This is a genomic window from Paraburkholderia ribeironis (assembly GCF_900019265.1).
Taxonomy (GTDB): Bacteria; Pseudomonadota; Gammaproteobacteria; order Burkholderiales; family Burkholderiaceae; genus Paraburkholderia; species Paraburkholderia ribeironis.
The window spans coordinates 208,393-266,063 of record NZ_CYGX02000012.1 but is presented as its reverse complement, the minus strand read 5'-3'; the positions used below and the strand labels follow the sequence as shown (position 1 = coordinate 266,063).

50 protein-coding genes (1 of these 50 running past the window's edge) are annotated in these 57,671 nt (G+C 64.1%); 40 read left to right on the top strand and 10 right to left on the bottom strand.

From position 1 onward, the window contains the following. The 9 genes from BN2475_RS06950 to ftsB all read left to right on the top strand — a co-directional run. Positions 1-187, top strand: partial view of a lipoprotein-releasing ABC transporter permease subunit gene (locus BN2475_RS06950; RefSeq protein ID WP_094778808.1) — the end only. 1,067 nt of this gene lie to the left of the window's left edge; 187 of the gene's 1,254 nt are visible here — the last part of the coding sequence; the start codon falls outside the window, past its left edge; it ends in the stop codon at positions 185-187. Next, positions 180-923, top strand: a complete 744-nt coding sequence (lolD, locus tag BN2475_RS06945) for a lipoprotein-releasing ABC transporter ATP-binding protein LolD (RefSeq protein ID WP_094778807.1) — start codon at positions 180-182, stop codon at positions 921-923. The genes BN2475_RS06950 and lolD overlap by 8 nt, the downstream gene beginning before the upstream one ends. 69 nt (positions 924-992) lie before the next feature. Then, entirely contained in the window at positions 993-1,781 is a 789-nt protein-coding gene (locus BN2475_RS06940; RefSeq protein ID WP_094778806.1) for a TatD family hydrolase, read from the top strand. A 110-nt stretch (positions 1,782-1,891) separates the two neighbouring features. Further along, on the top strand, positions 1,892-4,621 hold the full coding sequence (locus tag BN2475_RS06935) for a DNA internalization-related competence protein ComEC/Rec2 (RefSeq protein WP_094778805.1): 2,730 nt from the start codon (positions 1,892-1,894) through the stop codon (positions 4,619-4,621). Positions 4,622-4,802: 181 nt separating this feature from the next. Beyond that, positions 4,803-5,606 (top strand): alpha/beta fold hydrolase, encoded by an 804-nt coding sequence (locus tag BN2475_RS06930; protein WP_094778804.1) that lies wholly within the window; start codon positions 4,803-4,805, stop codon positions 5,604-5,606. 354 nt (positions 5,607-5,960) lie between these two features. Further along, on the top strand, positions 5,961-7,634 hold the full coding sequence (locus tag BN2475_RS06925; RefSeq protein WP_094778803.1) for a CTP synthase: 1,674 nt from the start codon (positions 5,961-5,963) through the stop codon (positions 7,632-7,634). After that, positions 7,631-8,485, top strand: coding sequence for a 3-deoxy-8-phosphooctulonate synthase (gene kdsA, locus BN2475_RS06920; protein ID WP_094778802.1), 855 nt, complete (start codon positions 7,631-7,633; stop codon positions 8,483-8,485). Before BN2475_RS06925 ends, kdsA begins: the two co-directional genes overlap by 4 nt. A gap of 171 nt (positions 8,486-8,656) precedes the next feature. Further along, positions 8,657-9,940, top strand: a complete 1,284-nt coding sequence (eno, locus tag BN2475_RS06915) for a phosphopyruvate hydratase (RefSeq protein ID WP_094778801.1) — start codon at positions 8,657-8,659, stop codon at positions 9,938-9,940. A gap of 116 nt (positions 9,941-10,056) precedes the next feature. Then, positions 10,057-10,488, top strand: coding sequence for a cell division protein FtsB (gene ftsB, locus BN2475_RS06910; protein WP_094778800.1), 432 nt, complete (start codon positions 10,057-10,059; stop codon positions 10,486-10,488). Between the two features lie 118 nt (positions 10,489-10,606). On the opposite strand, the gene BN2475_RS06905 is transcribed toward ftsB, so the two are convergent. The 3 genes from BN2475_RS06905 to BN2475_RS06895 all read right to left on the bottom strand — a co-directional run bounded on the left by BN2475_RS06905 (position 10,607) and on the right by BN2475_RS06895 (position 12,735). Further along, positions 10,607-10,996, bottom strand: a complete 390-nt coding sequence (locus tag BN2475_RS06905; RefSeq protein ID WP_094778799.1) for an NADPH-dependent FMN reductase family protein — start codon at positions 10,994-10,996, stop codon at positions 10,607-10,609. 200 nt (positions 10,997-11,196) lie between these two features. Further along, positions 11,197-12,147 (bottom strand): Hsp33 family molecular chaperone HslO, encoded by a 951-nt coding sequence (gene hslO / locus BN2475_RS06900; protein WP_094778798.1) that lies wholly within the window; start codon positions 12,145-12,147, stop codon positions 11,197-11,199. Positions 12,148-12,210: 63 nt separating this feature from the next. Then, positions 12,211-12,735: a gamma carbonic anhydrase family protein gene (locus tag BN2475_RS06895; RefSeq protein WP_094778797.1), complete on the bottom strand. Its 525-nt coding sequence runs from the start codon at positions 12,733-12,735 to the stop codon at positions 12,211-12,213. Positions 12,736-13,123: 388 nt separating this feature from the next. Between BN2475_RS06895 and BN2475_RS06890 the strand changes: the two genes are divergently transcribed. The 10 genes from BN2475_RS06890 (at position 13,124) to BN2475_RS06845 (ending at position 22,408) form a co-directional block, all read left to right on the top strand. Beyond that, positions 13,124-14,026, top strand: coding sequence for a ferritin-like domain-containing protein (locus BN2475_RS06890; protein ID WP_094778796.1), 903 nt, complete (start codon positions 13,124-13,126; stop codon positions 14,024-14,026). A gap of 84 nt (positions 14,027-14,110) precedes the next feature. After that, positions 14,111-14,995 (top strand): alpha/beta fold hydrolase, encoded by an 885-nt coding sequence (locus BN2475_RS06885; RefSeq protein ID WP_094778795.1) that lies wholly within the window; start codon positions 14,111-14,113, stop codon positions 14,993-14,995. A gap of 222 nt (positions 14,996-15,217) precedes the next feature. Further along, a complete protein-coding gene (locus BN2475_RS06880; protein ID WP_094778794.1) occupies positions 15,218-16,048 on the top strand; it encodes a 3',5'-nucleoside bisphosphate phosphatase in 831 nt (276 codons plus the stop codon). 145 nt (positions 16,049-16,193) lie between these two features. Continuing rightward, entirely contained in the window at positions 16,194-16,829 is a 636-nt protein-coding gene (locus tag BN2475_RS06875; RefSeq protein WP_094778793.1) for an L-threonylcarbamoyladenylate synthase, read from the top strand. A gap of 47 nt (positions 16,830-16,876) precedes the next feature. After that, entirely contained in the window at positions 16,877-17,539 is a 663-nt protein-coding gene (locus BN2475_RS06870) for a site-2 protease family protein (RefSeq protein WP_094778792.1), read from the top strand. A gap of 6 nt (positions 17,540-17,545) precedes the next feature. Continuing rightward, entirely contained in the window at positions 17,546-18,748 is a 1,203-nt protein-coding gene (locus BN2475_RS06865; protein ID WP_094778791.1) for a tryptophan--tRNA ligase, read from the top strand. 16 nt (positions 18,749-18,764) lie between these two features. Beyond that, positions 18,765-19,364 (top strand): class I SAM-dependent methyltransferase, encoded by a 600-nt coding sequence (locus BN2475_RS06860; RefSeq protein ID WP_094778790.1) that lies wholly within the window; start codon positions 18,765-18,767, stop codon positions 19,362-19,364. Between the two features lie 43 nt (positions 19,365-19,407). After that, positions 19,408-20,358 carry a 4-hydroxy-tetrahydrodipicolinate synthase gene (gene dapA / locus BN2475_RS06855; RefSeq protein WP_425435477.1) on the top strand — a complete coding sequence of 317 codons (951 nt, stop codon included), beginning with the start codon at positions 19,408-19,410 and terminating at the stop codon, positions 20,356-20,358. 129 nt (positions 20,359-20,487) lie between these two features. Beyond that, a complete protein-coding gene (gene bamC / locus BN2475_RS06850) occupies positions 20,488-21,627 on the top strand; it encodes an outer membrane protein assembly factor BamC (protein WP_094778789.1) in 1,140 nt (379 codons plus the stop codon). Positions 21,628-21,634: 7 nt separating this feature from the next. Next, entirely contained in the window at positions 21,635-22,408 is a 774-nt protein-coding gene (locus BN2475_RS06845) for an MBL fold metallo-hydrolase (RefSeq protein ID WP_094778788.1), read from the top strand. 152 nt (positions 22,409-22,560) lie between these two features. Here the strand turns inward: BN2475_RS06845 and BN2475_RS06840 are convergent, their stop codons facing one another. Next, a complete protein-coding gene (locus BN2475_RS06840) occupies positions 22,561-23,259 on the bottom strand; it encodes a Bax inhibitor-1/YccA family protein (protein WP_094778787.1) in 699 nt (232 codons plus the stop codon). A 283-nt stretch (positions 23,260-23,542) separates the two neighbouring features. On the opposite strand from BN2475_RS06840, the gene ndk reads away from it, so the two are divergent. From ndk to BN2475_RS06755, 17 genes are all read left to right on the top strand, one after another. Next, positions 23,543-23,968 carry a nucleoside-diphosphate kinase gene (ndk, locus tag BN2475_RS06835; RefSeq protein WP_094778786.1) on the top strand — a complete coding sequence of 142 codons (426 nt, stop codon included), beginning with the start codon at positions 23,543-23,545 and terminating at the stop codon, positions 23,966-23,968. A gap of 159 nt (positions 23,969-24,127) precedes the next feature. Further along, a complete protein-coding gene (rlmN, locus tag BN2475_RS06830; RefSeq protein WP_094778785.1) occupies positions 24,128-25,279 on the top strand; it encodes a dual-specificity RNA methyltransferase RlmN in 1,152 nt (383 codons plus the stop codon). A 218-nt stretch (positions 25,280-25,497) separates the two neighbouring features. Next, complete coding sequence (locus BN2475_RS06825; RefSeq protein WP_094778784.1) at positions 25,498-26,613, top strand: helix-turn-helix domain-containing protein; 1,116 nt, start codon at positions 25,498-25,500, stop codon at positions 26,611-26,613. A gap of 86 nt (positions 26,614-26,699) precedes the next feature. Beyond that, the gene (gene ispG / locus BN2475_RS06820) at positions 26,700-28,016 is read left to right on the top strand and encodes a flavodoxin-dependent (E)-4-hydroxy-3-methylbut-2-enyl-diphosphate synthase (RefSeq protein WP_094778783.1); all 1,317 of its coding nucleotides are present in this window, start codon (positions 26,700-26,702) and stop codon (positions 28,014-28,016) included. 21 nt (positions 28,017-28,037) lie between these two features. Continuing rightward, on the top strand, positions 28,038-29,378 hold the full coding sequence (hisS, locus tag BN2475_RS06815; RefSeq protein WP_094778782.1) for a histidine--tRNA ligase: 1,341 nt from the start codon (positions 28,038-28,040) through the stop codon (positions 29,376-29,378). A gap of 66 nt (positions 29,379-29,444) precedes the next feature. Next, positions 29,445-30,074, top strand: a complete 630-nt coding sequence (locus BN2475_RS06810) for a YfgM family protein (RefSeq protein ID WP_094778781.1) — start codon at positions 29,445-29,447, stop codon at positions 30,072-30,074. Between the two features lie 68 nt (positions 30,075-30,142). Next, positions 30,143-31,288 (top strand): outer membrane protein assembly factor BamB, encoded by a 1,146-nt coding sequence (gene bamB / locus BN2475_RS06805; RefSeq protein ID WP_094778780.1) that lies wholly within the window; start codon positions 30,143-30,145, stop codon positions 31,286-31,288. A gap of 428 nt (positions 31,289-31,716) precedes the next feature. After that, the gene (der, locus tag BN2475_RS06800; protein WP_094778832.1) at positions 31,717-33,054 is read left to right on the top strand and encodes a ribosome biogenesis GTPase Der; all 1,338 of its coding nucleotides are present in this window, start codon (positions 31,717-31,719) and stop codon (positions 33,052-33,054) included. A gap of 142 nt (positions 33,055-33,196) precedes the next feature. Next, the gene (gene hfq, locus BN2475_RS06795) at positions 33,197-33,433 is read left to right on the top strand and encodes an RNA chaperone Hfq (RefSeq protein WP_006051315.1); all 237 of its coding nucleotides are present in this window, start codon (positions 33,197-33,199) and stop codon (positions 33,431-33,433) included. 73 nt (positions 33,434-33,506) lie between these two features. Beyond that, positions 33,507-34,679 carry a GTPase HflX gene (gene hflX, locus BN2475_RS06790; RefSeq protein ID WP_094778779.1) on the top strand — a complete coding sequence of 391 codons (1,173 nt, stop codon included), beginning with the start codon at positions 33,507-33,509 and terminating at the stop codon, positions 34,677-34,679. Positions 34,680-34,728: 49 nt separating this feature from the next. Then, a complete protein-coding gene (gene hflK / locus BN2475_RS06785; protein WP_094778778.1) occupies positions 34,729-36,105 on the top strand; it encodes an FtsH protease activity modulator HflK in 1,377 nt (458 codons plus the stop codon). Positions 36,106-36,117: 12 nt separating this feature from the next. Then, positions 36,118-37,020 (top strand): protease modulator HflC, encoded by a 903-nt coding sequence (gene hflC / locus BN2475_RS06780; protein ID WP_094778777.1) that lies wholly within the window; start codon positions 36,118-36,120, stop codon positions 37,018-37,020. Between the two features lie 44 nt (positions 37,021-37,064). Next, positions 37,065-37,256: a DUF2065 domain-containing protein gene (locus BN2475_RS06775; protein ID WP_094778776.1), complete on the top strand. Its 192-nt coding sequence runs from the start codon at positions 37,065-37,067 to the stop codon at positions 37,254-37,256. A gap of 174 nt (positions 37,257-37,430) precedes the next feature. Further along, complete coding sequence (locus BN2475_RS06770) at positions 37,431-38,582, top strand: ATP phosphoribosyltransferase regulatory subunit (protein ID WP_094778775.1); 1,152 nt, start codon at positions 37,431-37,433, stop codon at positions 38,580-38,582. 206 nt (positions 38,583-38,788) lie between these two features. After that, a complete protein-coding gene (locus BN2475_RS06765; RefSeq protein ID WP_094778774.1) occupies positions 38,789-40,135 on the top strand; it encodes an adenylosuccinate synthase in 1,347 nt (448 codons plus the stop codon). Positions 40,136-40,138: 3 nt separating this feature from the next. Next, on the top strand, positions 40,139-40,729 hold the full coding sequence (locus tag BN2475_RS06760) for a phosphoribosyltransferase (protein ID WP_094778773.1): 591 nt from the start codon (positions 40,139-40,141) through the stop codon (positions 40,727-40,729). Between the two features lie 297 nt (positions 40,730-41,026). Continuing rightward, positions 41,027-42,913, top strand: coding sequence for a potassium transporter Kup (locus BN2475_RS06755; RefSeq protein WP_094778772.1), 1,887 nt, complete (start codon positions 41,027-41,029; stop codon positions 42,911-42,913). A 212-nt stretch (positions 42,914-43,125) separates the two neighbouring features. Here BN2475_RS06755 and BN2475_RS06750 read toward each other — a convergent pair whose 3' ends face one another. Continuing rightward, complete coding sequence (locus tag BN2475_RS06750) at positions 43,126-45,474, bottom strand: Tex family protein (protein WP_094778771.1); 2,349 nt, start codon at positions 45,472-45,474, stop codon at positions 43,126-43,128. A gap of 417 nt (positions 45,475-45,891) precedes the next feature. Between BN2475_RS06750 and BN2475_RS06745 the strand changes: the two genes are divergently transcribed. From BN2475_RS06745 to yoaA, 3 genes are all read left to right on the top strand, one after another. Further along, positions 45,892-46,797: a hypothetical protein gene (locus tag BN2475_RS06745; protein ID WP_425435476.1), complete on the top strand. Its 906-nt coding sequence runs from the start codon at positions 45,892-45,894 to the stop codon at positions 46,795-46,797. Positions 46,798-46,925: 128 nt separating this feature from the next. Beyond that, positions 46,926-47,144, top strand: a complete 219-nt coding sequence (locus BN2475_RS06740; RefSeq protein WP_094778769.1) for a DUF465 domain-containing protein — start codon at positions 46,926-46,928, stop codon at positions 47,142-47,144. 63 nt (positions 47,145-47,207) lie between these two features. Continuing rightward, a complete protein-coding gene (yoaA, locus tag BN2475_RS06735; protein ID WP_094778831.1) occupies positions 47,208-49,469 on the top strand; it encodes a DNA repair helicase YoaA in 2,262 nt (753 codons plus the stop codon). Positions 49,470-49,677: 208 nt separating this feature from the next. Here yoaA and BN2475_RS35305 read toward each other — a convergent pair whose 3' ends face one another. Continuing rightward, positions 49,678-49,923 (bottom strand): hypothetical protein, encoded by a 246-nt coding sequence (locus tag BN2475_RS35305; protein WP_094778768.1) that lies wholly within the window; start codon positions 49,921-49,923, stop codon positions 49,678-49,680. Between the two features lie 231 nt (positions 49,924-50,154). Then, on the bottom strand, positions 50,155-51,396 hold the full coding sequence (locus BN2475_RS06720; protein WP_094778767.1) for a cupin domain-containing protein: 1,242 nt from the start codon (positions 51,394-51,396) through the stop codon (positions 50,155-50,157). A gap of 32 nt (positions 51,397-51,428) precedes the next feature. Here BN2475_RS06720 and BN2475_RS06715 point away from each other — a divergent pair, with 32 nt between their 5' ends. Continuing rightward, a complete protein-coding gene (locus BN2475_RS06715; protein ID WP_094778766.1) occupies positions 51,429-51,977 on the top strand; it encodes an FKBP-type peptidyl-prolyl cis-trans isomerase in 549 nt (182 codons plus the stop codon). Here BN2475_RS06715 and BN2475_RS06710 read toward each other — a convergent pair. The 3 genes from BN2475_RS06710 to lplT all read right to left on the bottom strand — a co-directional run bounded on the left by BN2475_RS06710 (position 51,957) and on the right by lplT (position 57,459). After that, complete coding sequence (locus tag BN2475_RS06710) at positions 51,957-53,318, bottom strand: hypothetical protein (RefSeq protein ID WP_094778765.1); 1,362 nt, start codon at positions 53,316-53,318, stop codon at positions 51,957-51,959. The genes BN2475_RS06715 and BN2475_RS06710 overlap by 21 nt on opposite strands. Next, positions 53,305-55,992, bottom strand: coding sequence for a DNA mismatch repair protein MutS (gene mutS, locus BN2475_RS06705; RefSeq protein ID WP_094778764.1), 2,688 nt, complete (start codon positions 55,990-55,992; stop codon positions 53,305-53,307). Before mutS ends, BN2475_RS06710 begins: the two co-directional genes overlap by 14 nt. A gap of 168 nt (positions 55,993-56,160) precedes the next feature. Next, entirely contained in the window at positions 56,161-57,459 is a 1,299-nt protein-coding gene (lplT, locus tag BN2475_RS06700) for a lysophospholipid transporter LplT (RefSeq protein WP_094778830.1), read from the bottom strand. Between the last annotated feature and the right edge of the window lie 212 nt (positions 57,460-57,671).

The following is a 57,671-nucleotide window of genomic DNA, read 5'->3' as shown; positions in this document are numbered from 1 at the left end:
GCATCTGCTCGGCGTGCAGTTCCTGCCGCCGTCGGTGTACTTCATCAATGAACTGCCGTCCGAACTGATCCCGGCCGACGTCGCGCGCATCGGCATCATCGCGTTCCTGATGTCGGCAGTGGCGACCCTTTACCCGAGCTGGCGTGGCGCGAAAGTCCGTCCCGCGGAGGCGCTGCGCTATGAATGACCGTTCCGCTGAACTATCGATGGCCACTCAGGACACGGCGCCCTATCCGTACGTGCTGGAAGCAACCGGCATCTCCAAGTCGTTCGTGCAGGGCGGCCTGAACGTGCAGGTGCTCAACAACACGCAATTGAACGTGCGGCGCGGCGAGAAACTGGCGATCGTCGGTGCGTCGGGCTCGGGCAAGAGCACGCTGTTGCACGTGCTCGGCGGTCTCGACGAGCCGGGTGCCGGTCATGTTTCGGTGATGGGCAAGCCGTTCACGAAGCTCTCCGAGCGCGAACGCAATGACTTGCGCAATCGCGCGCTCGGGTTCGTCTATCAGTTCCACCATCTGCTGCCGGAGTTCTCCGCGCTCGACAACGTTGCGATGCCGCTGCGGATTCGCCGCATGACGACCGAAGCCGCGCGCCGCGAGGCGCTCGAGGTGCTGGAGCGGGTCGGCATGGGGCATCGCGCCAAACACCGGCCGGGCGAGCTGTCGGGCGGCGAGCGTCAGCGCGTCGCGATCGCCCGGGCGCTGGTGACCAAACCCGCGTGCGTGCTGGCCGACGAGCCGACCGGCAATCTCGACGGCGGCACGGCCGACACGGTGTTCAACCTGATGCTCGAACTGTCGCGCACACTCGAAACGAGTTTCGTGATCGTCACGCACGATCCCGATCTGGCCGCTCGCTGCGACCGCATCATGCGGCTGCGCGACGGCGTGCTGCACGAAGAGCCGCCGGTGCCGGTCTGACGGCGCTCCGGCGCGACGCACGCGGCATCGTCTGCTTCGTCCGCTTCGTCCGCTTCGCGAGGGTAGCTCATGTGGATCGATACGCACTGTCATCTCGATGCTTCGGAATTCGACGCCGACCGCGATGCGGTCGCGGCGGCGGCACGCCGTGCGGGCGTGGCGCGCATCGTGATTCCGGCGATCGGCCGCCAGAACTTTGCGGCGGTGCGTGAGCTGGCGCACCGGATCGACGGCGGCGCGTATGCGCTCGGTATTCATCCGCTCTTCACGCCAGGCGCCGACGAGCACGATCTCGAACTGCTGCGCATGGAGATCGAGGCGAGTCTTGATGACGTGCGGTTCGTCGGCATTGGCGAGATCGGGCTCGACTATTTCGTCGAAGGCCTCGACGATGCGCGCCAGCAGTTCTTCTACGACGGTCAACTGCAACTGGCGCGCGAATTCGACCTGCCGGTGATCTGCCACGTACGCAAATCGCAGGATCAGGTGCTCAAAGGACTGCGGCGGCAGCAGATCCATCGCGGTATCGCGCACGCGTTCAACGGCAGTTTCCAGCAGGCGCAGGCCTATATCGATCAGGGCATGCATCTCGGTTTCGGCGGCAATCTGACGTTCGAGCGGGCCAGGCAAATTCGCCGCCTTGCCGGGCAGTTGCCGTTCGACGCTCTGGTGGTTGAAACCGACGCGCCGGACATCCCGCCGGCGTGGATTTACCGGCAGCGCAACACGCCCGGGCAGATCCCGGGTATCGGCGCGGGCCTCGCGCAATTGCGCGGCATGGCCGCCGATGAAGCCGCCCTAGGCACAACGGCTAACGCGCACGCCGCGCTGCCGCGACTCGCGCTTTCCTCTGCATAATCGAACTCGTCGATGAGTGGTTCGCGCCGGGCGATATCCACGCCCGGCGGGCTCGCTGACGTCTGCCTGGCGCGCGCCATGTCGCGCGGCGTTTGCTGGGCGGAGGGCGAATGCGGGCAGCGTGGTGCGGGTTTGCGTTGGGTGTCATCTGGTTGCAGCAGCAGGCTGCGTTGCCGGCATGGCGCGGCTGGTGCGCCCTGGTGGTGCTCGGCTGCGCGGCGTGCGGGCTCGCGCTGTGGGGCTTGCGCGGCGATGCGGCGGTGCTTGCGGGCAAGCTTGGGGCGGGTGCGTATCCGGCCGTGCGCCGCGGGTGCCGCATGTGCCGCGGGTGCCGCATGTGCCGCGTCTGCCACGTGGGCCACGTGTGCGTAGGCGCGCGGCTGCGCGGATTGGCCGGCTGGGCCGCCGTGTGGTGCGCGGCGTTATGCGTGGGCTTCGGGTATGCCGCCGTGCGTGCGGAAATGCGGCTCGCAGCGAGCTTGCCGAAAGCATGGGAAGGCCGCGATATCGCTCTGATCGGCAGCATCCGGGGCTTACCGTCGCGCGATGCAAAGGGCGCCCGCTTTCTGTTCGAAGTCGAAGCGGTCGAAGCGGTCGAAGCGGGCCAAGCGAGCCAAGCGGGCCAAGCGGTCGAAGCGGTCGAGGCGAGCCAAGCGGGCCAAGCGCTGCTCGCCGCCTTTCCGCGCGTGGTGCAACTGTCGTGGATCGCCGACGACGCCCCCGCGCCACTGCTCGAACCGGGCGAGCGCTGGCGGCTGACCGTGCGGCTCACGCGGCCGCACGGCAACGCAAACTTCGGGGTGCGCGATGCCGAAGCGAATCTGCTCGCGCGCAACGTGCGGGCGACCGGCTATGTGAGTGTGCCCGAACACGCCGTGCGTTTGCCGGGACGCGTGCGCGGCCTGAGTGTGACGGTGGACCGCTGGCGCGCGGCGCTGCATGCGCGGATCGACACGGTGCTGGCGGACGCGCCGCATCGCGGAATCGTCGTGGCGCTGGCGGTCGGCGCGCAGGACGAAGTCAGCGCCGCCGACTGGCTGCTGATGCGCGGCACCGGCACGAGCCATCTGGTGGCGATTTCGGGATTGCACATCGGTTTCGTCGCGGGTCTGGCCGGCTGGCTGGCTGGTGCGCTGTGGCGGCGCTCCGGGTTGATCGGCCGCAACTGGCCGTTGCGGCTGCCCGCGCAGATCGTCGCGGTGACGGGCGGCTCGCTGTGTGCCGCGCTGCACGCGGCGCTTGCCGGTTTCAACGTGCCGGCGCAGCGCGCGCTGTGGATGGCGGGGATGACCGCGCTGGCGTTTGTCGGTGGCCGCAGTCTCGCGCGCTCGACAGTGTTGGCGTGGGCGTTGGGGCTGGTGCTGCTGATCGATCCGTGGGCGGTGGTGTCGGCGGGATTCTGGCTGTCGTTCTGCGCGGTGGCGGCGATCCTGTTCGCCATGTCGGGCCGGCCGCGCGTGCGGCATCGCCGGCAACCCCACGATGACGACGCCGACATGGATGGCGAGGCGCACCGCACGTTGGCGGGCCTGCGTGCCGGCCTGCATCGGCGCCTGCGCGCACTCGGCGAACGGCTGCGTAGCGCCGCTCACGTACAGATCGCAGTGACGGTCGCGCTCGCGCCGTTGAGCGTCTACTGGTTCGCGCAGATTCCGCTGATCGGCCCGCTCGCGAATGCGTTCGCGATTCCGTGGGTGAGCCTGCTGGTGACGCCGTCGGTATTTGCCGGCGTGCTGTTGCCGGTGCCCTTCGATGCGTGGGCATGGCGTGCCGCACATGCGTTGCTCGAACTGCTGGCGGCCGGTTTGCATGCGTTATGCGCGCCCGCCTGGGCGCTCTGGTGGTTGCCGCAACCGGATGCGTGGGCGCTGGCCGCGGCGGCGTTGGGCGTGGTCTGGTTTCTTGCGCCGCGCGGCTGGCCGTTGCGCTGGGCCGCCCCGCTCACGTGGTTGCCGCTTCTGGCGCCGGCGCCGCCCGGGCCCCTGCCGGGCGGCTTTCGTCTGACTGCGCTGGACGTCGGTCAGGGCACCTCGGTGTTGATCGAAACGGCGCATCACGCGTTGCTGTTCGATGCCGGACCCGGTCCGGAATCGACCCACGCGGGCGAGCGGGTGGTCGTGCCATTCTTGCAGGCGCATGGCGTGACGGCGCTCGATACGCTGGTCATCAGTCACGCCGATTCCGATCACTCGGGCGGTGCGCCCGCCGTCCTCGACGCGATCGAGGTTCATCAGATGGTGGCTGCGTTGGCGCCAGACGACGCATTGTGGGCGGGCGCGAAGCAGCATGGCGCGGCTACACTGCCGTGCGCGGCAGGGCAGCGCTGGCAGTGGGACGGCGTCGACTTCGAGGTGCTGTGGCCGGATGCCGGGCCGCTGCAAGGCAAATCGAATGCGCATTGCTGTGTGCTGCGGGTTGGCAGCCTGCCGGGCAACGCGCAGCAGCCGGCAACATCCGTTCGAACTGAACGGCCAGCCATCGTGGCCTTGCTGACGGCGGACCTCGAGGCGCCGGCCGAACGCGTGCTGCTCGCCCGCGCTCGCGGCCTGTTGCGCGCACAGGTGCTGGTCGTGCCGCATCACGGCAGCAAGACCTCGTCGACCGAGCCGTTCCTCGACGCTGTCGACCCGGCCATCGCGCTATTTCAGGTAGGCTATCGAAACCGGTTTCATCATCCGAACGCAGCGGTGTTCGAGCGCTACGAGGCGCGTCATATCGAGCTTGGGCGCAGCGACACCGATGGCGCAGTGCGGGTCGAGGCGAGTCCGGCCAAGGCTGGCGCGACGCTCACGCTCGAACGCTATCGCGATACCGGGCACCGCTACTGGATGGATCGCTGATCGGCCGAACCACGCGGGGCTGGTCGATGAACCGCCGGCCTCGCGGGTTGAACAGTGGATAGAACAAACTCGCCGCTGGCCCAAGGTTGCCGCAAGGGAACCTGCATGAAACGTTCGCGAGGCGCTCACGAAAGACGCACATGAAGACCCGCCCACAAAAACAGAACGGAGATAGCCGCAGTTGAAAAACATCATTCACTTCTCGCACGCGAACGGCTTCCCGGCGTCGACCTACCGGACGATCTTCGCCGAGCTCGCCGACGATTACGAACTGCGCTCCATCGAACGCATCGGTCACGACGCGCGCTTCCCGGTGACGCAGGACTGGCCGCATCTGGTCGAGCAACTGCTCGACGACATCGGCCGCGCGTACGAGCAACCGGTCTGGCTGGTGGGGCATTCGCTCGGCGGCTATCTGTCGCTGATGGCCGCACTGAAAAAGCCGCAGTGGGTGAGGGGCGTGGTGATGCTCGATTCGCCGGTGATCGCCGGCTGGCGCAGCAGCATGCTGCGCGTGTCGCAGTGGACCGGGCTCGACGAGCGGCTCTCGCCGGCGGCCGCCACGCGCACGCGCCGCACTCACTGGGCGAGCCGCGACGAAGCGTGGCGCCACTTTCATTCGAAGCCGGCGTTCGCGCGCTGGGACGAGCGCATGCTGTCCGACTACATCGACTTCGGCATTCCGCAGACTGCGCCCGATGGCGCTCGCTCGCTGGCCTTCGATCGCCGCACCGAATACCAGATCTACAGGACCTTGCCGCACACGCTCGGCGCGCGGCTCGCACGTGGCGCGCCAGTACCGGTCGGGTTCATTGGCGGCACGCACTCGAAGGAAATCCGCCAGGTCGGTCTCGATGCGACCCGCCGCGCAACGGGTGGCCGCCTCGAATGGATCGAAGGCAGCCACCTGTATCCGATGGAAAAGCCACTCGAGACCGCGCGCGCGGTGCAGCGGATGCTGCGCGAACTGGAGCGGCGCGCGTAACGTGGTGCGGCGGCGCGGCGGCGGCCATTGAAGGGTATCGACGCGCATTGATAAGTATTGACGCAGAAGTATTGACGCAGCGGGACAGGGCGGGCACGTGGTCCGGAGCGATGCAAGCCGCGGTCGTGCGTCATGCGTCGAACGGCAACGAGGCGTTCGCCACCGCGCGGACCCACCATCCGCGTCGCGCTAAATGCCGCATGAGTGCCGCATGAGTGCCGCATGAGTGCTGCATGAACGGCACGTGGCGAGCGCCACCGCAGTGGCATGCGCAGGTGCAGATGTCGCTCGGATTTTTGCTGGGTCGGGACCCTGCTTTACGGTATAATCCGTTTTTCCCGCGAGCATCCAGCGATGACCAAATATGTTTTCGTCACCGGCGGCGTAGTATCTTCCCTCGGCAAGGGTATTGCCGCCGCTTCCCTCGCCGCGATCCTCGAATCGCGCGGTCTTAAAGTCACCCTCCTCAAGCTCGATCCGTACATCAATGTCGACCCCGGCACGATGAGCCCGTTTCAACACGGCGAAGTGTTCGTGACGGAAGACGGAGCGGAAACCGACCTCGACCTTGGCCACTATGAGCGCTTCATCAGCACGAAGATGCGCAAGGCCAACAACTTCACCACGGGCCAGATTTACGAATCGGTGATCCGCAAGGAACGCCGCGGCGATTATCTCGGCAAGACGGTGCAAGTCATCCCGCACATCACAAACGAAATCCAGGCGTTTATCGAGCGCGGCGCAGCGTCTGCGACGTGCGGCGAGCCGGATGTCGCGATCGTCGAAGTGGGTGGCACGGTGGGCGACATCGAATCGCTGCCGTTCCTCGAGGCCGCGCGTCAGATGAGCCTGCGCATGGGCCGCAACAGCGCGTGCTTCGTGCACCTCACGCTGGTGCCCTGGGTCGCCACCGCTGGCGAATTGAAGACCAAGCCCACCCAGCACAGCGTGCAGAAGCTGCGCGAGATCGGCATCTCGCCGCACGTGCTGTTGTGCCGTGCGGACCGCCCCATTCCGGACGACGAGCGCGCGAAGATCTCGATGTTCTCGAACGTGCCGGAAGACGCCGTGATCTCTGTGTGGGACGCGGACAGCATCTACAAGATTCCGCAGATGCTGCACGACCAGGGTCTGGACGCGATCATCTGCGAAGAGCTCAAGCTCACGCCGAAGGCCGCCGATCTGACAATGTGGTCCGACCTCGTCGAGAAGCTCGAGCATCCGAAGCACGAAGTGACGATCGGCATGGTCGGCAAGTACGTCGATCTGACCGAGTCGTACAAGTCGCTGATCGAAGCGCTGCGCCATGCGTCGATGCATACGTCGACCCGGGTCAACATCGAATACATCGATTCGGAAGAAGTCGAAACGCAAGGCGTCGAGAGCCTCAGGCATCTCGACGCGGTGCTCGTGCCGGGCGGCTTCGGCCGTCGCGGCACCGAAGGCAAGATCGCCGCAATCCGTTATGCGCGTGAAGCGAACGTGCCGTATCTCGGCATCTGCCTCGGCATGCAACTGGCCGTGATCGAATTCGCCCGCGACGTGGTGGGCCTGAAGGACGCGAACAGCACCGAGTTCGATCCGGATACCGAAAACCGCGTGGTCGCGCTGATCACCGAGTGGTACGACCGTGAAGGCCGCGTCGAGAAGCGCACCGAAGAATCGGATCTGGGCGGCACGATGCGCCTCGGTTCGCAGCGTTGCCCGATCAAGCCCGGCACGCTTGCCGAAGAGATCTACGGCAAGGACGTGAACGAACGCCATCGTCACCGCTATGAAGTCAATAACCGCTTCGTGCCGCAGCTCGAATCCGGCGGTCTCGTCATCAGCGCGCGTACCCCGAGTGAAGATCTGCCGGAAATGATGGAGTTGCCGCGCAGCATGCATCCGTGGTTCGTCGGCGTGCAGTTCCACCCGGAATTCACGTCCACGCCGCGTGATGGCCATCCGCTGTTCAAGTCGTTCGTCGAAGCGGCGCTCGCGCATCAGCAGGCGCGTGCTGTGAACGAAGTCGGGGAGAAAGCATGAAACTGTGCGATTTCGAAATCGGGCTCGACAAGCCGTTTTTCCTGATCGCAGGCACCTGTGTCGTCGAATCCGAACAGATGACGATCGACACCGCGGGCCGCCTGAAGGAAATTTGCGCGAAGCTGAATATTCCGTTCATCTACAAATCGTCGTACGACAAGGCCAATCGCAGCAGCGGCAAGTCGTTCCGCGGGCTGGGCATGGACGAAGGCTTGCGTATCCTGTCGGAAGTCAAGCGTCAGCTCGGTCTGCCGGTGCTGACCGACGTGCACGCCGAACACGAGATCGAGCAGGTCGCGTCGGTGGTCGACGTGCTGCAAACGCCGGCTTTCCTGTGCCGTCAAACCGATTTCATTCACGCTTGCGCGCGTTCGGGCAAACCGGTCAACATCAAGAAAGGCCAGTTTCTCGCACCGCACGACATGAAGAACGTGATCGACAAGGCACGTGACGCGGCGCGCGAAGCGGGGCTGTCGGAAGACCGCTTTATGGCGTGCGAGCGCGGTGTGTCGTTCGGCTATAACAACCTTGTGTCGGATATGCGCTCGCTCGCGATCATGCGCGAAACCCATGCGCCAGTCGTGTTCGACGCCACGCACTCGGTGCAGTTGCCGGGCGGGCAAGGCACGAGCTCCGGTGGCCAGCGCGAATTCGTGCCGGTGCTGGCGCGCGCCGCGGTCGCGGTGGGCGTGGCCGGCCTTTTCATGGAGACGCATCCGAATCCGGCGCAGGCCAAATCGGACGGCCCGAACGCCGTGCCGCTCAACCGCATGGCCGATCTGCTCGAGACGCTGGCGACGCTCGATCAGGCCGTCAAGCGCGCGCCGTTCCTCGAAAGCGATTTCAACTGATCCTGGCGTTCGGCGCATGTCATGAGTGTCATAATCGGCACGATCATCGGCACGCGGCGAATGCACGCAATGGTCGTCGAACGTATCGGCGCGCGAGTTGTCTGTCGGGGAGACCGGCATGCGCCTGGTACAGTGTCACAGTAGAGAATTCAACCATTTCTTGAGGAAACCATGAGTGCTATCGTAGATATCATCGGTCGAGAGATTCTCGATTCGCGAGGCAACCCCACTGTCGAATGCGACGTGCTGCTCGAGTCGGGCACGATGGGTCGCGCCGCGGTGCCGTCGGGTGCGTCGACGGGTTCGCGTGAAGCCATCGAACTGCGTGACGGCGAAGCCGGCCGCTACAGCGGCAAGGGCGTGCTGAAGGCCGTCGAGCACATCAACACTGAAATCTCCGAAGCGATCATGGGCCTCGACGCTTCCGAGCAGGCCTTCCTCGACAAGACCCTGCTGGAACTCGATGGCACCGACAACAAGTCGCGCCTCGGCGCGAATGCGATGCTGGCCGTGTCGATGGCGGTCGCGAAGGCGGCGGCTGAAGAAGCCGGCCTGCCGCTGTATCGCTACTTCGGCGGTTCGGGCGCAATGCAACTGCCGGTGCCGATGATGAACATCGTCAACGGCGGTGCGCACGCCAACAACAGCCTGGACATTCAGGAATTCATGATCGTGCCGGTGAGCCAGCCGACCTTCCGCGAAGCACTGCGCTGCGGCGCCGAAGTGTTCCACGCGCTGAAGAAGATCCTGTCGGATCGCGGCATGAGCACGGCGGTGGGCGACGAAGGCGGCTTCGCGCCGAACTTCGGCAGCAACGACGAATGCCTGTCGACCATCCTGCAAGCAATCGAAAAGGCTGGCTATCGCGCCGGTGAAGACGTGCTGCTCGCGCTCGACTGCGCAGCGAGCGAGTTCTACCACGACGGCAAGTACCAGTTGGCCGGCGAAGGTCTGCAACTGTCGTCGACGGAATTCGCGGACTACCTCGCGAACCTCGCCGACAAGTTCCCGATCGTGTCGATCGAAGACGGCATGCACGAAAGTGACTGGGAAGGCTGGAAGACGCTGACCGACAAGCTCGGCAAGAAGGTCCAGCTGGTGGGCGACGACCTGTTCGTCACCAACACGCGCATCCTGAAGGAAGGCATCGAGAAGGGCATCGCGAACTCGATCCTGATCAAGATCAACCAGATCGGCACGCTGACGGAAACCTTCGCGGCCATCGAAATGGCCAAGCGCGCCGGCTACACGGCCGTGATCTCGCACCGTTCGGGCGAAACCGAAGATTCGACCATCGCCGATATCGCGGTCGGCCTGAACGCCGGTCAGATCAAGACGGGTTCGCTGTCGCGTTCGGATCGTATCTCGAAGTACAACCAGCTGCTGCGCATCGAAGAAGACCTAGGTGATATCGCCAGCTACCCGGGCAAGTCGGCGTTCTATAATCTGCGCTAGATTTGTCAGTGGCCAGTTTGCTCGCACTGACCGATGAGCCGGTTGTCCTTCGTCTCTGATTGACCTCGCCGCCCTGCGTATAGCGCAGGGCGGCGCGTATTTATTGTGCTTACTTCATGCGGCTTGTCACTGCTGTCCTGATCGTTCTGCTGGCGCTGATCCAGTACCCGCTCTGGTGGGGCCATGGTGGCTGGTTGCGCGTGCACGAGTTGCAGCAGCAACTGGCGCAGCAGGTGCAAAAGAACGCCGATGCGAAGCTGCGCAACGAACGCATTCAGGGCGAGGTGCAGGACTTGCAGAACGGCACCGCTGCGGTCGAGGAGCGGGCGCGCTACGAAATGGGCATGGTCAAGGACGGCGAAGTGTTCGCGCAATTCGTCTCGCCGAACGCGCCGTTGCCGACGGCGAATACGCCGTCCACAACGACCTCGACGCGTGGTGAAGTGTCGGCCGCTCCGTTGCACGTCGTGCCGAATCCGGAGTCTCGTGCGAAGCCGGATCGCAAGCATGGCGGCAAGCCTGCGAAGGACAAAAAGAGCACGCATTGAGTTTGGCTGCCTGTGAGGGTGCGTGGCAACGAACGGCTCGGTACGCAAGACACAAAAAAGCGCGGTTCAGAAATGAACCGCGCTTTTTCTTTGGGCCGGTGATGGGTCTGCTATTGGCTTACCAGCCCCAGCGCGGCCCGAAGCCGACGCCAATACCCGTACCCCAACCACGCCCCCAACCACCGGTGGCATAGCCACCAAAGACACTGACGGGCGGTGAGTAGTAACGCGACCATGCCTGCGCGGCGCTCTCGGCGGCGATCGCCTGATCCTGCTCGAACAGCACCTGACGATCGATCGCGTCATAGCGTGCGAGCTCTTCGGGTGTAAGCAGAGGAGCAGTGCTGGCCGCGTCGGTTTGATCGGGCGGCAGGCGGCTGTAAATCGGCGACGGGCCCGGTGGCTCAGCGCATCCAGCCAGTGCCGCGCTGCCTGCGACGATAGTTAGGACTGCGGCCAGAACGGCGGCTGCGTGCGTATGACGCAGCAACGAAGCAGGGTAGTTCATGCTCGATCTCCATCGGTCGGACGCCTAAGCAAAACCTGCGCGGCGTGCGTCGCCAATGATTCAACACGTGACCCGCGATACTGCGGCGCCCGGGCCGAGACAAGGCGATGGGCGACGGGCGGCGCAGTCGCGGCTGCCGTGATGCGGGCAATGAACTCTGGCGAGGCGTGCATCGGGCTCGCATGGGCGAGCGCCGCGTTCTAGTGCCGCTGCTCGGCGGCTGGCGTCACGCCTTGTGAGAGTGCATGGGCGACAAAAAGTTGCGCCACGTCGACCGGATCGAATTCGTACCGTTGATTGCAGAATTCGCAATGGATCTCGACGTGACCGCGTTCTTCGATCACGCCGTCCACTTCGTTGCGGCCCAGCATCTTCAGCATCGCGCCGACTTTTTCGCGCGAGCAGGTGCATTCGAAGCGTGCGGTGGCCGGCTCGAAATGCTGGACGTTCTCCTGCCAGAACAGGCGGCGAAACACCGTTGCCGGTTCTTCCTTCAGCAACTCGTCCCGCGATAAAGTGCCGCCCAGCGTGCACACGCGCTCCCACGTATCCGTGTCCAGCTCGCCCGGATGCGGGACGATGCCGCCGTCGCCCGGCAACTTCTGCAGCAGCATGCCGACCGCGCGCTCGTTGTTCGCGGCGAGCCACAGGCGCGTGTCGAGCTGCTCCGAATGATGCATGTAGTGCTCGAGCACTTCGGCCATCGACCCGAGCGGGCCGTTAGCGCCCGACAGCGGCACGATGCTTTGATAGGGCTGCTGGCCAGGCTGCTTGTCGGTCGGGTCGAGTGTGATCACGCAGCGGCCATGACCGCTCGCATTCAACAGTTCGATCATCGAGGTCGAGTCGCCGATCGTATCGAGCGCGCCGATCGACAGCTTTGCGGTGGCGCGCATCGACAGATCGGAGCTGCACTGGACGACCAGCATCTTGACCGGCCCATCGCCGAAGATCTGCATGACGAGCGTGCCATCGAACTTGAGATTCGCCGAGAGCAGCGCACACGCGGCCATCATTTCGCCCAGAATCGTGCGCACGGGCGCGGGATAATCACGACGCGTCAGCACTTCCTGCCACGTATTGCGCAGCGAAACGATCTCGCCGCGCACCGGCGCCGCGCTGAACATGAATTTTTGCAACTGGTCGCTCACAACTTTTCCTCGGTGGAGTGACGCAGCCTGATGCTGCGTCGTGCGCGCCACGCGCGCCGGCTGTTAGCCGATGCGTACGAGCTGCGCCTTGAAATATTCGCGGCGCCCGGCATAGCTTGCCGTGCCGCGCTGCATGTTGGCGATATCCGTCTCGGTCAGTTCGCGCACCACCTTCGCGGGCGCGCCGAGAATCAGCGAATTGTCGGGAAACACCTTGCCTTCGGTGACGATGGCGCCCGCTCCGACCAGACAGTTGCGGCCGATCACCGCGCCATTCAAGACCACGGCCTGAATTCCGATCAGCGAGCCTTCCTTGATCGTGCAACCGTGCAGCATGACCTGATGGCCGACCGTCACGTTGGGCTCGATCGTCAGCGGGAAGCCGGGGTCGGTGTGCAGTACCGCGTTTTCCTGCACGTTGCTGCCGGCGCCGATGGTGATCGGCTCGTTGTCGCCGCGAATCGTCGCGCCGAACCAGACGCTCGCGTTTTCCTCGAGCGTCACGTTGCCGATGATGTTCGCCGAATCCGCGACGAACACGCTTTCATGGATGGTCGGGGCGGCTTCGCCAAGCTTGTAAATCGTCACAGTGTCTCCTCGTGATCGGTCGGGGCGCACGCTGGATGGGCGAACTTTCCGATCTGTGATGCCTCGCCGGGGTGTCCCGCATGGCCGGCGCAACCGGGCGCTGGATGGTCGAATCGAGTATTGTAAACGCTTGTGTGCCTGGGCCGCCTCGCGCGGCCGCAGGGGCGTGCGCTGCTTGCTCGTGTGAGCCGGCGCCCAGCTCGCGATGCGGTTGCCGGATCGCCGGGCCGGTCACTGCGAGGCTGTTCTTTCGGCGCTGGCTAGTCGCTGGCGACCAAGTTTTTCGCTGCTTCGCTTGCCGCTTCGTGTGTTGCCTCCTCGTTTGTTGTCCCACTTGTCGCCTCATTTGTTGTGCACATTTGCTACACCCCTTGCTGATCCATTTGCCATGACGTCCGCCGTTTCGTCCGCTTCGTCCGCTTCACCCGCGCCATCCGGCTCGAATCCCAAAGACCAGCCCGATTGCGCGCGGACCGCCGCGCTGGCCGCGTTGCGCGAAAGCGATCCCGCCACCAAGGCAGCCGCCGCCCGCGCGCTCTACGTCGCCGTGCTCGACGGCCGCGCCGCATGTCCCGCCGGCCTCCAACTCGACGAGCCGGCCGGTCTGCCGGGCCGTCCCGCGCGGCCCGAACTGGTCGAGCCGCGCCAGCTGGGGCGGCGCAGCATGCAAGCGCCGCAAGGCCGCGCAGTGTTGCTGCATGCGCTTGCGCACATCGAGTTCAACGCGATCAATCTGGCGCTCGACGCCGTCTGGCGTTTTGCCGGCATGCCCGCCGCGTTCTATACCGACTGGCTCAAGGTGGCCGCCGAAGAGGCCTACCACTTCTCGCTGCTGGTCGAACGCCTCGCGCAATACGGCCACGAGTACGGCGATTTCCCCGCGCACGACGGCCTGTGGGACATGTGCGAGCGCACCCGTGGCGATGTGCTGGCGCGCATGGCGCTGGTGCCGCGCACGCTCGAAGCGGGCGGCCTCGACGCGTCCCCGCCAATCCGCGCACGCCTGCAACAGGCGGGGGATCAGGCCTCCGCGGCGATTCTCGACGTGATTCTGCGCGATGAAATCGGCCATGTGCTGATCGGCAACCGCTGGTTCCGGTACCTATGCGACGGCAGCCGCCTCGACCCGCACGAAACCTACATGCGTCTCGCCGACCAGTATCACGCGCCGAAATTGCGGGGCCCGTTCAATTTCGAAGCGCGCCGCGACGCCGGCTTCGATGAAGCGGAACTCGCCGCGCTGGCGAAACTCGACGGTGAGCCGCCGCTGCGCCCGGCTGCGAACGACTGAGCCCAGCCTCGACAATCCGGGCCCACGCAACACGCTGCTATCTCGTTATAATCGAACGACCATTCTTTTTTTGGCGTGCCGTTCATGAATACTTCCCGGTCCGAATTCATTGCCGTGCGCGGCGTCCGTCTGCATGTGCGGCGTTGGGGCGATCCCGACGCGCCGTTACTGTTCATGCTGCACGGCTGGATGGACGTGGCGGCATCGTTCCAGTTTGTCGTCGAGGCGTTGGGCGGCGACTGGCAGGTGATCGCGCCGGACATGCGCGGCTTCGGTCTGTCGGACTGGCCGGTGGCCGAACACGGCGGCGGCCACTACTGGTTTCAGGACTATCTCGCCGATCTCGATGCGCTGCTCGACCACTATGCGCCGAGCGGCGAAGTGAATCTGGTCGGTCACAGCCTGGGCGCGAACCTCGTCTGCCTGTATGCGGGCGTGCGTCCGGAGCGGGTGCGGCGGGTGGTCGATCTGGAGGGCTTCGGCCTTGCGCCGTCGCACTCGGCGCAAGCGCCCAAACGCCTGCGCAACTGGCTCGACGAATTGCGCGATCCGCCGCAGCTGAAACGCTACGCGTCGCTCGACGATGTCGCCGCACGCCTGATCAGGACCAACCCGCGCCTCGATCCGCAGCGCGCGCAGTTTCTCGCGCAGCACTGGTCGAAGCCGGACGGCGAAGGGCGCTTCATGCTGCTCGCCGATCCGGCGCACAAGCTGCGAGGTCCGGCGCTGTACCGCCTCGACGAAGTGATGGCGGTCTGGCGCAAAGTGAGTGCGAGAGTGCTGCACGTCGAGGCCGCCAACTCGCCGACGCTCGCGCAGATCGCCGGCGAAATCCCGCTCGACGAATTCAAGGCGCGCTTTCAGGCGTTTCCGAACTGGCGCGAAAAGATCATCGACGAGGCGGGGCATATGGTGCATCACGACCAGCCGGAGCTGGTGGCGGCGCTGATCGAGGAATTTTGCGCCTGACTCGCGCATTGAGCCGCTCATTGATCTGCTGACCGAGGTGCCCACTGAGCAGCCCACTGAGCTGCTGACTGAGCTGCTGACTGAGCCGCTCATTGAGCTGCCCACTGAGCTGCCCACGGAGCCATTCAACTATCGGCATGGATGGAGCAGGCGGCGCGAGATAGCTCTGCGTCCACTTACTGCGTTGCAGTAAAATGGTTGCAGAACCTTTTCAAGACAACGATGAACGCCGATCTCCACTGCCATTCCACCGTTTCCGACGGCCGGTTCGCGCCGGCTGACGTCGCGCGCCGCGCGCATGCGGGAGGCGTGACGTTGTGGGCGCTCACCGATCACGACGAAGTCGGCGGCCAGCACGAAGCGCGCAGCACCGCCGAGGCGCTCGGCATGGGCTACCTGAGCGGCGTCGAAATTTCGGTGACGTGGGCGGCGCGCACTGTGCACATCGTTGGGCTCGGCATCGATCCGACCAGTTCGATCCTGATCGACGGTCTCACACGTACCCGCGACGGCCGCGCCGCCCGCGCCGAAGCGATGGGTGAACAGCTGGCTGCGCTCGGCATCCCGGGCGCGTATCAAGGCGCGCTCCAATACGTATCCAACCCGGACATGATTTCGCGCACGCATTTCGCGCGTTTCATGGTCGCGAACGGCTACGCCAGTTCCACGCAAGAGGTGTTCAACCGCTATCTCGGCGACGGCAAACCGGGCTATGTGGCGCATCGCTGGGCCAAACTGGCCGACGCTGTCGGCTGGATCCATGCCGCCGGCGGCGAGGCGATCATCGCGCATCCGGGCCGCTACGCGTACACGCCAGTCGAATTCGACGCGTTTTTCGCCGAATTCATCGATCTCGGCGGCAAGGCGATCGAAGTGGTCACCGGCAGCCACACGCCCGATCAATATCGCGAATACGCGGACGTCGCGCGCCGGTTCGGTTTCGAGGCGTCGCGCGGGTCCGACTTCCACGCCCCTGGCGAGGGCTGCGTCGAGCTCGGCTCGCTGCCGCAGCTGCCTTCCGACCTCAAGCCCGTCTGGGAACGCTGGCTGTGACCGCGCGCCGTGCCATGGCGGCACGTCAATCGCGCGGGCCGGCCAGCCGGATGCGGCGCGCGCCCGCGCCCGCTGTCCCGGCCGCCAGCCTTGCACAGTTCACTTGCCGTCCAGCCGCAGTTCCCTGTCGCCCCCGGTAGACTCCATGTCCCAATACTTCCGGCTTCATCCTGACAACCCGCAGCCGCGCCTCATCAAGCAGGCCGTGCAGATCATCAACGACGGCGGGGTCGTCGCGTTGCCAACGGATTCGAGCTACGCGCTCGCCTGCCATCTCGACGACAAGGACGCGGTCGAGCGTCTGCGGCGGATTCGCGGGCTCGACGACAAGCAGCTGCTGTCGCTGCTGGTGCGCGATCTATCGGAGCTGGCCAATTTCGCAATGGTGGACAATCGCCAGTACCGTTTGATCAAATCCGTGACGCCGGGCCCGTATGTATTCGTGCTGCAGGCCACCAAGGAAGTGCCGCGGCGTCTGTCGCACCCGTCGCGCAAAACGATCGGCTTGCGCGTGCCGGACCATGCGATCACGCTGGCGATTCTCGAGGAGCTCGGTCAGCCGCTGCTCGGCACGACGCTGATCATGCCGGGCGAAAGCGAGCCGCTCAACGAAGCGGAAGAAATCCGTGGGCGGCTGGAGAAGCAACTGGATCTGGTGATCGACGGTGGCGCGTGCGTGTGCGAGCCGTCCACCGTAGTCGATCTGACCGGCGTGCAACCGGTGCTGGTGCGGGCTGGGCGCGGGTCGCTCGCGCCGTTCGGTCTCGAAGAGACGGCATGAGCGAAAGCGGACAGATGCACGCAATCGCGTTGTTACAATAGAGAGTTATGGAATCTTCCCTGATACAGACCATCGCGGTGTACGCGTTGCCGGTCATTTTCGCGATCACGCTGCATGAAGCCGCGCATGGCTACGTCGCGCGCTGGCTCGGCGACAACACCGCTTACGTGCTCGGCCGCGTGTCGATCAATCCGATGCGCCACATCGATCCGCTTGGTACGATCGCGATTCCATTGCTGCTGTACTTCGCGACCAATGGCATGTTCATGTTCGGTTACGCGAAACCGGTGCCAGTGGCCTTCGGCAACCTGCGCAATCCCCGCTGGGGCAGCCTGTGGGTCGCGGTGGCGGGGCCCGCGTGCAATTTCGTGCAGGCGCTGATCTGGGGTGTGTTCGGCGTCGGGCTGGCGCTGCTCAATGTCGACGAACCGTTCTTCACGCGCATGGCCGGTGCGGGCGTCGGCGTCAACCTTGTGCTTGGTGTGCTGAACCTGTTTCCGTTGCCACCGCTCGATGGCGGCCGCGTCGTGATGGCGCTGCTGCCACCGCGGCAATCCATTGCACTGTCGCGGCTCGAACCTTATGGCTTTTTCATCGTGATGGCGCTGGTCATGACGGGCACGCTGACACGCTACTGGCTGAGCCCGCTCGTCACGCTCGGCTACAGTGCGATTACCGCAATCCTGACTCCACTTGTTTCGCTTTTCTAAATAACCATGTTCCCAGACCGTATCTTCTCCGGCATGCGGCCCACCGGGTCGCTGCACCTCGGCCACTATCACGGTGTGCTGAAAAACTGGGTGCGGCTGCAGTCCGAATACCCGTGCTTCTTCTGCGTGGTCGACTGGCACGCGCTGACGACGCACTACGAAACGCCCGAAGTGATCGAACAGAACGTGTGGGACGTGCTGATCGACTGGCTCGCGTCCGGCATCGATCCGGCGCAGGCGACGCTGTTCATCCAGAGCAGGGTGCCCGAGCATGCGGAGCTGGCGCTGCTGCTTGGCATGAGCACGCCGCTCGGCTGGCTCGAACGCGTGCCGACCTACAAGGAGCAGATGGAGAAGCTCAAGGACAAGGACCTGTCCACCTACGGCTTCCTCGGCTATCCGGTGCTGATGGCGGCGGACATCCTGCTGTATCGCGGCTCGCTCGTGCCGGTTGGTGAAGACCAGGTGCCGCACGTCGAAATGACGCGTGAAATCGCGCGCCGTTTCAACTACCTGTACGGCCGCGAACCGGGCTTCGAGGAGAAGGCCAATGAGGCCGCGAAGAAGCTAGGCGGCAAGCGCGCCAAGCTGTATCACGAGCTGCGCAACGCCTACCAGCAGGAAGGCGACGACGAAGCGCTCGAACGCGCGCGCGCGATGCTGCAGGAGTCGCAAAGCCTGTCGATGAACGATCGCGAGCGGCTGTTTGGCTACCTCGAAGGCTCGCGCAAGATCATTCTGGTCGAGCCGCAGGCGATGCTGACCGAAGCGTCGCGCATGCCGGGCCTCGACGGCCAGAAGATGTCGAAGTCGTACGGCAACACGATCGGGCTGCGCGAAGACGCGGAGACCATCACGAAGAAAGTCCGCACCATGCCGACCGATCCGGCCCGCGTGCGCCGCACCGATCCGGGCGATCCGGACAAGTGCCCGGTGTGGCAGCTGCACCAGGTCTACACGGACGAAGCCACCCACGAGTGGGTGCAGAAGGGCTGCCGCTCGGCAGGCATCGGTTGCCTGGAATGCAAGCAGCCGGTGATCGAAGGGATTCTGCGCGAGCAGCAGCCTATGCTCGAGCGCGCGCAGAAGTACATGGACGATCCGTCGCTGCTGCGCGCGATCGTCGCCGACGGTTGCGACAAGGCCCGCAAGTACGCCACGGAAACGATGCGCGAGGTCCGCGAGGCCATGGGCCTGTCGTACAACTGATCCGCCCGCCGAAGTGATGAGCACGCCGGTCGCGGCCATGCATGGGTTGGATGAGCCGTCGCGCTGGGTGCGCGACTGGGCGCACCTGGTCGCGGCGGGCGGCGTGGTGCTCGACGTCGCGTCGGGGGCGGGGCGGCACGCGCGTTTGTTCGCGTCGCTAGGACACCCGGTGATCGCCATCGACCGCGACGCAGCCGCGCTCGACACGCTGCGCGGCGAGCCGCTCATCACGCCGCTCGTGGCCGACCTCGAAGGCGCCGCGTGGCCCTTGTCCGATAACGCGCGCTTCGCCGCTGTGGTCGTCACGAACTATCTGCACCGGCCGCTGTTTGCGCAACTGTTGCGCTCGCTCGCGCCTGGCGGCGTACTGGTTTACGAGACCTTCGCGCAAGGAAACGAAAGCGTCGGCAAACCCTCGAATCCAGCGTTTCTGCTTGCACCCGGCGAGTTGCTCGAAAGGGTGCGCGGCCAGCTACGGGTGGTCGCGTTTCAGGACGGTTTTCTCGCGCAGCCGCGTCCGGCCTATGTTCAGCGGATCTGCGCAATTCTGGAGACACAGCGCCCAGACGGCCCCGCGCAGGCGGTATCCCCGCCTTGTTACGAGTTGGCTGGCTAATCCGCTACAATCGCGGTTTACCTGATCAAATTCATCGCGTTTCATGACTAACGGCAACCAGAGCGGCAATATGAGCGGCAACATGAGCGGCAGTCGCAGCAGCAATGACGGCGTTCAGATTCGCGGCAGCATTCCTGCCATCATTACCCCGATGCTCGAAGACGGCAGCCTCGATCTGCCGGCGTTTCGCAAACTGATCGACTGGCACATCGAGGAAGGCACCGACGCGCTGGTGGTGGTCGGCACGAGCGGCGAATCGGCCACGCTGTCGGTCGAAGAGCACGTGCTGATGGTCAAGACCGCGGTCGAGCATACAGCGGGCCGGATTCCGGTGATCGCGGGCTCGGGCGGCAACTCCACCACTGAAGCGATCGAACTCACGCAACAGGCGAAGGATGTCGGCGCGGACGCCACGCTGCAGGTGGTGCCGTACTACAACAAGCCGACTCAGGAAGGCATCTATCGCCATTTCGCGAAGATCGCCGAAACCGTCGATCTGCCGGTGATCCTGTACAACGTGCCGGGCCGCACCGTCGCGGACATGAGCAACGAAACCATTCTGCGTTGCGCGCAGGTGCCGGGCATCGTCGGTGTCAAGGAAGCGACCGGCAACATCGATCGCGCCGCGCATCTGATCAAATCCGCGCCCGCGCACTTCGGCATCTATAGCGGCGACGATCCCACCGCGATCGCGCTGATGCTGCTCGGCGGCCACGGCAATATCTCGGTGACCGCGAACGTCGCGCCGCGGGCGATGAGCGATCTGTGCAAGGCTGCGCTGGCGGCGGACGCAAAGACCGCGCGCGAGATCCATCTGAAACTCCTGTCGCTGCATAAGAACCTGTTCATCGAGTCGAATCCGATTCCGGCCAAATGGGCATTGCAGCAACTGGGTCGTGTGCAGGGCGGAATTCGCCTGCCGCTCACGCCGCTCGACGCGCAATACCACGAAGTGGTGCGCGGCGCGCTGCGCGAAGCGGGCCTGCTGGGTTAAGCGGATCAAGCGCGGCACCCAGCACGCCAAACCAAGACTGCCACAGGCATTTCCTTAACCGACGTCGATCCAGCCCACGTTCCCGGTACACCGAACCAGGCACCGCGTTCCAGCATCACGAAGGACCTCATGAAACGTTCCGCACTTTCCCTCCACGCAACCCGCATGGCGGCGCTGGCGCTTGCCCTGACGACCCTCGCCGGCTGTGACACGCTGAACGACTGGTTCGCTTCCGACCGCGTCAACTACAAGGGCGCGGCCACCGCACCGCCGCTTGCCGTGCCGGGCGACCTCAGCACCACGCCAAATGACCAGCGCTACGTGGCGCCGCCGGCCAATCTGGCGCTGGGCGGCGCGACCGCACGCACGGTCACGTCGGCCGGCAATGCGACCGAAGGCCAGCCCAACGCGCAGGACCCGCTCGGCATGCACATCGAGCGTGACGGCGATCGCCGCTGGCTGGTGGTCGACGGCCGCTCGCCGGAACAGCTGTGGCCGCAATTGCAGGAGTTCTGGCAGGAAAACGGCTTCGTCCTGAAAACGGACGCGCCGGCTACCGGCATCATGACGACCGACTGGGCCGAGAACCGCGCGAACATTCCGGACGACTGGTTCCGCCGCACGGTGGGCAAGGTGATCGACTTCGCGTATTCGTCGGGCACCCGCGACAGCTTCCGCACGCTCGTGTCGCGCGGAGCGTCCAGCACCACCGACATCTCCATCACGCACAGCGCGATGGAAGAAATGCTGACCGGGCAGGACAAGACGTCGTCGCGCTGGGAAGAGCGTCCGCGCGACCCGGCGCTCGAAGCGCTGTTCCTCGCCAAGCTGATGGAGAAGTTCGGCCTGACCGAAGCGCAATCGAAGCAGTTGCTGACCGACGCGCGCCCGGCCACCGCGCCGACCCGGATCGACATGAGCGCGGGTGCGTCGACGCTCGATCTGCAGGAGTCGTTCGATCGCGCCTGGCTGCGCGTGGGCCTCGCGCTCGACCGCACCAACTTCACCGTCGACAACCGCGATCGCGAGAAGGGCATCTACTACGTGCGCTACGCGGACTCGATGCAGGAGCTGAAGAAGGAAGGGCTGTTCGGCAAGCTGTTCTACAGTGGCAATTCGTCGAAGAAGCCGGGGCAGGAATTCCTCGTCAACGTGCGCGCGAAGGGCGACACCGTGACGCAGGTGGCGGTGCTCGACGCGAACGGCCAGATCGACACGTCGTCCGACGCGCAGCGCATCGTGTCGCTGCTGCACGCGCAACTCAATTAAGCGAGCCGTGCGCTTCGCGAGCCTTGGCAGTGGTAGTGAAGGCAATGCGTTGCTGGTAGAAGCACAAAGCGGCGCGACTACCACGCGCGTGCTGCTCGACTGCGGCTTTTCGGCGCGGGAAGTCGAGCGGCGTCTCACGCGAATCGGCGCGAGCGCCGAAGCCCTCGACGCGATCCTGATCACGCATGAGCATAGCGACCACATCGGCAGCGCGCTGACGCTGGCGCGCAAGTGGTCGATTCCGTTGTACATGAGCTGGGGCACCGCCCGCGCGGTGGGTGCCGACGAAGCCGACGTCGACCTGCAGGTGTTGTGGAGCGATGACGCGGTGGCGATCGGCGACCTCAGCGTTCTGCCTTACACCGTCCCTCACGACGCACGCGAGCCGCTGCAATACGTGTTCTCGAACGGTGCGAGCCGGCTCGGCGTGCTGACCGATGTCGGTACGTCAACGCCGCATATCAGCGCGGTGCTGAGCGGTTGCGATGCGCTGGTCCTCGAGTGCAATCACGATGTGGGGATGCTGGCGGGCAGCCGCTATCCTCAGTCGTTGAAGGCGCGCATCGGCGGCAATCATGGGCATCTGAACAACGACATGGCGGCGGAGATTCTGGCTTCGCTCGATCGTTCCAGGCTACGCCATCTGGTCGCGGCTCACCTGAGCCAGCAGAACAACCTGCCGGAACTGGCGCAGGCCGCGATGGCCGGCGTGCTGGGGGCGGCGCCCACTGAAGTGGTGGTCGCTTCGCAGAATGAAGGCTTTGCGTGGCTGGCCGTGTGATGCGCGCCTGAGGCCGTGCCAGACGTCATTGAATGCGTCGTCGGCGCGATCCTGCAAAACAAAAAGCCCATAACGAGCTAACGTTATGGGCTTTTTGTTTTGTTGGCTTCAGGGCGGGCGCCTCTACAGCGCCGCGCCCGAATCAGACTTGGTTAGTTGCGGTTGCCGCCGAAAATGCCGAGCAGCGCGAGCAGGTTGACGAACACGTTGTACAGATCCAGATAGATTGCGAGCGTGGCCGTGATGTAGTTCGTCTCGCCGCCGTTCACGACGCGCTGGACGTCGAACAGCATGTAAGCTGAGAAGATCACGATTGCCATCACGGAGAACGTGAGCATCAGCGCCGGCAGTTGCAGGAACACGTTCGCGACCGAAGCCAGCAGCAGCACGATCACGCCCATGAACAGCCACTTGCCCAGCCCGGAGAAGTCGCGCTTGCTGACCGTGGCGATGGTGGCCATCGACGCGAAGATCACACCCGTGCCGCCAAACGCAAGCATGATCAGCGACGGGCCGTTCGAGAAACCGAGCACGAAGCCGAGAATGCGCGACAGCATCAGGCCCATGAAGAACGTGAAGCCGAGCAGCACGAAGACGCCGATCGCGCTGTCCTTGGTTTTCTGGATCGCGAACATGAAGCCGAAGGCGATCGCGAGGAACGCCAGCAGGCTCATAGCCGGGCTGGTGGCGGCGAACAGCGAGAAGCCGGTGGCGAGGCCGACCCACGCGCCGAGCACCGTCGGAATCATGGACAGTGCCAGCAGCCAGTAAGTGTTCCGTAGCACGCGGTTACGCGTTTCGGCCGTGCTGACGGCGCCATTGCGGCCAAAGCTATACGGATATTCGTTCATGGTCTCTCCTTACCTCAGAAGCGTGTTTCGTGATGGTGGTACGGCGGTTGGTGCCGCGCCGGCCGGTTTGCGGCCAGGCGCAAAGTGTTTATCCCTAAGATTAGTGCGGGAGCAGGGAGTTTCAACACCCCGAAAATGTCCGCACGGCCTACGCTACCAGCATTTTGCAAGTTCTGCTGGCGACCTTTCGGTCCTGTAAGGGTCCAATCGCAATCATACACGGGAACATGCTACAATTGCGGATTCATTTGAATCTGTAACCTATTAATTTTTTGGAGTTTTTATGGCGCTCGAACGCACCCTGTCGATTATCAAGCCGGACGCAGTGGCCAAGAACGTGATCGGCCAGATCTACAGCCGTTTCGAAAACGCTGGTCTGAAGATCGTGGCATCGCGCATGGTTCATCTGTCGCGCGCTGATGCGGAGAAGTTCTACGCGGTGCACGCTGCACGCCCGTTCTTTAAGGACCTGGTCGAATTCATGATCTCGGGCCCGGTGATCGTGCAAGTGCTGGAAGGCGAGAACGCCGTCCTGAAGCACCGTGACCTGATGGGTGCAACCGACCCGAAGAAGGCGGAAAAGGGCACGATCCGCGCCGACTTCGCTGACAGCATCGACGCGAACGCAGTGCACGGTTCGGACGCCGCTGAAACGGCCGCGGTTGAAATCGCGTTCTTCTTCCCGCAAGTGAACGTCTACTCGCGTTAAGCGACCTGTGCGGCGCGGTTCGTGCGGCCAATCCGATTTATCGCACCAATCGCCCGGCAAAGTAGTAAGGTAAAAGCAGCAGGAATGGGCGCGAACGGCATGACGTTCATGCAGCTTGTTGCATGAACGTAGTCTCGCACTGAAATGGCTGGATTCGATATGACGAGCAGTCCCACCGTCAACCTTCTCGACCTCGACGCCCAAGGGCTCGTCGCCTACTGCGACAGCCTGGGCGAGAAACCGTTTCGCGCCAAGCAATTGCAGCGCTGGATTCACCAGTACAACGCTGCCGACTTCGACGGTATGACCGATCTGGCGAAGTCCTTGCGCGAAAAGCTCAAGGGGCGCGCCACGATCTCGATGCCCGGCATCGTCAGCGATCATATTTCCACCGACGGCACACGCAAGTGGCTGATCGACGTCGGCAACGGCAACGCGGTTGAAACCGTGTACATCCCCGAAGAAACACGCGGCACGCTGTGTGTGTCGTCGCAGGCCGGGTGTGCGGTCAACTGCCGTTTCTGTTCGACCGGCAAACAGGGTTTCTCCCGCAATCTCACCACTGGCGAAATCATCGGCCAGCTGCGCATGGCCGAGTTTGCGCTGCGTGCGTCGCGCGGCGTGGCCGGTGGCCGTGCCACGGGCGGCGACGGCAAGGGCGAGCGCGTCGTCACGAACGTCGTGATGATGGGCATGGGTGAGCCGCTGCTCAATTACGACGCAGTGGTGCCGGCCATGCGCCTGATGCTCGACGACAATGCGTACGGCCTGTCGCGCCGGCGTGTCACGTTGTCCACGTCGGGCGTCGTGCCGATGATGGACCGGCTTGGCGCCGATTTGCCGGTGGCGCTCGCGGTGTCGCTGCACGCGCCGAGCGATCCGCTGCGCGACATGCTGGTGCCGTTGAACAGGAAGCATCCGTTGCGCGAACTGATGGCGGCCTGTCAGCGCTATCTGAGAGTCGCGCCGCGCGATTTCATTACGTTCGAATATTGCATGCTCGACGGCGTGAACGACAGCGAAGCGCAGGCGCGCGAACTGCTCGCGCTCACGCGCGACGTGCCGTGCAAATTCAATCTGATTCCGTTCAATCCGTTCCCCGAATCGGGCCTTATCCGCTCGAAGCCGGAACAGATCAAGCGGTTTGCACAAGTGTTGATCGACGCAGGCGTCGTCACCACAGTGCGTAAAACACGCGGCGATGATATCGACGCTGCCTGCGGTCAGCTGGCCGGTGCGGTGCAGGACCGCACGCGCCTTGCTGAGCGCACCGGGAAGGCCGCGAAAGTTATCGAGGTTCGTGCCGTGTAATCGGTCGTGTGGCACAGGGCGTCGGCGTTCAATGAAAAGCTTTCCGAGCGTGCGACGATCCTTCATGCCACCGTCGATTGAAAAGAAAGTTTGCAGAAGCGATCGGAAGCGGCACACGAGGCCGCGCATTTTGTTATAAACGGTCTGCGATTCGGGCATGAGGCTTCAATCTGTCCGGGTTGCACGAGTGAAAAAGAATCGACGCGAAAGGATTTGGGATGAGTGAGCCGCAGCACCCGCAGCCGCACGACACAGATACAAACGAAGGCCATCCGGCGCCAGTCGCGCGGGCGGTGGTCCAGCCCGTTGCCCAGTCGGGCATCGATTCGTTGGCGGCGGTTGGCGCGCGCTTGACCCAATTGCGTGAATCGAAAGGCTGGACGATCGAAGACGTGTCGGCGCGTCTCAAGGTGCCCGTCATCAAGCTGCGCGCGCTCGAATCGGGCGACATCAGCCATCTGCCGGACACGACGTTCGCGCTCGGCGTGGTGCGCAGTTACGCGAAGATGCTTGGTGCCGATCCCGCGCCGTTCACGCAGGCGTTGCGGCGCGAGACGGGAGTGCCCGCGCCGGATCTGTCGATGCCCGCTTCGTCGGGCAAGGATTTGCCGCGCGGCCGGGTGTCGGTGTCGCTCGGCGGCAGCGGACAAAAGAACCGCTCCTGGCTGTGGGGCGTCGCGGCGGTCGTCGTCGCGGTGATCGCGCTGGGCATGTGGCACACCAATGGTGGCGATTCATCGGCGTGGCTCGCGCGGCTGAAGGCGAGCGCGAACGACACCGCGGGCGGCACAACCGGTGCCTCGGGCGCGGTCGCGCAAGTTGCGCCGGCAAGCGCCGCGGTGGAAGAGGCTGCTTCGGCGCCGGAAACGCCAGCCGTGGCGGAGAACGCGGCGTCGGCGCCGCCAATGCCCGCGCCGCTGGCTACGGGCACGGCGCCGTCTTCGGCGCCCGCGGTCACCGCTATGGCGGTGGCGCCCAAGGCAGGTTCACAGCCGCAAGGCCAGGCCCAGGCGGCGGCAGGCGCGAGCGCGCCGGCGGCAGCCGTGGCTGGAGCATCGGCGGCGGCAACGGTGGCGCCTGCGGCGGGCGAGGCGATCGTCGCGCTGCGCGTCACGCAAGACAGCTGGTTCAGCGTGCGTGGCAAAGACGGCAAGGAGGTGTTCTCCGGTCTCGTGCACGCAGGCGATACGAAAGAAGTGACGGGCGAGGCGCCGTTCAAGGTCACGGTCGGCAACAAGGCCGGTCTCGAGTCGCTGACGCTCGACGGCGAACCGGTCGATCCGGCGAAATATTCGGCAGCCAAAGGTAACGTGGCGCGATTCGCGCTGCCTTGACAGATACGGTATGCGCCGCGGCCAACCGGTCCGCGGCGCTTTTTCAATTCAGGCGCGACGGTTTTTGTGTGGCGCATGCGGCGTAAATGGGTTTTTCGATGCAATCCGAAGCGCAATCCCGATCCAGCAGCAAGATCGTTTCCAACGAACCGGTGTTCGGTGGCCCGGCCGCGCGGCGTAAATCGCATGCGGTCGACGTCCGCTGGGGCGGCCAGCTCGTCACCATCGGTGGCGACGCACCGGTGCGCGTGCAGTCGATGACCAACACGGACACGGCGGACGCGATCGGCACCGCGATCCAGATCAAGGAGCTGGCGCAGGCCGGTTCGGAGCTGGTGCGTATCACGGTGAACACGCCGGAAGCGGCCGCGGCCGTGCCGGCGATCCGCGAGCAGCTCGACCGCATGGGCGTGTCGGTGCCGCTCGTCGGCGATTTCCATTACAACGGCCATTTGCTGCTGCGCGATTACCCGGCGTGCGCGGAGTCGCTGTCCAAGTACCGGATCAATCCGGGCAACGTCGGTCACGGCGCGAAACGCGACACGCAGTTCGCGCAGATGATCGAAGCCGCGGTGAAGTATGACAAGCCGGTGCGGATCGGCGTCAACTGGGGCAGTCTGGATCAGGACCTGCTCGCGAAGATGATGGACGAAAACGCGGCACGCGCCACGCCGTGGGAAGCGCAAAGCGTGATGTACGAAGCGCTCATCCAGTCGGCGATCGGTTCGGCGGAGCGGGCGGTCGAACTCGGCCTCTCGCGCGACAAGATCATTCTGTCGTGCAAGGTGAGCGGTGTGCAGGACCTGATCAACGTGTACCGCGAACTCGCGCGCCGCTGCGAATTCGCGCTGCACCTCGGCCTGACGGAAGCGGGCATGGGCTCGAAGGGCATCGTCGCGTCGACCGCGGCGCTGTCCGTCCTGTTGCAGCAGGGCATCGGCGACACGATCCGCATCTCGCTCACGCCGGAACCGGGCGCGTCGCGCACTGGCGAGGTGATCGTCGGCCAGGAAATCCTGCAGACCATGGGTCTGCGTTCGTTCACTCCGATGGTGATCGCGTGCCCGGGCTGTGGCCGTACCACCAGCACGCTGTTCCAGGAACTGGCGTCGCAAATCCAGACTTATCTGCGCACGCAGATGCCGGTGTGGCGCGACCAGTATCCTGGCGTCGAGAAGATGCACGTCGCGGTGATGGGTTGCATCGTCAACGGTCCGGGTGAATCGAAGCAGGCCAATATCGGCATCAGCTTGCCGGGTTCGGGCGAGAACCCGGCCGCGCCGGTGTTCATCGACGGCGAGAAGGTCAAGACGCTGCGCGGCGAGAACATCGCGCAAGAATTCCAGCAAATTGTGAGTGACTACGTCGAGCGCCGCTACGGCCGCGTCGATGCACTCAACTAAACATCGGCTATCGAAACACAGATGACTGAACAGAAGAAAAAGCTCGACAAGCTGTCCGGCGTGAAGGGCATGAACGACATCCTTCCGCAGGAAGCCGGGCTCTGGGAATTTTTCGAAACCACCGTCAAGTCGATGCTGCGTTCGTACGGATACCAGAATATCCGTACGCCGATCGTCGAACATACGCAGCTGTTCAAGCGCGGTATCGGCGAAGTGACCGACATCGTCGAAAAAGAGATGTACAGCTTCACCGACGCATTGAACGGTGAAAACCTGACCATGCGTCCCGAGAACACCGCGGCGGTCGTGCGTGCGGCGATCGAGCACAACATGCTGTACGACGGCCCGAAGCGCCTGTGGTACATCGGGCCGATGTTCCGGCACGAACGTCCGCAGCGCGGCCGCTATCGCCAGTTCCATCAGGTCGGCGTGGAGGCGTTGGGCTTTGCGGGACCGGACGCCGACGCTGAAATCATCATGATGTGCCAGCGGCTGTGGGACGATCTCGGCCTCATGGGCATCAAGCTCGAAATCAATTCGCTGGGTCTGGCTGAAGAGCGCGCCGCGCATCGTGTCGAACTGATCGCATACCTCGAGAAGCACATCGACGTGCTCGACGCAGAGGCGCAGCGCCGTCTGTACACGAACCCGTTGCGGGTGCTGGACACCAAGAATCCGGCCATGCAGGAAGTCGCGCAGAACGCACCGAAGCTGATCGATTTTCTCGGCGACGTATCGCGTGCGCACTTCGAAGGTTTGCAACGCATTCTGAAGGCGAACAACATCCCGTTCACGATCAATCCGCGCCTTGTGCGCGGTCTCGATTACTACAATCTGACCGTGTTCGAATGGGTGACCGACAAGCTCGGCGCGCAGGGCACCGTCGCGGCGGGCGGCCGTTACGATCCGCTGATCGAACAGCTCGGTGGCAAGCCGACGGCCGCATGCGGCTGGGCGATGGGCGTCGAACGGATCCTCGAATTGCTGAAGGACGAGCAACTCGTGCCGCAAGCCGAAGGCTGCGACGTGTACGTTGTGCATCAGGGCGATGCGGCGCGCGAGCAGGCTTTCATCATCGCGGAACGTCTGCGCGATACGGGTCTCGACGTGATCCTGCATTGCAGCGCCGACGGTCAGGCCGCCAGCTTCAAGTCGCAGATGAAGCGTGCCGACGCGAGCGGCGCGGCATTCGCCGTGGTGCTCGGCGAAGATGAAATCGCCAACGGCACGGTCGGCGTGAAACCGTTGCGAGATACAAACGCTGACGGCGGTAAAAGCGAGCAACATAACGTGCCTGCCGAAGACTTGACCGAATTTCTAATCAATGCGATGGTTGCATCCGCCGAAGACGGCGATGACTGATCGCGATGTCGCCGGGCCGGTTGGCACGGCACGCACACGTATCGAGAAAGAGGAAAGCGCCGGGCAATGAGTTACCACGACGAACAAGAATCGATTGAAAGTCTGAAGGCATGGTGGACGCAATGGGGCAATGCAACCACGTGGATCGTGCTGGTGGCGCTGGTTGCAGCAGCCGGCTGGAACGGCTGGAATTTCTGGCAGCGGCGCCAGGCGGCGGAAGCCGCCGTGCTGTACGACCAGGTGCAGCAAGCCGTGGCAGCGGGTGACAAGGCCAGCGTCACCCGCGTCGCCACCGACATGGAAGACAAGTTCAGCCGCACCGCGTATGCGCAGATGACCGCGCTGGGCGCAGCCAAGGCGCTCTATGCGGCAGGCGACGAAGCCGGCGCGAAGGCCCAGTTGCAATGGGCCATCGATCACGCGAAGGACGACGAGTTCAAGCAGGTCGCCAAGCTGCGCATGGCTTCGTTGCTGCTCGACGAGAAAGCGTACGACCAGGGTCTCGCGCTGCTCGCCGATCCGCAATCCGACGCGTTCAAGGGCATCGTGGCCGATCGCCGCGGCGACCTGCTCGCGGCCCAGGGCAAGCGCGATGACGCGCGCACGGCCTACAAGCTCGCGCTCGACTCGCTGTCGAAGAACGACAGCTCGGCGCGCCAGTTGATCCAGTTCAAGCTCGACGCGTTGGGCGGCTGATCGCCGCGCACCGCGTGCAACGACCAACTGGTCTCCTTTAAACATTTTCCTGAATGCTTCGTTCACCGATGAATCTGCTGAAACGTTACGCTGTGCCCGTTGTCTGTGCGATGACCGTCCTAACGATGGCGGCTTGCTCATCCACGAAAGACGAGCGCCGCGTGCCGACGCCGCTCACCGAGTTCAAACCCGTGCTCGATGTGCAGCAGGCCTGGACGGCGAGCGTCGGCAAGGCGGGCCGTTACCTGTTCTCGCCGGTCGCGGTTGGCAATGTGGTGTTCGCGGCTGGCGCGAACGGCTCGGTTGCGAAGATCGACGCGCAAACCGGCAAGGACATCTGGCGCGTCAAGCTGCACGACGACCTGTCGGCGGGCGTGGGCAGCGATGGCACGCTCACCGCGGTCGGCGGCCTGAAGGGAGATGTTTATGTGCTCGGCGCGGACGGCAAGCAGCAGTGGACCGCCAAGGCGCCCGGTGAGATCATTTCGCCGCCGCTGGTCGGCAATGGCCTTGTGATCGTGCGTACCGTCGACGGCCAGATCGTCGCGTTCAATGCGCAGACCGGCGAGCAGAAGTGGAACTACCGCAACCGCGCGGTGCCGCTCAATCTGCGGGTATCGTCGGGCATGACGTTCGCCGGCGACGCGGCCGTGCTGGCCGGTTTCCCGGGCGGCTCGTTCGCCGCGATCAACCTGCAAACGGGCGACAACTACTGGCAGACGCCGGTGTCGTATCCGAAGGGCGTGACCGAAGTGGAGCGCATCAACGACGTGACCGGTCCGCCCACGCTGGTCGGTTCGCAAACCTGCGCGGTGACGTTCCAGGGGCAGATTGGCTGTTTCGACGCCAACTCGGGCCGTGCGCTGTGGCAAACGGCGTTCTCGAGCACCAGCGGTCTCGCGCAGGATGACCGCACCGTGGTCGCGGCGGACGACTGGTCGGTGGTTTCGGCGTTCGACGTCAACACTGGTTCGGTGCAGTGGAAAAACGACAAGCTGAAGAATCGCGACCTCGGCGTGCCGTTCCTGCTGGGCCGTGCCGCCGTGATGGGTGACTATCAGGGCTTCGTGCATTTCCTGTCGGCCGCGGACGGTACGCTCGTCGCACGCGTCAAGACCGACGGCAGCGCGATTGGCGCGGCGCCGGTGCTGGCCGGCGATACGCTGGTCGTGCAAACGCGCGACGGCGGTCTGTTCGGCTATCGCCCGCGCTGATCAGGCGCAACGTCGTCAGGCGCGCAGGCCGGCCTCGCCGGCCGCGTGCGTTTTTACAGCCCGGCCAGAATTGGGTCGGTGCGCAGTGCAAGTAGAAGAATTTCGCCGGACTGGCTGGTCCGGCAAGTCGGATCAGAAACGGCCCACGTGGCCATCGGTGGCTGCTTGCGGCGCCACCTTCGGCGGTTTCGCGAAAAAACGCCTTCGAACGGGCGTGCGAGCCGTCGAGCAGGAAAGACTGAACCTGGCGGCCCTTGGCGCCGCCCATACAGCCGAACCCCCGTCCGCCCGGGCGTGCATGTCAACCGCACATCCGGGGCCGGCCGAATTCGTGATAATTTTCGTCAAACGCCGCCGTGTGGCGGCCGCATGGCGTCGCTACGCGGGCGGTCGATTTCGACCCCGCGTTTCACCGTGAACAACATCTGATGAAACCCGTTATTGCCCTCGTCGGGCGCCCCAATGTGGGGAAATCCACGCTGTTCAACCGTCTCACGCGCTCGCGTGATGCGCTGGTTGCCGACCTGCCCGGTCTCACTCGCGATCGCCATTACGGCGAAGGGCGCACCGGCGAGCGGCCGTATCTGGTCGTCGATACGGGCGGTTTCGAACCGGTCGCGAAAGACGGCATCCTGCACGAGATGGCGCGCCAAACCCGCCAGGCGGTCGAGGAATCGGACATTGTCGTGTTCATCGTCGATGGCCGCAACGGTCTCGCGCCGCAGGACAAGTCGATCGCCGACTACCTGCGCAAGGTCGGCCGGCCGATCTTCCTCGTCGTCAACAAGGCGGAGGGGATGAAGTACAGCACCGTCGCCGCCGACTTCTACGAACTCGGTCTCGGCGATCCGCGCGCAATTTCGGCGGCGCACGGCGACGGCGTCACCGAAATGATCAATGAGGCGCTCGCCGTCGTGTACGCCGGCCAGCCGGAAGAAAGCGAAGACGAAAAAGATGCGCGCGGCGTGAAGATCGCGATCGTCGGTCGCCCGAATGTCGGCAAGTCAACGCTGATCAATGCGCTGGTCGGCGAAGAACGCGTGATCGCGTTCGACATGCCGGGCACTACGCGCGATTCGATCTACGTCGACTTCGAGCGCCAGGGCAAGCCGTACACGCTGATCGACACGGCGGGTCTGCGCCGCCGCGGCAAGGTGTTCGAAGCGATCGAGAAATTCTCGGTGGTGAAGACGCTGCAATCGATTTCGGACGCGAACGTCGTCATCCTGCTGCTCGACGCGCGCCAGGACATTTCGGAACAGGACGCGCACATTGCCGGTTTTGTCGTCGAACAGGGCCGGGCGCTCGTGGTGGGCGTGAACAAATGGGATGGTCTCGATCCGCATGTGCGCGAGCGCACCAAGGCTGACCTCGAGCGCAAACTAAAATTTCTTGACTTCGCCAAGTTCCATTTCATTTCCGCTGCGGAAAAGACTGGAATTGGTCCGCTGATGCGTTCGGTCGACGACGCGTACGCCGCGGCCATGGCCAAGCTGCCCACGCCGAAGCTCACGCGCGCGCTGATCGATGCCGTCGAATTCCAGCAGCCGCGCCGGCGTGGTCCGGTGCGCCCGAAACTGCGTTATGCGCACCAGGGCGGACAAAATCCGCCGATCATCGTGATTCACGGCAACGCGCTCGATGCGATTACCGATACATATAAGCGTTACCTTGAAAACCGCTTCCGGGAAACTTTCAAGCTGACGGGGACTCCATTGCGCATAGAGTTCAGATCGTCAACGAACCCCTACGCGGACAAACGCTGAAACCCGCGTGCGTGCTGGGTTTGGCCGCACGGCCCACGGCCTCGCGCGAAAACGAAAATCGGCTATAGTGTAGCGGTTGAAGGCGGATCTCTTTTTCTTCGTCATCAATTCAGTCAACCTGCAAAAAAATACGGAGTTTGCTATGAGCAACAAAGGGCAATTGTTACAAGACCCGTTTTTGAACGCCCTGCGTAAGGAGCACGTGCCGGTGTCGATCTATCTGGTCAACGGCATCAAGCTTCAGGGAAACATCGAATCGTTCGACCAGTACGTCGTGTTGCTCCGGAATACGGTCACCCAGATGGTCTACAAGCACGCAATTTCGACCGTCGTGCCAGCCCGTCCCGTGAATTTCCACCCGGATTCCGAGCAGTCCTAACCCCTCGTCGCGGCCGGCGTAGCGTCGCCCGTCGGCGATCACTCCCGGCCGCCTCATTTTGATACCCTCCAATTTGATCAATGCAGCGCTTGTCGGCATCGACTTCGGCAAGATCGATTTCGAAGCCAGTCTGGAAGAACTCAGCCTGCTCGCGCAAAGCGCGGGCGCGAATCCCTTAGTCACCCTCACCGGGCGCCGCGCCAGTCCGGACGCGAAGATGTTCGTCGGCAGCGGCAAGGCCGAAGAATTGCGCCTTGCCTGTGAGGCGAACGACATCGAACTCGTGATCTTCAATCACGCTCTGGCACCCGCGCAGCAGCGCAATCTGGAGCAAGCGCTTAATCGGCGCGTGGTCGATCGCACCAGTCTCATCCTCGATATTTTTGCGCAACGCGCCCGCAGCCACGAAGGCAAGCTGCAGGTGGAGCTCGCGCAGTTGCAGTATCTGTCGACCCGGCTGATTCGCGCGTGGACCCACCTCGAACGCCAGAAAGGCGGTATCGGCTTGCGCGGCCCCGGCGAAACGCAGCTCGAAACCGACCGCCGCCTGATCGGCGAGCGCATCAAGGCGCTCAAGATCAGGCTCGATAAACTGCGCCGCCAGCACGGCACGCAGCGCCGCGCGCGCAGCCGCAACCAGACCATGTCGGTGTCGCTGGTCGGCTATACGAACGCAGGCAAATCCACGCTCTTCAACGCGCTCACCAAGGCTCAGGCCTATGCCGCCGACCAGCTGTTCGCGACGCTGGATACGACGTCGCGGCGTGTCTATCTCGGCGACGAAGCGGGGCAGGTCGTGGTGTCCGACACGGTCGGCTTCATCCGCGAATTGCCGCACCAGCTGGTGGCGGCGTTTCGTGCCACGCTCGAGGAAACCATTCACGCGGATCTGCTGCTGCACGTGGTCGATGCATCGAGCGCGGTGCGCCTCGATCAGATCGATCAGGTGAACGAGGTATTGCAAGCGATCGGTGCGGAGACGATCCGCCAGGTGCTGGTGTTCAACAAGATCGACGCGGTACCGGAGCTGGCGGCCCGTGGGGACGCGGTCGAGCGTGATGAATATGGTAATATTTCGCGCGTCTTTTTGAGCGCGCGCACCGGGCAGGGGCTGGATACGTTGCGCGCTGCCATCGCTGAAATCGCTACTGCCGAACCTCTTGCCGACATGCTGATCGAGCAGCCGCAAGAAAACCGGTCGGCTGCACCACACGACGACCGCAAGGTTCCAGAACTCGGGCACTGACCCGTTCCAATTGCACTGACCCGCTGTCTACTCTGGTGAACAAACACAGGTGAACGATTACAACGAGCGGAGTATCTGGCTGCGAATGCGCGCCTTGGTTTCACTGAACGATCCGCGCTGGGGCCGGGGCGATGGCAATGGCGACCGGCAGCGGCCGAACGATCCCAGGCGTCCGGCCAAGGACGGTGAAGGTCCGCCCGATCTCGACGAAATGTGGCGCGATTTCAATCGCCGCCTGAGCCGGGTATTCGGACGCAGGGGCGGTGGAGCGGGCGGCGGCCGTCCGGACAATGGACGTGGCGCGCGCATCGGCATGGGCATCGTGATCGGCGTGCTGATCGCGATCTATCTCGGCAGCGGCGTGTTCGTCGTGCAGGATGGCCAGGCCGCAGTCGTGATGCAGTTCGGCAAGTATCGCTACACCGCCGGCCAGGGTGTGCACTGGCGTTTGCCGTATCCGTTCGAGGCGCATGAGTTCGTCAATATCGGCCAGACCCGCCAGGTCGAGATCGGCCGCAACAACGTGGTGCGCCTCGCGAATGTGAAGGACGCGTCGATGCTCACGCACGACGGCAACATCGTCGAGGTGCGCTTTGCGGTGCAGTACCAGGTGCGCAAGCCCACCGACTATCTGTTTCGCAGCGTCGATCCCGATCAGAACGTGATGCACGCCGCGCAGGCGGCGGTGCGCGGCATCGTCGGTGCGCGCAGCACCAGCGAGATACTCGATCAGGACCGCGAAACGATGCGTCAGCAACTGATGGCGGCGATCCAGCAATCGCTCGATCAGTACGCATCCGGGCTCGCGGTGACCGGTGTGACGATTCAGAGCGTGCAGGTGCCCGACCAGGTGCAGGCCGCGTTCGACGAATCCGCCAAGGTGCGCCAGGAAAACGAGCGTGCGAAGCGCGACGCGCAGGCGTACGCCGCGGATCTGTTGCCGCGTGCGCAAGCCGACGTGGCGCGTCAGATCGAGGAAGCGAAAACCTATAGCGAGAAAACGGTGGCGCAGACCCAAGGCGAAGCCGACCGCTTCAAACAGGTCTATGCGCAGTACGCGAAGTCGCCGGTTGTGTTCCGTACGCGCATGTACATGGAAACCATGCAGCAGATCTATTCGAATACCACCAAGGTGTTTGTTGACAGCAAGAACGGCAACAACGTGATGTATCTGCCGCTCGACAAGCTGGTCGAGCAGACCCGCCAACGCGTCGCCGAAGCCGCGGCCGCCACGCCGGGTGCCGCGGGCGCCGGTGCGCCGCAAGCGGCGAGTGCCGCGCAAGCGCCGGGCGCTTCCGCCGCTGCCCCGGGCGCGGCGGCTTCCGCACCCGCCGCGCCCGCCGCAGCCGCAAGCCAGCCCAGCGGCGCGTCGCTGCGTTCACGCGAGGCCTTCCGCAATCGCTGGCGCGAAGACGACGTTCAATAAGGAGCGCACCACATGAACAGGATCATTGCGCTCGTCGTCGCTATCGTCATCGTGCTGTTTGCGGCATCGTCGATGGTGTTCGTCGTCGATCAGCGGCACATGGCCGTGTTGTCGTCGCATGGCGACACGCCGCCGGGCTTGCTCGGCCCGGGGCTGCACTTCAAATTGCCGCCGCCGCTGCAAACGGTCACGCTGGTCGATAACCGCATCCAGTCGCTCGACGCGCCGGATGAAGACCGCTACGTCACAGCGGATAAAACCGATCTGCTGGTCAATCCGGTCGTCAAGTTCCGCGTCACCGATCCGCTGAAGCTGCTGGCCGAAACCCGCGGCGATGTGCAGAGCCTGCCGGACCGGTTGGCTCTGCTCTCGCGCAGTGCGCTCGGCGATGCGTTCGGCAAGTTCACGCTGTCCGATGCGCTCGCCAAACAGCGGGCCATCGCGGACGAAGCGCGTGGCGCGATGGACACGAGCGCGGCGTCGCTCGGCGTGTCGGTGGTCGACGTGCAGTTGACGCGCATCGATTTCCCCGCGGCGATGGCCGATTCGGTCTTCAAGCGGATGATCGCCGCACGCGAGCAGGCGGCGGCCGACGAGCGCGCGAAAGGCGCGGCCGAGGCCAACCAGATCAAGGCGGACGCGATCGCCAAGCAACAGGCGGTGCTCGCCGACGGCAATAGTCAGGCGCAGACCATTCGCGGCGAGGGCGAAGCCAAGGCAGCGGAAATCGCCGCCGAAGCGTTCGGCAAGGACCCGCAGTTCTACCAGTTCTATCAAAGCATGCAGGCATACCGGAAGACCTTCAAACCGGGCGACGTTGTCGTAGTCGACTCGAACAACGAGTTCTTCCGCTTCATGCGTAGCCCGACCGGCGGCGCAGCCCCGGACGCTTCCGCGGCCTCGCGCAATCACTGATAACCGGAACGCCGCGGCATCCGCATCGCGGCCCTTTCATTCGCATGGACATAGCCGGCTCGTTACTGCTCGCGATCGCATTGATGCTGATTATCGAGGGGATGTTCCCCTTCGTTTTTCCGAGCGCCTGGCGCGACACGTTCCGTAAAATAGCGGAACGGCCGGCGCATCAGATTCGCGCCGGTGGACTGATCGTGATGATCCTCGGTCTGATCCTGCTGTTTATCGTGACCTGAGGAGGCCGTGCAGCGATCCGGCCGCGCCCGTGCCCGGCGCGCAAGGGCGCGCCTCTGGCGTAGCGCGGCGCGTCGGCGCCTGCGATGACCGCCAGAGTCGAGCCGCCGCCCGCCATTTACACACTCACTTCCGGCGCCTTTAGCCGCCGTGTTCAACGCCGTAGGACTGTATCGATGTCGACCTGGTTACTTCCCGAGAATATTGCCGACGTGCTGCCGTCGGAAGCCCGCAAGATCGAAGAATTGCGGCGCCATCTGCTGGACCGTTTCCGTTCGTATGGCTACGAGATGGTCATGCCGCCGCTGCTCGAGTACCTCGAGTCGCTGCTCACCGGCGGCGGTCACGATCTGAACCTGCGCACCTTCAAGCTGGTCGACCAGTTGTCCGGGCGCACGCTCGGTCTGCGCGCCGACATCACGCCGCAGGTCGCGCGCATCGACGCGCACCTGCTGAACCGCCAGGGCGTTACGCGTCTTTGCTACGCCGGCAATGTCGCGCATACGCGGCCGCGCGGTCTGCACGCAACGCGCGAGCAGATCCAGATCGGCGCGGAGATCTACGGTCACGCCGGTCTCGAGGCGGACCTCGAGATCCAGCAGCTGATGCTCGATGCGCTGCGTCTGGCCGGTCTCGGCAAGGTACGCCTCGACCTGTGTCATGCAGGCGTGCTCGAGGCGTTGATCGAAGCGGAACCGGCCGCGGACGAACTCGGCGAGTCGCTGTACGACGCGTTGGCGGGCAAGGACGTGCCGCGCCTCGTCGAACTGACGGCAGGGCTCACGCCGGTCATCCGCGACGCGTTGCGCGCGCTGCCCACGCTGTACGGTGACGCGTCGGTGCTCGAAGAAGCCCGTGCGCGCCTGCCGAATTCGCCGACGATCGCCCGCGCGCTCGACGACCTGGCGTTTCTCGCGAGCCAGGTGGACGGCGCCGAAGTGATGATCGACCTCGCCGATCTGCGCGGCTACGCGTACCACAGCGGCGTGATGTTCTCCGCGTATGTCGACGGCGTGCCGAATGCGGTGGCGCGCGGCGGCCGTTATGATCACGTCGGCCAGGCTTATGGCCGGGCGCGTGCGGCAACCGGCTTTTCGCTCGATCTGCGCGAGGTGGCCCGGATCTCGCCGGTCGAAGCGCGCAGTAGCGCGATCCTCGCGCCGTGGCAGCACGACGACGCGTTGCGCGTGAGCGTCGCCGCATTGCGCGATGCGGGCGAAGTGGTGATTCAGGCGCTGCCTGGTCACGAGCACGATCTGGATGAATTCGCGTTCGACCGCGTGTTGGTCGAGCGCAACGGCGCATGGGTCGTCGAACCGCGCTCGTGAAAGCGCGCTCCGGTCGATCCGCCTGAGGCCTGTCCTCAGCGCTGATCGGATGGCGTCGACACTGTCGTCGAACCGGGCGCGCCCACGGGGGCGCGCTCTCTTTTCTATACCCACCAAAACGTGCATACCGTTGAGCGGAAACGGAAAAATTCGGAAGGTTCCGCGAACATAGGTAGAATACGTTTTTAACCAGCTTACGAAACAACATGTCTGCCAGCGCAGTGAATGTGAACCCCGGGCGCAACGTCGTCGTCGTGGGGACCCAGTGGGGTGATGAAGGCAAGGGCAAGATCGTCGACTGGCTGACGGACCACGCTCAAGGCGTCGTTCGCTTCCAGGGCGGTCACAATGCCGGCCACACGCTTATCATCGGCGGCAAGAAAACCATCTTGCGTCTGATTCCGTCGGGCATCATGCATCCCGGCGTCGCGTGCTATATCGGCAATGGCGTCGTGTTGTCGCCGGAAGCGCTGTTCAAGGAAATCGGCGAGCTCGAAGCGGCTGGCATCAATGTCCAGAACCGCCTCTTCATTTCCGAAGCCACCACCCTGATCCTGCCGTATCACATCGCCATCGACCAGGGCCGCGAAGCGCGCCGTGGCGCGGGCAAGATCGGCACCACCGGCCGTGGCATCGGCCCGGCCTACGAAGACAAGGTGGCGCGCCGGGGTCTGCGTGTGCAGGACCTGTTCGACCCGCAGATTTTCGCCGAACGTCTGCGCGAAAACCTCGACTATCACAACTTCGTGCTCACGCAATACCTGGGCGTCGCCGCGGTCGACTTCCAGCAAACGCTCGACACGATGCTGAGCTACGCCGACCGTCTGAAGCCGATGGTCACCGACGTGTCGCGCCGCCTGTACGATGCGAACGCCGCTGGCGGCAATCTGCTGTTCGAAGGCGCGCAAGGCACGCTGCTCGACATCGACCACGGCACCTATCCGTTCGTTACGTCGAGCAACTGCGTGGCAGGTGCGGCGACCGCGGGCGCGGGCGTCGGTCCGCAAAAGCTGAACTACATTCTCGGCATCACCAAGGCGTACTGCACGCGTGTCGGTTCGGGCCCGTTCCCGAGCGAACTGTATGACGCGGACAACGCCGCGCGTCAGGAAGCGATCGGCCTGGAACTGGCAACCGTCGGCAAGGAATTCGGTTCGGTCACCGGCCGTCCGCGTCGCACCGGCTGGCTCGACGTCGCTGCGCTGCGCCGCTCGATCCAGATCAACGGCGTGTCGGGCCTGTGCATGACCAAGCTCGACGTGCTCGACGGCCTCGACGAAGTGAAGCTGTGCGTCGGCTACACGGTCGACGGCAAGAATGTCGATCTGCTGCCGCGCGGCGCGTCCGAAGTCGCGCGCTGCGAGCCGGTGTACGAAACCTTCGCGGGCTGGAAGGAAAGCACCGTCGGCATCAAGGAATGGGACAAGCTGCCGGCCAATGCACGCGCCTATCTGTGGCGCGTGCAGGAAGTCGCTGGCATTCCGATCGACATGGTGTCGACCGGTCCGGATCGCGACGAGACCATCCTGCTGCGTCATCCGTTCAAGGTTTGATCCATGGTGCAAGGTGTACCCATGATCGCGATGAAAGATCCGCGCAATGACGACAAGAACCTGTGGGTCGGCTGGGACGAATATCACCGGCTGATCGAGTTGCTGGCGCTGGCCGTGCACGAATCGGGCTGGAAGTTCGACAAGATCCTGTGCCTCGCACGCGGCGGCCTGCGCGTTGGCGACCAGCTCTCGCGCATCTACGATCTGCCGCTGGCGATTCTCGCCACCAGCTCGTATCGCGAAGCGGCCGGCACGGAGCAGGGCGAACTCGACATCGCGCAATACATCACGATGACGCGCGGCGAGCTGCACGGCAACGTGCTGCTGGTCGATGACCTGGTCGATTCGGGCGTCACGCTGGCGCGGGTTCAACAGCACCTGAAGGAACGCTATCCGGCGATCACCGCGGTGCGCTCGGCGGTGCTCTGGTACAAGGGCTGCTCGAAGGTAAAGCCCGATTACCACGTCCAGTACCTGCCGACCAACCCGTGGATCCATCAGCCGTTCGAGGAGTGGGATACGGTTCGTCCGCATAACCTCGGCGCGTGGATCAAGCGCGGCGTCGCGCAGTCGCAGGAGTCGGCGAACGAGTGATGCCTGCTGCGGCGCCTTGCACGTCGCGCGGTATTGTGCGCAGTACCCGCAAAACGGAGCCCGCTCGGGCTCCGTTTTTTTGTATGCGTATCATGCGCAGCTGGCGCGAAGCACGCTTCGCAAAGCGCGTGAGGCCGGCGCCCGCCGCCCGGCCGGCCCGGCAGACGTGCCCGGAGCGCAGTGCTACACTGCGCGGACTATCCACGTGGTGTATCCACAACAAGCGGGACGGTGTCAGGCGGGCAGTTTAGAATAGCGGTCGTTTTTCCCGCTCAGGGAACGGATTTCATCGCGTCTATGACAGATAACAATCACGTGCATAAGCAGCCCCTGCCTTCCCTCGCGATTGCCGCGATCGGAGTGGTGTTCGGCGATATCGGCACGAGCCCGTTGTATTCGCTGAAGGAAGCGTTCAGCCCGTCGCATGGCATCCCGCTGACGGATCAATCGATTCTCGGCGTGATTTCGCTGCTGTTCTGGGCGATCGTGATCGTGGTGGGCATCAAGTACGTGATGTTCGTGATGCGCGCCGACAATAACGGCGAGGGCGGCGTGCTCGCGCTGATGGCGCTGGCGCTGCGCTCGCTCGACCAGAAGTCGAAAGCGGCCGGCCTGCTGATGATGCTCGGCATCTTCGGTGCCTGCATGTTTTATGGCGACGCGGTGATTACGCCGGCCATTTCCGTGATCTCGGCGGTCGAAGGGCTGGAGGTTGCCGCACCGCATCTGTCGCATCTCGTCATACCGCTGACGATCGTGATCCTGATCTTGCTGTTCTGGATTCAGCGGCACGGCACGGCGATGGTCGGCCGCCTGTTCGGTCCGATCATGGTGCTGTGGTTCCTGGTGCTTGCCGCGCTCGGCCTGTGGCACATCCTGCAGTCACCCATCGTGATCCGCGCATTGAATCCGTATTATGCGTACACCTTCATGGCCGCGCACGTGCTGCAGGCCTACGTGGTACTCGGTTCGGTCGTGCTGGTGCTGACCGGCGCCGAAGCGCTGTACGCCGACATGGGCCACTTCGGCGCGAAGCCGATCCGTATGGCGTGGTATGTGCTGGTGATGCCCTCGCTGGTGCTGAACTACTTCGGCCAGGGCGCGCTGCTGATGCACGACCCGAAGGCCATCGAAAATCCGTTCTTCCTGCTGGCACCGGAATGGGCGGTGCTGCCGCTCGTCGTGCTGTCGACGGTGGCGACCGTGATCGCGTCGCAGGCGGTGATCTCCGGGGCGTATTCGCTGACGAGCCAGGCGATCCAGCTTGGCTATGTGCCGCGTATGAAGATCCTGCACACGTCGGAACTGGCGATCGGCCAGATCTATGTGCCGGTGGTGAACTGGATGTTGCTGTTCATCATCCTGTGCATCGTGATCGCCTTCAAGAGCTCGGACAATCTCGCCGCTGCGTATGGTATCGCCGTGACGGCCACAATGGTGATCACCACGGTGCTCGCGTGCGTCGTGATGGTCAACGTGTGGAAATGGAACAAGTTGCTGGTGGCGTTGATCATCGGGGTGTTCATGACGGTCGACCTCGGCTTCTTCGGCGCGAATCTGCTGAAGGTCGCAGAGGGCGGCTGGCTGCCGCTCTGTATCGGCGCGCTGCTGTTCTTCCTGCTGATGACCTGGTTCAAGGGCAGGATGATCGTCAAGGAGCGCACGGCCGCCGACGGTATTCCACTGATGCCGTTCCTGCAAGGGCTGCTCGCGCATCCGCCGCATCGCGTGTCGGGTACGGCGATCTATCTGACCGGCAGCGATTCGCTCGTGCCGGTGAGCCTGCTGCACAATCTGAAGCACAACAAGGTGCTGCATGAACGCACGATCTTCCTGACCTTCGTGACGCGTGACATTCCCTACGTGAACGACGCGGAGCGCGTGACGGTCAAGGATATCGACGGCGGTTTGTATCTCGTCAAGGCGGCCTACGGCTTCAACGAAACGCCTGACGTGAAGGCGGTGCTGCTCGAGGTCGGCCGCACTCACGACATGACGTTCGAGTTGATGGACACGTCATTCTTCCTCGCTCGCGAAACCGTGGTGCCGACGCAATTGCCGGGCATGTCGGTGTGGCGCGAGCGGGTGTTCGCGTGGATGCACCAGAACGCCGCGAAGCCGACCGACTTCTTTAGCATCCCGGCCAATCGGGTGGTGGAGTTGGGGACCAAGATCGAGATCTGACGGCAGTCAGTGGTGCTCGCGCCTCGCATGGCGGGGCGCAAAAAAACCCACGCGAACGCGTGGGTTTTTTTATGGCCGCAGAACCGCATGATCGAAGCGCCGCATACTGATCCACCCGAGTGCCGGCGTAAGCAATCCGGCGGCGCATGTGTGCATGAGCATGAGCATGCGCGCAACAGCGCGTGAGCGAATCACGCGCCGACGCTGCGCACTTACTTCTGCTTGAGCTTCGCGAAAGCCGCGGCCATCGCGCCACCCGTTTCCGGTTCGCGCGAGCGTTGTTGCGATGCGCCGCGTCCAGCGCCGCCCGCACGGCCGAAGCCGCCGCGATCCTGTTGTGCACCGCCACCGCTACGCGCGGCGCCTGCACCGGGTTCGTCGTCCAGACGCATGGTCAGCGCGATACGCTGGCGCTTCACGTCGACTTCCAGCACCTTCACCTTGACGATCTGGCCGGCCTTGACGACCTCGTGCGGGTCCTTGATGAACTTCGTCGACATGGCCGACACGTGCACCAGACCATCCTGATGCACGCCAATGTCGATGAACGCGCCGAACGCCGCCACATTCGTCACGACACCTTCGAGCACCATGCCCAGGCTCAGATCGCTGACCTTCTCGACACCTTCGCGGAACGTCGCGGTCTTGAACTCGGGACGCGGGTCGCGGCCCGGCTTTTCGAGTTCGAGCAGAATGTCGCGCACGGTCGGCAGTCCGAAACGTTCGTCGACGAATTCGCCCGGCGACAGTCCACGAAGCGCGTCGCGATTGCCGAGCACTTCGCCGACCTGTTTGCTGATCTTCGCGAGCATCCGCTCGACGACCGGATATGCTTCTGGGTGGACCGACGAGCGGTCGAGCGGATTCTCACCGTTGTTGATGCGCAGGAATCCGGCCGCCTGCTCGAAGGTCTTGTCGCCCAGGCGCGGCACCTTGCGCAGATGTTCGCGCGATGGGAACGGACCATTCGCATCGCGATAGTCGACGATGTTGCGCGCGAGCGTCGCGTTCAGCCCCGACACGCGCGCCAGCAGCGCGACCGATGCAGTGTTCGCGTCCACTCCGACCGCGTTCACGCAGTCTTCGACCACCGCGTCGAGCGAACGCGCCAGTTCACGCTGGTTCACGTCGTGCTGGTATTGGCCGACGCCGATCGCCTTCGGCTCGATCTTCACCAGTTCCGCAAGCGGGTCCTGCAGACGGCGCGCAATCGACACCGCGCCGCGCAGCGACACGTCCATCTCGGGGAATTCCTTCGCCGCGAGTTCGGAGGCCGAGTACACCGACGCGCCGGCTTCGGACACGACGATCTTCTGCAGCTTGAGTTCCGGTTGACGCGCGATCAGCTCGCTCGCGAGCTTGTCCGTTTCACGCGACGCCGTGCCGTTGCCGATGCTGATCAGTTCGGCCTGGGTCTGCGCGGCGATGCGCGTGAGCTTCGCCAGCGAGCCGTCCCAGTCGCGGCGCGGCTCGTGCGGGTAGATCGTGTCGGTAGCGAGCACCTTGCCGGTGCGATCGACCACCGCCACCTTGACGCCGGTGCGCAGCCCCGGATCAAGGCCGATCACCGCCTTCGGACCAGCCGGCGCGGCGAGCAGCAGGTCCTTCAGATTGCGCGCGAACACGCGAATCGCTTCGTGCTCGGCTTCGTCGCGCAGCTTGGTGAGCAGTTCGTTTTCGAGATGCGGCTGCACCTTCACGCGCCAGCACCAGCGGCACACGTCGGAGAGCCACTTGTCGGCCGGGCGGTTCTGATTGGCGATGCCGAAGTGCCGCGCGATCAGCGCTTCGCCCGAATGCGGCACCTGTGCGTCGAGCTCTTCGCCCAGGCCCAGCTTGACCATCAGCACGCCCGCGTTGCGGCCGCGGAACAGCGCCAGCGCGCGATGCGACGGCACGGTGCGAATGGTCTCGGCGTAGTCGTAGTAATCGCGGAATTTCTCTTCTTCGGCGGTTTCCTTGCCTTCGACCACCTTCGACGACACCACGCCCTGGTTGAACAGATAATCGCGCAGCTTACCGAGCAGCTCGGCCGTTTCGCCGAATTGTTCGGAGAGGATGTCGCGTGCGCCGTCGAGCGCGGCCTTGACGTCTGCAACGCCTTTTTCGGCGTCGACATAGGCGGCGGCTTCGGTTTGCGGGTCGAGCAGCGGGTTGCCGAGCAGCGCATCGGCGAGCGGCTGCAGACCGGCTTCGCGGGCGATCTGCGCACGCGTGCGGCGCTTCGGCTTATACGGCAGATACAGATCTTCCAGCACCTGTTTGCTGTCAGCGGCTTCGATCGCGCTGCGCAGTTCGTCGGTGAGCTTGCCCTGTTCGGCGATGCTCGTGATGATCGCAGCGCGCCGGTCTTCGAGCTCGCGCAGATAGAGCAGGCGTTCCTCGAGATTGCGCAGTTGCGTGTCGTCGAGATTGCCGGTCACTTCCTTACGGTAGCGGGCGATGAACGGAACAGTTGCGCCTTCGTCGAGAAGTTCCACCGCGGCCGCGACCTGGCGCGGCTGGACGGATAGTTCAGTGGCGATGCGCTGGACGATCTTGAGTGCTACGGTTTCCGTCATAAGGTCTTGGTGTTCCTGCGGACTCAGTCAGGGGCCGCGCGCTGACGGCTCGTCGGGACACGCCGGGCGTGCGCGCTGCGACCAGGTTGCTAGAGCGGGGCATTTTGCCATAAATGCCAAAGGGCTCAACCGCAGGGTGATAGAATTTCGGGCATGTTCCGTTGACCCTCTACGACGTTGCCAATCTCCTTATTCCTCAACCGTCTGGGCCCCCGCTGGGTCTCCCGCCTTTCACCGGGTCTGTCGCCGGGTTCGTCCAGATCGCCGTTGTTTCTGTCGCGTTCGCCACTCACCAATGTCATGTCGGCATCGCGCTCTGTAGTCGGGTCCATGCTTGTTGGGTCGATGCACGGGTCGATATACGTTCCGCAGCGGAGCCTGGCCGCCTCGTGTGTGTCGTGCGTGATGGCGGCCGCATTGGCCGTGTCCATACCGGCTGCGGCGCAAACGCCGGCGGCCGCAGCCAATGACACTACCCCGACGGTCTCCGCGGACGCGCTTGCGCAGGCCGCGACACCGGCTGCACCGCATCAGCAGCCAACTGGCCACACGAACACCAGCAACGCCGGCGGCGCCGGCAGTGCAGATAGCGCGAGCGAGGTGGCAGCGTCGGAGAGTTCGTTCGAGGCACGGCAACAGGCGCTGGATCAGCGCACCGAGGAGAACAACTACCAGTTCGCGGTCGCCCAGCACAACTGCTACAGCAGGTTCTTCGTCAATCACTGTCTGAACCGCGCGCGCGACAGCATGCGCCTCGTGCAGGCGCAAATTCGCAAGGAGCAGCTCGCGCTCGACGGCGAGCAGCGTGCGCAGCGCGCGCGCGCACGTGACGAGCGGGCGGCACTGCGACGCGCTCGCAACGAGGCGGATGCGCCGCAGCGTGCCGCCGAGGATGCGCGCAACGAGCAGGCTTACCTGGAAAAGCAGCGTCAGAACGAGCTCGATCAGGCGCGGCGCAACGCCGAGGCGCCACAACGCGCCGCCAACGCCGAGGCTTATGAAGAAAAGCAGCGCCAGCATGCGCTGGACCAGGCGCAGCGCGGCATCAGCCCATCGCAGGCGGCAGCCAACCAGCAGACCTACGATCAGAAACAGGCCGACTTCCAGCGCAAGCTCGAGCAAGCGCGTCAGCAGGGCGCGCAGAAGGAGCAGGAGCGCATCGAGAAACAGCAGAGCTTCGAGAAGAAGCAGGCCGATGCAGCACAGCACAAGGCCGATGTGGAAGCACGTCAGAAGCAGGCGGCCGAGAAGGCCGAGCAGAAGCGTCAGGACCAGTTGAAGCAGCAACAACTCGAAGAGCAGCAGAAGCAGCAGCAACAGTGAATGTGCTGTAGCAGGCCCTGGCGGACCGTCGCCGGGGTCGTAGTCGCCGTAACGCGTTTTGAGCCGGACAGCAACCTCAGGCGTCGGTCTGCGCACGCAGTCCGTGCCACAGACGAGAGGAGGCGAGCATGCGCGATCACCGCCACGTCATCGACGCGAACACACTTCGCGACCGCATTCTGCAACTGGAATCGGAGCACAGTGGGCTCGATCGATTGATCGACCGAATGTCGGATGAGCCCGGCATCGACGACTTCGAGTTGCAGCGCCTGAAAAAGCGCAAACTCAAAGTCAAGGACACCATCATCTTGCTGCAATTGCAGCTCGAACCGGACGCACGCGCCTGAGTTCGCGGCCTGGCAGGCGCCGGGCGCGCGTCGCGCGAGCCGGACTTTGCAGGAATGCTTGCCTTGAATTCACCGCTCGAAACTTCATCCCGCACCACGCCGGGAGACGCGGCAGCACAAACCGGCGCACCGGCGCCGCGTACTGCCGCATCCACGCTGAGCGCGTCGCTGCATCCACGGCGCGTCGCCGAACTGAACGACATCTTCGCCGACAACGGTTTGCTGGCCCGTCAGATCGACGGCTATCGTGCGCGGGCGTCGCAGATCGAGATGGCACGCGCGGTGGCCGCCGCGATGGAAGCGTCCGGCCGCGCCATGCCCGAACCCGCGATGTTCGAGGCGCACAAGCGGCCCGCCCGGCGCCTGCAGGCAGCGCACGCCGAGGCCGTGGCCGACGCCACTGAAAGCGCTGAATCGGGCGGGCTCGATGGCAGCGAAAACACGCTGATCGTCGAAGCGGGTACGGGTACCGGCAAGACGTATGCGTATCTCGTGCCGGCCATGCTGTGGGGCGGCAAGGTGATCGTCTCCACGGGTACGAAGCATCTGCAGGACCAGCTGTTTCAGCGCGACATTCCGACCGTGCGCGACGCGCTCGCAGTGCCGGTGTCGGTGGCCATGCTCAAGGGGCGCGCCAACTATCTGTGCCACTACTATCTGCAACGCACCGCGGATAACGGCCGTCTGCCGTCGCGCCAGGACACCTCGTATCTGCAGGACATCGTGCGCTTCGCGAAGATCACGCGCACCGGTGACAAAGCCGAACTCGCGAGCGTGCCCGAAACGGCGGCGGTGTGGTCGATGGTCACGTCGACGCGCGAAAACTGTCTGGGCCAGGAGTGCCCGCATTACAAGGACTGCTTCGTCATGCAGGCGCGTCGCGAAGCGCAGCAGGCCGATATCGTGGTGGTCAATCACCATCTGTTTTTCGCCGACATCATGTTGCGCGACACCGGCATGGCCGAGCTGCTGCCCACTGCCAACACCATCATCTTCGACGAAGCGCATCAACTGCCCGAGACCGCGACGCTGTTTTTCGGCGAGACGTTGTCCACCGCGCAGTTTCTCGAGCTTGCGCGCGATTCGGTCGCCGAAGGCCTCGGACATGCGCGCGAGGCGGTCGACTGGGTCAAGCTCGGCGCGACGCTCGAGCGTGCGGCGCGCGACGTGCGGCTCGCGTTCAAGGAAGACTCGGTGCGCTTGTCGATCGGCCAGTTGCCCGACGATCATCCGTTATTCGCCACGCTCGACACGCTCGAAACCGAACTCGATGCATTGGCGTCCGCGCTCGCGGGGCAGGCCGAGCGCGCCGAATCGATCGGCGCCTGTCTGCGCCGAGCGCGCGAACTGCAAGGCATGCTGGCCGGCTGGACCACGCCGCCCACCGAGACCGAGCGCCACGCGGCCGAAACTCATCAGGGCGCGTCGGCCGACAGCAGCGGCGAACCCGGCGAGCCGAATGAAAAGGTCCGCTGGATCGAAGTCTTCGCGCATACCGTGCAGTTGCACGAAACGCCGCTGTCGGTCGCGCCGATCTTCGCGAAGCAACGCGGCGGCGTGCCGCGTGCGTGGATCTTCACGTCGGCCACGTTGTCGGTGCGCGGCGACTTTACGCACTACGCCGCGCAGATGGGCCTGAACGCGAAACGCTCGATGACGCTGCCCAGCCCCTTCGACTATCCGACGCAAGGGCTGCTGTACGTGCCGCGCAATCTGCCGCAGCCGTCATCGCCGATGTTCACCGACGCCGTGTTCGACGCCGCGTTGCCCGTGATCGAAGCGTCGGGTGGCGGCGTGTTCATGTTGTGCACGACCCTGCGCGCGGTGGACCGCATCTCCGCGAAATTGCGCGACACGATCGAAGCGCGCGGCTGGGACTATCCGCTGCTCGTGCAGGGCGATGCGAGCCGCACCGAATTGCTCGAGCGCTTCCGCGCATACGGCAATGCAATTCTGGTGGGTAGTCAGAGTTTCTGGGAAGGCGTGGACGTGCGCGGCGATGCGCTGTCGCTGGTGGTGATCGACAAGCTGCCGTTTGCACCGCCCGACGATCCGGTGCTATCCGCGCGTCTCGATGCGCTGACCAAAAAAGGCTTGAGCCCGTTCGCCGTTCATCAGTTGCCGCAGGCCGTGATCACGCTGAAGCAGGGCGCGGGACGTCTGATTCGCGCTGAGACCGATCGTGGCGTGCTGATGATCTGCGACACGCGTCTCGTTGATAAACCGTATGGGCGGCGCATCTGGCAAAGCCTGCCGCCGTTCAAGCGCACGCGTGAGATGGAGGTGGTGAGGGCGTTTTTCGAGGCGTCTGCCGAACGCGATTGAATGTCTTGATCCGTTGCTGCATTGAGGCGCCGCAGCGCCAAACGATGCATGCGGATGCATGCGGCTTGCGCGATGCATCGAAAACAAAAAAGCCACGAATTTGGATTCGTGGCTTTTTAATGCTGCTTGTCGGAGGCCGCTGGTTTGAGCAGCCTTCCGCATCGACGTTGCTGCGGCGAGAGCCGTTGCAACGTCGAGTGAGTGCAGCTTACTGGCTTGCGCCTGCCGGGGATGCTGCAACTGCCGGCGATGCGGCTTCAGCCGGCGATGCGGCTTCTGCGGGCGATGCGGCTTCTGCCGGCGATGCGGCTTCAGCCGGCGATGCGGCTTCAGCCGGCGATGCGGCAACTGCCGGGGACGCAGCATCTGCCGGAGCAGCGGCTTGCTCGCTCTTATTGCATGCAGCCAGTGCCACAACTGCCAACAGGGATGCTACGAGGAGGGATTTCTTCATGATCACGTCCTTTTATGGTTTAAAGGTAAGCAACAGCGCAAAATAAAACCGGTAATGTGCTCCAACACCGACCTGGGCCGCTGGTGGAGACGCTCTTTCGACGAGCTGGAATCTTCCCTACGGCTTGGGCGGAAATTATATGCACTTTCGTACTGACAGTCGATAAATCCGGGGTCAATACGTTGTCTTTCTCATACAAAATTTCACTGTACGGTATAGCACGAGGCACAGTTAAGCAAGCTCTCCCACCTGTATCCAGCCCGCACGATACCACTCGTGTAGCCGTGCTGTCATTGATGAATCGTGCGAGAGTGTTACAAAGCGTTTCGCACTCATGCAACGGTGGTTTGCGAGGTCAAACAACCACTTTTTTGTGCCATTGAGTGACATTTCTTCTCCGTTTACGAAGAAAAAACGACGGTTGTACAACAAATTGGTCTTGCGGTCCAGCCGCAGGCCCAACTTCGATGCCTGAGCGATGAAACGGGCCTCGCTGAGCGGCTTGTGCGGCGGATCAAACACGACAGTCGGCTTGGGTTCGCTGAGATAGCTGCCAAGGAACGACGCAATATCCTGCTCTTTCCATTTGACCGCAGCAAGGATTGCGCCCACTCTTTCGACCAGCGCAGCCGGCAACTCGGCCGGGCGCTCGACGGCGGGTTGCTGCGGATCGCGGTAAAGCGTGCCTCTATTACCCGCCGACTCGCCGCGCTCGGCCAAATGGTAGAGAAATTGCGCGGTCAGTTCGCTCGCGGACGGGGCGCGAAAACCGATCGAGCACGTCATGCATTCACCTTCGGCGATGCCGTCGTGTGCGATATGCGGCGGCAGATACAGCATGTCACCGGGCTCGAGCAGCCATTCCTCTTCAGGCTCGAAGTTCTGTAAAACCTTCAAAGGCAAACCGGCCTGCAGTGTCAGATCTTTCTGCGAACTGATGCGCCAACGGCGCTTGCCTTTCACTTGCAGCAGAAACACATCGTAGGAGTCGAAGTGGGGTCCTACGCCGCCGCCGTCGCTCGCATACGAAATCATCAGGTCGTCGAGACGCGCGTCCGGCACGAAGCGGAAGCGGTCCAGCAACGCACGAGCGCGATCGTCGTAGAGGTCCACGCCCTGCACGAGCAGCGTCCATGCGCGCTGTTTCACCGACGGCAGTTCGTCGGGTGCGAACGGCCCGTGCTCGAGCTGCCATTTGTTGCGCAAGTGCGTAATCAGGCGCGCTTCGACTTCATCCCGATCGGCTAGCTCGAAGAATGCATCGCGCGACAGCGGCGCTTCTACGTCCGGAATCGCCTGGCGAATCAGCAGCGGCTTTTTTTGCCAGTACCGGCGCATGAATTGCGACGGAGTCAGGTTGCCGAGCAACGCGGTCGGCGTGTCAGGCGAGGGCGGCAGAACCGGCTTTGAAGCCGGTGACGAATTGCGTGCCGAAGCTGCGTCGGCCGGGTGGTCAGTGGGCCGCTTGGGCATCGTATAATGTGAACTGTATTCTGGAGAATCGAATGAAAATCGCAAAGAACACCGTCGTGTCGGTCGCTTACAAGCTATCGGATGCGCAAGGCAATCTGATTGAAGAAAGCGACGAGCCGATGGTCTATCTGCACGGCGGCTATGATGGCACGTTCCCCAAGATCGAGGAAGAGCTCGACGGCCACGAGACCGGTTTCGAGACTCAGATCCAGCTCGAACCGCAAGACGCGTTCGGCGAGTACGACCCCGAGCTCGTGAAGATCGAGCCGCGCGATCGCTTCCCGGAACCGCTTGAAGTCGGTATGCAATTCGAAGGCACGCCGGAAGAAGGCGATGAGGATCTCGACTCGCTCGTCTACGTGGTGACCGACGTCGCGGAAGACAAAGTCGTGCTCGACGGCAACCATCCGCTCGCCGGCATGGCGCTGCGTTTCGCGCTGACCGTGAAAGACGTGCGCCCGGCGACCGAAGATGAAATCCAGCACGAGCATGCGCATGGTGCCGACGGCCTCGAAGTCCTCGATGACGATGACGAAGACGAAGACGAAGACGACAACAAGTCAGGGCCCACTCTGCACTGAACTGGCTGGTTCGCCGCCGGGTACGCTCAAGCCTGGAGCAGCACCCGGCACGCGCGGCGCAATGGCCGGGGCGGGCGGGGCCGATATCGCCGGCCCGTATTCGCCGCCCCCCTGGTTGGCCGGCATATGCGGCTGCGAGTCCACTTGCGGCTCACCGGGCGTTGGCAATAGCGGTGGTAGTTCCGACGCGGGTCCAGGCATCGGCGCCGCTGGCATTGACGCCGCAGGCTCCTCACGCGGCAGCGCCGGTTGCGTGGCCGGCATCGGCATCTGCTTGGGCACGTTGCGCACGCTCACACGGAACGGCGGTTTCCTGCCGGGTTCCACTTCAATCTGAATCCACTGGTTAAGACGATCATGCGGGGCAAGCGCGACACGCGTGAGATTCGTGACCAGCATCCCCTTGTCATTGCGTAGCGGCTGATCGATCACGAAGCCGCCGCTCGTGCGTTCGTCGTCGCAATGAATGACCAGCACGGGGCCGTGGAAAATCTGCGCGAGCTTGACGAGGCTGCGTTTGAATTCCAGAAAGCCATCGCGGCGCGGGGTATGCGCAAAACGCAGCCATGCGAAACGCTCGGGCCGTTCGTAACGTTCCGGATCGGGATCGCCCTGAATGAACACGACGACTGCACGCGCGTCGCGGCGCTTTGCGTATTCCCCGGCGTGTTCGAGCCAGAACGCATTGGCGACGGCCCGGTCTTCGAATTCGCCGTTGCGGCCGCCCGCGGTCAGATAGTGGTTGTTCGGGCCTGGCGCATTCAGGCCGACGAACACGACGTCGCCCGCTTGCCAGCGCACGTTCTCGCGAAACGGACGAAAGCGCGAGACTTCGCTTTCGCGCGTCAACGCAAGCGGATTCTGTCCCATCGACGTGGTGTCGGCGAACAGCGTTTGACGCAGCAAATCGAGGCGTTCGACTGGATCGAAGCCGCCGGCCTCGGCCGTCCCGCAATCGACCCAGTCATGCTGGCCGGGAATGAAGAAGAGAGCGGGCCGCGCGGTTTCGAGCAATGCGTGGCGGCGCTCGTAGAGCTCATCGCGGCAGGCTTCGCGCGGTCCCTTCAGATTGCCGGCGTAGACGATGAACGACACGTCGCGCTCACGGCTGATCGCCTCGATCAACCGTTGCGTGGCGGCTTCGTCGGCGGGGCGATGCATCGTATTGGCGATCACCGCGAAGCTGAAGCGCGCGGCCCCGGCGTATGCCGGTGTAGCGCCCGCGACAAGGCTCGCAACTGACCCAATGGCGCCAGCGATCACGAACGCGAGCGCACGGATCACCGCCGCGTGAAGCCAGCGCGGACACTGCGAGGGGCTCAGCGTGTCAATGGTCGGCATCCGGCGCGCTGGCCAGTTCGTGCAGTTCATACAGCAGGTCGAGTGCTTCGCGCGGCCGCAGATCGTTCGGATCGATGCCGCGCAGACGCTCGACGAGCGCCTGCATGCGAGGTGCTGCTGTCGTGCCGGCGGATCCGGCGTCATGCTCGTTGTCCGCGTCTTCGGCCAGCATCGGCACGGGCGCGGCGAACAGATCGAGTTGCGGCGCGGGTTGCGCAGCCGATTGCTGTTCCAGATGCGCGAGATGCCTGCGCGCAGCGCGAATCACCGCGTTCGGCACACCGGCGAGTTGCGCGACCTGCAGGCCGTAGCTCTGATTGGCCGGCCCTTCGTTGACCGCATGCAAAAACACGATGCCGTGCCCATGCTCGACCGCCGACAGGTGCACATTGGCCGCATGCGCAAACTCGGCCGGCAACTGCGTCAGTTCGAAATAGTGCGTGGCGAACAGCGTATGACAACCGTTGTGCGCGAGCAGATGACGGGCAATCGCCCACGCCAGCGCGAGCCCGTCGAATGTCGACGTGCCGCGGCCGATTTCGTCCATCAGCACGAGACTCTGCGGCGTCGCGTCGTTCAGGATCGCGGCGGCTTCGGTCATTTCGACCATGAAGGTCGAGCGGCCGCCGGCCAGATCGTCCGCGGCGCCGATCCGCGTGAAGATGCGATCGATCGGCCCAAACGCGGCGCGTCGTGCCGGCACATAGCTACCAACGTACGCGAGCAGTGCGATCAGCGCGGTCTGCCGCATGAAGGTCGATTTACCGCCCATGTTCGGGCCGGTGATCAGCAGCAGTTTGCGCTCGGGCGTGAGCGTGCAGTCGTTGGCGATGAACTGTTCGACCTGCGCCTCGACCACCGGATGCCGCCCCTGCTCGATCTCGATGCCGGTGTCGGGCGAGAACGTCGGCGCGACCCAGTCGAGCGCGCGGGCGCGCTCGGCGAAGGCCGCCAGCAGATCGAGTTCGGCGAGCGCCGCCGCGACCCGCTGGCAATCCGGAATGAACGGCAGCAGCGTCTGCAATAGCGCGTCGTACAGCGAGCGTTCGCGTGCGAGCGCACGTTCCTGCGCGGACAGCGCCTTGTCTTCGAAGGTTTTCAGTTCAGGCGTGATGTAGCGCTCGGCGTTCTTCAGCGTCTGACGGCGGCGATAGTCGTCGGGCACCTTGTCGGTCTGGCCGCGCGTGACTTCGATATAAAAGCCGTGCACCTTGTTGTACTCGACGCGCAGATTGCCGATGCCGGTGCGCGCACGTTCGCGCGTTTCGAGGTCGATCAGGAACTGTCCGCAGTTCTCCGAAATATCGCGCAGTTCATCGAGCTCCGCGTCGTAGCCGCGTGCAATCACGCCGCCGTCGCGCACCATCGCGGACGGCTCCTGCGCGACCGCGCGCACGAGTAGTTCGACGCAGGCTTGCGGCGGCTCCAGCGAGGCGTCGATACGCGCGAGCGAAGCCGCGTTGGACGAGATGGCCCCGAGTTGCGTACGCAGCTCGGGCAGCGCGATGAACGTATCGCGCAGACTCGACAGATCGCGCGGCCGTGCCGACAGCAACGCCAGACGGCCGGTAATCCGTTCGATGTCCGAAATTTTTCGCAACGCGCCGCGCAGCGTGTCGACATCGGCGCCCGGCGGCGCTTCGAGCAGCACGCCGATGGCCTGCTGACGCGCCTGCGCCAGCGCGGATTCGCGCGGCGGATGATGCAGCCAGTGACGCAGCAGGCGACTGCCCATCGTCGTGCAGCAGGTGTCGAGCAGCGAACAGAGCGTGGGCGATTCGGTGCCGCGCAGCGTTTCCGTGAGTTCGAGGTTGCGGCGCGTGGCGGGATCGAGGCCGATATATTCAGACTCGTACTCGACTTTCAGGCTACGCACATGGCGCAATTGCTGACCTTGCGTGGCCGCCGCGTACAGCAGCAATGCCCCGGCCGCACCGCACGCGCAAGTCAGCGAATGGGCGCCGAAGCCGTCGAGGCCGGCCACTTCCAGCTGATCGCACAGGCGCTGCGTGCCCGAAGCGATATCGAAATGCCAGACCGGCACCCGCGTCAGCGCGCCGGCGTTCGCGGGCGGCGTCCAACTGGTCGAGTCGGTGGAGGTGTCGGCGACCAGAATTTCCGCGGGACGAATGCGTTCGAGCGCCGCCGCCACCTGGTCGGGGGCGACTTCCGCGAGGCGCAACGCGCCGCTCGCCAGGTTTAGCCACGCGAGGCCGACGCTGGTCGCGACGCCGCGGCGATTGTGCGCAACGCACATCGCCAGCAGATAAACGTCGCTCTTGTCGGACAGCAGCGCGGCATCGGTCAGCGTGCCCGGCGTGACCACGCGCACCACCTTGCGCTCGACCGGTCCTTTCGATGCGGCCGGGTCGCCGATCTGTTCACAAATCGCGACCGATTCGCCGAGCTTCACCAGCTTGGCCAGGTACTGTTCGACCGCATGATGCGGCACGCCGGCCATCTTGATCGGATTGCCCGCCGACGCGCCGCGCTGCGTGAGCGTCAGATCGAGCAGCCGGGCGGCTTTTTCCGCATCGTCGAAAAAGAGCTCGTAGAAGTCGCCCATCCGGTAGAACACCAGCGTGCCCGGATGATCCGCCTTGATGCGCAGATACTGCTGCATCATCGGCGTGTGTTGTGCGACGTCGCTGGCCGCTGCGGTTTGAATGCCCATCCTCGGTGTCTTCTTGCGTTAGCTGTTCAGGGCGTGAGTTTAACCCGCCGGCGCCGCGAGCGGACCCTGGCCGAATGGCCAGTCCTTGTCAGTCCTTGTGGCGCACCCGGACGCCGCCGGGCAATGTGCGCCGCTGCGCGTGCGCAGCAGATTCACTGCGTATCGAGCTCATTGCTCGACCATCGCGCGCATGTCCACCGTGCGTTCGTTCAGCGCGCTGCGCCGTTTCGCGAGCCATATCATGAACGTCACGAAGCCACCGAACACGACGATGATCCATTGCGCCGGCATCTTCGCGGTAAGCAGCAGCGCGTATGCGCCGAGCATCAGCAGCACGGCGAGATTCTGGTTGAAGTTCTGCACGGCGATCGAATGGCCCGCGGACAGCAGCGTCGCGCCGCGATGCTGCAGAATCGCGTTCATCGGCACGATGAAAAATCCCGAGAGTGCGCCGAGCAGGATCATCAGCGGATACGCGAGCAGGGTGTAGACCGGCGCGACATGCGTGCCGATCCGGATGCCCGCGCCCGCTGGGAACAGATCCTTGTTGTAGAAGGCCATCGCGATCGCCACCAGGCCGGTGAGAATGCCGACCGGCAGCACCCGCAACGACTTGCGCAACGGAATCAGCGCGGCGGCCGCCGCTGCGCCGATCGCGATACCGAAGCCGGTGACGCCTTGCATCACCGCCGCCTTCGACAGCGACAGCCCAAGGTTCACATGGGCCCATTTGAGCACCAGCAATTGCAGCGTCACTGCGCCGCCCCACATCAGCGTCGTGACCCACAGCGCGATCTGTGCCAGTTTGTCGGCCCACAGTACGTTGAAGCAGTGATAGAAATCGCCGACCAGCTTCTTCGGTTCCGATAGACGATTCGGATAACGCGCGCCGGTGTCGGGAATGAACATGTTGACCGCGGCGGCGATCGCGTAGGTGATCATCACCGCGAACATCGCCAGGCCGCCGGACGAGTGGATCAGCGGTAGATGGGCTTGCGCGACGAATTTATTCGCTAAGGTGCTGATCAGCGCGCCGCCCACCATCGTGCCGACGATGGTGGACAGAACCGTCGCCGATTCGAGCCACGCGTTCGCCGCGACGAGTTTTTCCGCGGGCAGCAGTTCGGTGAGGATGCCGTACTTGGCGGGCGAATATGCGGCCGCGCCGAAGCCAACCACGCCGTACGCAATCATCGGATGGACGCCGGCGATCATCATCAGGCAGCCGCTCGCCTTCAGCGCGTTGGAGATGAACATCACGTGGCGCTTTTGCATCGCGTCGGCGAACGCGCCGACGAACGGCGCGAGCAGCACATACGAGACGGTGAAGAAGATCTGCAGCAGCGGCGTGACCCAGGCCGCCGAGCGAATCACCGAAAGCAGCGCGATGGCGGCGATCAACAACGCATTGTCCGCGAGCGACGAAATGAACTGCGCCGCGATGATCGTGTAGAAGCCTTTTTTCATGAAGCGGGTGGGAGGCTGCGCGCCTCGCGGGCGCAATGCGGGGCGCAAAGCGGGGCGCAGCGAAAATGCGCGAAACGCAACCGGCGAATCAGCGTGCCGGCGCGGCATCCCGCTTTGTAGCATGAACGTGCACGCGCTGCAGGGCCGCCAGCAAAAAAGCGGCCGAAGCCGCTTTTTCATTCCAGGCGCCTGACCCGATGCCGATGCCGATG

What these genes read in the sequence shown, in the direction of transcription:
- BN2475_RS06760 (WP_094778773.1), top strand. Translation starts at nt 40,139, where the DNA reads ATGGTGCAAGGTGTACCCATGATCGCGATGAAAGATCCGCGCAATGAC.
- BN2475_RS06890 (WP_094778796.1), top strand. Translation starts at nt 13,124, where the DNA reads ATGACGTCCGCCGTTTCGTCCGCTTCGTCCGCTTCACCCGCGCCATCC.
- BN2475_RS06775 (WP_094778776.1), top strand. Translation starts at nt 37,065, where the DNA reads ATGGACATAGCCGGCTCGTTACTGCTCGCGATCGCATTGATGCTGATT.
- BN2475_RS06860 (WP_094778790.1), top strand. Translation starts at nt 18,765, where the DNA reads ATGAGCACGCCGGTCGCGGCCATGCATGGGTTGGATGAGCCGTCGCGC.
- BN2475_RS06865 (WP_094778791.1), top strand. Translation starts at nt 17,546, where the DNA reads ATGTTCCCAGACCGTATCTTCTCCGGCATGCGGCCCACCGGGTCGCTG.
- lolD (WP_094778807.1), top strand. Translation starts at nt 180, where the DNA reads ATGAATGACCGTTCCGCTGAACTATCGATGGCCACTCAGGACACGGCG.
- BN2475_RS06870 (WP_094778792.1), top strand. Translation starts at nt 16,877, where the DNA reads ATGGAATCTTCCCTGATACAGACCATCGCGGTGTACGCGTTGCCGGTC.
- bamB (WP_094778780.1), top strand. Translation starts at nt 30,143, where the DNA reads ATGAATCTGCTGAAACGTTACGCTGTGCCCGTTGTCTGTGCGATGACC.
- der (WP_094778832.1), top strand. Translation starts at nt 31,717, where the DNA reads ATGAAACCCGTTATTGCCCTCGTCGGGCGCCCCAATGTGGGGAAATCC.
- hisS (WP_094778782.1), top strand. Translation starts at nt 28,038, where the DNA reads ATGACTGAACAGAAGAAAAAGCTCGACAAGCTGTCCGGCGTGAAGGGC.
- ftsB (WP_094778800.1), top strand. Translation starts at nt 10,057, where the DNA reads ATGCGGCTTGTCACTGCTGTCCTGATCGTTCTGCTGGCGCTGATCCAG.
- hflC (WP_094778777.1), top strand. Translation starts at nt 36,118, where the DNA reads ATGAACAGGATCATTGCGCTCGTCGTCGCTATCGTCATCGTGCTGTTT.
- BN2475_RS06940 (WP_094778806.1), top strand. Translation starts at nt 993, where the DNA reads ATGTGGATCGATACGCACTGTCATCTCGATGCTTCGGAATTCGACGCC.
- BN2475_RS06810 (WP_094778781.1), top strand. Translation starts at nt 29,445, where the DNA reads ATGAGTTACCACGACGAACAAGAATCGATTGAAAGTCTGAAGGCATGG.
- BN2475_RS06875 (WP_094778793.1), top strand. Translation starts at nt 16,194, where the DNA reads ATGTCCCAATACTTCCGGCTTCATCCTGACAACCCGCAGCCGCGCCTC.
- eno (WP_094778801.1), top strand. Translation starts at nt 8,657, where the DNA reads ATGAGTGCTATCGTAGATATCATCGGTCGAGAGATTCTCGATTCGCGA.
- BN2475_RS06880 (WP_094778794.1), top strand. Translation starts at nt 15,218, where the DNA reads ATGAACGCCGATCTCCACTGCCATTCCACCGTTTCCGACGGCCGGTTC.
- bamC (WP_094778789.1), top strand. Translation starts at nt 20,488, where the DNA reads ATGAAACGTTCCGCACTTTCCCTCCACGCAACCCGCATGGCGGCGCTG.
- BN2475_RS06825 (WP_094778784.1), top strand. Translation starts at nt 25,498, where the DNA reads ATGAGTGAGCCGCAGCACCCGCAGCCGCACGACACAGATACAAACGAA.
- ndk (WP_094778786.1), top strand. Translation starts at nt 23,543, where the DNA reads ATGGCGCTCGAACGCACCCTGTCGATTATCAAGCCGGACGCAGTGGCC.
- BN2475_RS35305 (WP_094778768.1), bottom strand. Translation starts at nt 49,923, where the DNA reads ATGAAGAAATCCCTCCTCGTAGCATCCCTGTTGGCAGTTGTGGCACTG.
- BN2475_RS06885 (WP_094778795.1), top strand. Translation starts at nt 14,111, where the DNA reads ATGAATACTTCCCGGTCCGAATTCATTGCCGTGCGCGGCGTCCGTCTG.
- BN2475_RS06840 (WP_094778787.1), bottom strand. Translation starts at nt 23,259, where the DNA reads ATGAACGAATATCCGTATAGCTTTGGCCGCAATGGCGCCGTCAGCACG.
- dapA (WP_425435477.1), top strand. Translation starts at nt 19,408, where the DNA reads ATGACTAACGGCAACCAGAGCGGCAATATGAGCGGCAACATGAGCGGC.
- hfq (WP_006051315.1), top strand. Translation starts at nt 33,197, where the DNA reads ATGAGCAACAAAGGGCAATTGTTACAAGACCCGTTTTTGAACGCCCTG.
- BN2475_RS06925 (WP_094778803.1), top strand. Translation starts at nt 5,961, where the DNA reads ATGACCAAATATGTTTTCGTCACCGGCGGCGTAGTATCTTCCCTCGGC.
- BN2475_RS06715 (WP_094778766.1), top strand. Translation starts at nt 51,429, where the DNA reads ATGAAAATCGCAAAGAACACCGTCGTGTCGGTCGCTTACAAGCTATCG.
- BN2475_RS06720 (WP_094778767.1), bottom strand. Translation starts at nt 51,396, where the DNA reads ATGCCCAAGCGGCCCACTGACCACCCGGCCGACGCAGCTTCGGCACGC.
- BN2475_RS06765 (WP_094778774.1), top strand. Translation starts at nt 38,789, where the DNA reads ATGTCTGCCAGCGCAGTGAATGTGAACCCCGGGCGCAACGTCGTCGTC.
- kdsA (WP_094778802.1), top strand. Translation starts at nt 7,631, where the DNA reads ATGAAACTGTGCGATTTCGAAATCGGGCTCGACAAGCCGTTTTTCCTG.
- BN2475_RS06935 (WP_094778805.1), top strand. Translation starts at nt 1,892, where the DNA reads ATGCGGGCAGCGTGGTGCGGGTTTGCGTTGGGTGTCATCTGGTTGCAG.
- BN2475_RS06755 (WP_094778772.1), top strand. Translation starts at nt 41,027, where the DNA reads ATGACAGATAACAATCACGTGCATAAGCAGCCCCTGCCTTCCCTCGCG.
- BN2475_RS06905 (WP_094778799.1), bottom strand. Translation starts at nt 10,996, where the DNA reads ATGAACTACCCTGCTTCGTTGCTGCGTCATACGCACGCAGCCGCCGTT.
- ispG (WP_094778783.1), top strand. Translation starts at nt 26,700, where the DNA reads ATGGGTTTTTCGATGCAATCCGAAGCGCAATCCCGATCCAGCAGCAAG.
- BN2475_RS06750 (WP_094778771.1), bottom strand. Translation starts at nt 45,474, where the DNA reads ATGACGGAAACCGTAGCACTCAAGATCGTCCAGCGCATCGCCACTGAA.
- BN2475_RS06770 (WP_094778775.1), top strand. Translation starts at nt 37,431, where the DNA reads ATGTCGACCTGGTTACTTCCCGAGAATATTGCCGACGTGCTGCCGTCG.
- BN2475_RS06710 (WP_094778765.1), bottom strand. Translation starts at nt 53,318, where the DNA reads ATGCCGACCATTGACACGCTGAGCCCCTCGCAGTGTCCGCGCTGGCTT.
- mutS (WP_094778764.1), bottom strand. Translation starts at nt 55,992, where the DNA reads ATGGGCATTCAAACCGCAGCGGCCAGCGACGTCGCACAACACACGCCG.
- BN2475_RS06740 (WP_094778769.1), top strand. Translation starts at nt 46,926, where the DNA reads ATGCGCGATCACCGCCACGTCATCGACGCGAACACACTTCGCGACCGC.
- lplT (WP_094778830.1), bottom strand. Translation starts at nt 57,459, where the DNA reads ATGAAAAAAGGCTTCTACACGATCATCGCGGCGCAGTTCATTTCGTCG.
- rlmN (WP_094778785.1), top strand. Translation starts at nt 24,128, where the DNA reads ATGACGAGCAGTCCCACCGTCAACCTTCTCGACCTCGACGCCCAAGGG.